General features: G+C 49.5%; 52 protein-coding genes and 2 pseudogenes. 15 read left to right on the top strand and 39 right to left on the bottom strand.

The genetic code is table 11. The annotated features are described in order from the left end of the window. Window positions 1-229 precede the first annotated feature (229 nt). The 4 genes from ABH899_RS15465 to ABH899_RS15450 form a co-directional block, all read right to left on the bottom strand. Window positions 230-1,444, bottom strand: coding sequence for an ATP-binding protein (locus ABH899_RS15465; RefSeq protein WP_369997764.1), 1,215 nt, complete (start codon window positions 1,442-1,444; stop codon window positions 230-232). Window positions 1,445-1,486: 42 nt separating this feature from the next. Continuing rightward, on the bottom strand, window positions 1,487-4,900 hold the full coding sequence (locus tag ABH899_RS15460; RefSeq protein WP_369997762.1) for a response regulator: 3,414 nt from the start codon (window positions 4,898-4,900) through the stop codon (window positions 1,487-1,489). 306 nt (window positions 4,901-5,206) lie between these two features. Beyond that, window positions 5,207-5,794 carry a histidine phosphatase family protein gene (locus ABH899_RS15455; protein WP_369998243.1) on the bottom strand — a complete coding sequence of 196 codons (588 nt, stop codon included), beginning with the start codon at window positions 5,792-5,794 and terminating at the stop codon, window positions 5,207-5,209. Window positions 5,795-5,959: 165 nt separating this feature from the next. Next, the gene (locus tag ABH899_RS15450; protein WP_369997759.1) at window positions 5,960-6,550 is read right to left on the bottom strand and encodes a S26 family signal peptidase; all 591 of its coding nucleotides are present in this window, start codon (window positions 6,548-6,550) and stop codon (window positions 5,960-5,962) included. Between the two features lie 41 nt (window positions 6,551-6,591). Between ABH899_RS15450 and ABH899_RS15445 the strand changes: the two are divergent. The 5 genes and pseudogenes from ABH899_RS15445 to ABH899_RS15425 form a co-directional block, all read left to right on the top strand. Next, a pseudogene (locus tag ABH899_RS15445) lies at window positions 6,592-6,711 on the top strand (VOC family protein); the annotation flags it as partial. Between the two features lie 231 nt (window positions 6,712-6,942). Further along, the gene (locus ABH899_RS15440; RefSeq protein WP_369997756.1) at window positions 6,943-7,530 is read left to right on the top strand and encodes a sigma-70 family RNA polymerase sigma factor; all 588 of its coding nucleotides are present in this window, start codon (window positions 6,943-6,945) and stop codon (window positions 7,528-7,530) included. Then, entirely contained in the window at window positions 7,508-8,290 is a 783-nt protein-coding gene (locus ABH899_RS15435; protein WP_369997753.1) for a DUF4179 domain-containing protein, read from the top strand. Before ABH899_RS15440 ends, ABH899_RS15435 begins: the two co-directional genes overlap by 23 nt. A gap of 234 nt (window positions 8,291-8,524) precedes the next feature. Further along, a complete protein-coding gene (locus ABH899_RS15430) occupies window positions 8,525-9,265 on the top strand; it encodes a glycosyltransferase family 2 protein (RefSeq protein ID WP_369997750.1) in 741 nt (246 codons plus the stop codon). Then, complete coding sequence (locus ABH899_RS15425; RefSeq protein ID WP_369997747.1) at window positions 9,265-9,996, top strand: glycosyltransferase; 732 nt, start codon at window positions 9,265-9,267, stop codon at window positions 9,994-9,996. Before ABH899_RS15430 ends, ABH899_RS15425 begins: the two co-directional genes overlap by 1 nt. A 162-nt stretch (window positions 9,997-10,158) precedes the next feature. On the opposite strand, the gene ABH899_RS15420 is transcribed toward ABH899_RS15425, so the two are convergent. The 5 genes from ABH899_RS15420 to ABH899_RS15400 form a co-directional block, all read right to left on the bottom strand. Beyond that, entirely contained in the window at window positions 10,159-11,640 is a 1,482-nt protein-coding gene (locus ABH899_RS15420) for a protein adenylyltransferase SelO (RefSeq protein ID WP_369997745.1), read from the bottom strand. A 587-nt stretch (window positions 11,641-12,227) separates the two neighbouring features. Beyond that, on the bottom strand, window positions 12,228-14,147 hold the full coding sequence (locus ABH899_RS15415; RefSeq protein WP_369997743.1) for an FtsX-like permease family protein: 1,920 nt from the start codon (window positions 14,145-14,147) through the stop codon (window positions 12,228-12,230). Further along, the gene (locus ABH899_RS15410) at window positions 14,122-14,892 is read right to left on the bottom strand and encodes an ABC transporter ATP-binding protein (protein WP_016423707.1); all 771 of its coding nucleotides are present in this window, start codon (window positions 14,890-14,892) and stop codon (window positions 14,122-14,124) included. Before ABH899_RS15410 ends, ABH899_RS15415 begins: the two co-directional genes overlap by 26 nt. Window positions 14,893-15,047: 155 nt before the next feature. Continuing rightward, window positions 15,048-16,031 (bottom strand): sensor histidine kinase, encoded by a 984-nt coding sequence (locus ABH899_RS15405; protein WP_369998240.1) that lies wholly within the window; start codon window positions 16,029-16,031, stop codon window positions 15,048-15,050. Continuing rightward, the gene (locus ABH899_RS15400) at window positions 16,028-16,729 is read right to left on the bottom strand and encodes a response regulator transcription factor (protein ID WP_369997740.1); all 702 of its coding nucleotides are present in this window, start codon (window positions 16,727-16,729) and stop codon (window positions 16,028-16,030) included. The genes ABH899_RS15405 and ABH899_RS15400 overlap by 4 nt, the downstream gene beginning before the upstream one ends. Before the next feature lie 226 nt (window positions 16,730-16,955). Between ABH899_RS15400 and ABH899_RS15395 the strand changes: the two genes are divergently transcribed. Next, on the top strand, window positions 16,956-17,966 hold the full coding sequence (locus tag ABH899_RS15395) for a MerR family transcriptional regulator (RefSeq protein ID WP_369997737.1): 1,011 nt from the start codon (window positions 16,956-16,958) through the stop codon (window positions 17,964-17,966). 66 nt (window positions 17,967-18,032) lie between these two features. On the opposite strand, the gene ABH899_RS15390 is transcribed toward ABH899_RS15395, so the two are convergent. From ABH899_RS15390 to ABH899_RS15370, 5 genes are all read right to left on the bottom strand, one after another. Further along, window positions 18,033-19,490: an alpha/beta hydrolase family protein gene (locus ABH899_RS15390; RefSeq protein WP_369997735.1), complete on the bottom strand. Its 1,458-nt coding sequence runs from the start codon at window positions 19,488-19,490 to the stop codon at window positions 18,033-18,035. A gap of 210 nt (window positions 19,491-19,700) precedes the next feature. Further along, window positions 19,701-20,189: a pyridoxamine 5'-phosphate oxidase family protein gene (locus ABH899_RS15385; RefSeq protein WP_369997732.1), complete on the bottom strand. Its 489-nt coding sequence runs from the start codon at window positions 20,187-20,189 to the stop codon at window positions 19,701-19,703. Window positions 20,190-20,563: 374 nt separating this feature from the next. Continuing rightward, entirely contained in the window at window positions 20,564-21,007 is a 444-nt protein-coding gene (locus tag ABH899_RS15380; protein ID WP_369997730.1) for an SRPBCC family protein, read from the bottom strand. Between the two features lie 2 nt (window positions 21,008-21,009). Next, window positions 21,010-21,453, bottom strand: coding sequence for an SRPBCC family protein (locus ABH899_RS15375; protein ID WP_369997727.1), 444 nt, complete (start codon window positions 21,451-21,453; stop codon window positions 21,010-21,012). After that, window positions 21,450-21,956: a MerR family transcriptional regulator gene (locus tag ABH899_RS15370; protein ID WP_369997724.1), complete on the bottom strand. Its 507-nt coding sequence runs from the start codon at window positions 21,954-21,956 to the stop codon at window positions 21,450-21,452. The genes ABH899_RS15375 and ABH899_RS15370 overlap by 4 nt, the downstream gene beginning before the upstream one ends. A gap of 203 nt (window positions 21,957-22,159) precedes the next feature. On the opposite strand from ABH899_RS15370, the pseudogene ABH899_RS15365 reads away from it, so the two are divergent. Beyond that, window positions 22,160-22,760, top strand: a pseudogene (locus tag ABH899_RS15365) (DUF4386 domain-containing protein). Window positions 22,761-22,767: 7 nt separating this feature from the next. On the opposite strand, the gene ABH899_RS15360 reads toward ABH899_RS15365, so the two are convergent. The 9 genes from ABH899_RS15360 to ABH899_RS15320 all read right to left on the bottom strand — a co-directional run bounded on the left by ABH899_RS15360 (window position 22,768) and on the right by ABH899_RS15320 (window position 32,521). Continuing rightward, entirely contained in the window at window positions 22,768-23,352 is a 585-nt protein-coding gene (locus ABH899_RS15360; RefSeq protein WP_369998237.1) for a Crp/Fnr family transcriptional regulator, read from the bottom strand. A 137-nt stretch (window positions 23,353-23,489) separates the two neighbouring features. Next, entirely contained in the window at window positions 23,490-23,903 is a 414-nt protein-coding gene (locus ABH899_RS15355) for a MarR family winged helix-turn-helix transcriptional regulator (RefSeq protein ID WP_009675999.1), read from the bottom strand. Window positions 23,904-23,970: 67 nt separating this feature from the next. Beyond that, complete coding sequence (locus ABH899_RS15350) at window positions 23,971-24,705, bottom strand: SDR family NAD(P)-dependent oxidoreductase (RefSeq protein ID WP_369997721.1); 735 nt, start codon at window positions 24,703-24,705, stop codon at window positions 23,971-23,973. A gap of 12 nt (window positions 24,706-24,717) precedes the next feature. Further along, window positions 24,718-25,467, bottom strand: coding sequence for an SDR family NAD(P)-dependent oxidoreductase (locus tag ABH899_RS15345; RefSeq protein WP_369997718.1), 750 nt, complete (start codon window positions 25,465-25,467; stop codon window positions 24,718-24,720). A 43-nt stretch (window positions 25,468-25,510) separates the two neighbouring features. Then, a complete protein-coding gene (locus tag ABH899_RS15340; protein WP_369997715.1) occupies window positions 25,511-26,776 on the bottom strand; it encodes an MFS transporter in 1,266 nt (421 codons plus the stop codon). 370 nt (window positions 26,777-27,146) lie between these two features. After that, window positions 27,147-29,246, bottom strand: a complete 2,100-nt coding sequence (locus tag ABH899_RS15335) for a cytoplasmic protein (protein WP_369998234.1) — start codon at window positions 29,244-29,246, stop codon at window positions 27,147-27,149. A 424-nt stretch (window positions 29,247-29,670) separates the two neighbouring features. Then, a complete protein-coding gene (locus tag ABH899_RS15330) occupies window positions 29,671-30,753 on the bottom strand; it encodes an ankyrin repeat domain-containing protein (protein ID WP_369997712.1) in 1,083 nt (360 codons plus the stop codon). A gap of 279 nt (window positions 30,754-31,032) precedes the next feature. Continuing rightward, window positions 31,033-31,797, bottom strand: a complete 765-nt coding sequence (locus ABH899_RS15325; RefSeq protein ID WP_369997709.1) for an SDR family oxidoreductase — start codon at window positions 31,795-31,797, stop codon at window positions 31,033-31,035. A gap of 145 nt (window positions 31,798-31,942) precedes the next feature. Beyond that, a complete protein-coding gene (locus ABH899_RS15320) occupies window positions 31,943-32,521 on the bottom strand; it encodes a TetR/AcrR family transcriptional regulator (protein ID WP_369997706.1) in 579 nt (192 codons plus the stop codon). A 281-nt stretch (window positions 32,522-32,802) separates the two neighbouring features. On the opposite strand from ABH899_RS15320, the gene ABH899_RS15315 reads away from it, so the two are divergent. Beyond that, complete coding sequence (locus ABH899_RS15315) at window positions 32,803-34,005, top strand: MFS transporter (protein WP_369997703.1); 1,203 nt, start codon at window positions 32,803-32,805, stop codon at window positions 34,003-34,005. 124 nt (window positions 34,006-34,129) lie between these two features. On the opposite strand, the gene ABH899_RS15310 is transcribed toward ABH899_RS15315, so the two are convergent. From ABH899_RS15310 to ABH899_RS15295, 4 genes are all read right to left on the bottom strand, one after another. Next, window positions 34,130-35,218 (bottom strand): low temperature requirement protein A, encoded by a 1,089-nt coding sequence (locus tag ABH899_RS15310; protein WP_369997700.1) that lies wholly within the window; start codon window positions 35,216-35,218, stop codon window positions 34,130-34,132. 6 nt (window positions 35,219-35,224) lie between these two features. Continuing rightward, window positions 35,225-35,740, bottom strand: a complete 516-nt coding sequence (locus ABH899_RS15305) for a hypothetical protein (protein WP_009675817.1) — start codon at window positions 35,738-35,740, stop codon at window positions 35,225-35,227. 30 nt (window positions 35,741-35,770) lie between these two features. Continuing rightward, on the bottom strand, window positions 35,771-36,517 hold the full coding sequence (locus tag ABH899_RS15300) for a hypothetical protein (protein ID WP_369997697.1): 747 nt from the start codon (window positions 36,515-36,517) through the stop codon (window positions 35,771-35,773). Window positions 36,518-36,723: 206 nt separating this feature from the next. Next, on the bottom strand, window positions 36,724-38,211 hold the full coding sequence (locus ABH899_RS15295) for a malate:quinone oxidoreductase (protein WP_369997694.1): 1,488 nt from the start codon (window positions 38,209-38,211) through the stop codon (window positions 36,724-36,726). Between the two features lie 701 nt (window positions 38,212-38,912). Between ABH899_RS15295 and ABH899_RS15290 the strand changes: the two genes are divergently transcribed. Together ABH899_RS15290 and ABH899_RS15285 are read left to right on the top strand one after the other, a co-directional pair. Next, the gene (locus tag ABH899_RS15290) at window positions 38,913-39,287 is read left to right on the top strand and encodes a hypothetical protein (protein WP_369997692.1); all 375 of its coding nucleotides are present in this window, start codon (window positions 38,913-38,915) and stop codon (window positions 39,285-39,287) included. A gap of 104 nt (window positions 39,288-39,391) precedes the next feature. Continuing rightward, entirely contained in the window at window positions 39,392-39,814 is a 423-nt protein-coding gene (locus tag ABH899_RS15285) for a DUF4259 domain-containing protein (RefSeq protein ID WP_369997689.1), read from the top strand. Between the two features lie 110 nt (window positions 39,815-39,924). Here the strand turns inward: ABH899_RS15285 and ABH899_RS15280 are convergent, their stop codons facing one another. The 7 genes from ABH899_RS15280 to ABH899_RS15250 form a co-directional block, all read right to left on the bottom strand. Beyond that, window positions 39,925-40,539, bottom strand: coding sequence for a hypothetical protein (locus ABH899_RS15280; RefSeq protein ID WP_369997687.1), 615 nt, complete (start codon window positions 40,537-40,539; stop codon window positions 39,925-39,927). Between the two features lie 297 nt (window positions 40,540-40,836). After that, window positions 40,837-42,546 (bottom strand): ABC transporter permease, encoded by a 1,710-nt coding sequence (locus ABH899_RS15275; RefSeq protein WP_369997685.1) that lies wholly within the window; start codon window positions 42,544-42,546, stop codon window positions 40,837-40,839. 17 nt (window positions 42,547-42,563) lie between these two features. After that, window positions 42,564-43,571, bottom strand: a complete 1,008-nt coding sequence (locus ABH899_RS15270; protein ID WP_369998232.1) for an ABC transporter ATP-binding protein — start codon at window positions 43,569-43,571, stop codon at window positions 42,564-42,566. An 81-nt stretch (window positions 43,572-43,652) separates the two neighbouring features. Further along, complete coding sequence (locus ABH899_RS15265) at window positions 43,653-44,744, bottom strand: extracellular solute-binding protein (protein WP_369997682.1); 1,092 nt, start codon at window positions 44,742-44,744, stop codon at window positions 43,653-43,655. Window positions 44,745-44,847: 103 nt separating this feature from the next. Then, the gene (locus tag ABH899_RS15260; RefSeq protein WP_369997680.1) at window positions 44,848-45,666 is read right to left on the bottom strand and encodes an MBL fold metallo-hydrolase; all 819 of its coding nucleotides are present in this window, start codon (window positions 45,664-45,666) and stop codon (window positions 44,848-44,850) included. Window positions 45,667-45,686: 20 nt separating this feature from the next. Then, window positions 45,687-46,835, bottom strand: a complete 1,149-nt coding sequence (locus ABH899_RS15255) for a GntR family transcriptional regulator (RefSeq protein ID WP_369997678.1) — start codon at window positions 46,833-46,835, stop codon at window positions 45,687-45,689. Between the two features lie 403 nt (window positions 46,836-47,238). Then, window positions 47,239-48,792, bottom strand: coding sequence for an SAM-dependent methyltransferase (locus tag ABH899_RS15250; RefSeq protein WP_369997675.1), 1,554 nt, complete (start codon window positions 48,790-48,792; stop codon window positions 47,239-47,241). 243 nt (window positions 48,793-49,035) lie between these two features. Between ABH899_RS15250 and ABH899_RS15245 the strand changes: the two genes are divergently transcribed. The 4 genes from ABH899_RS15245 to ABH899_RS15230 all read left to right on the top strand — a co-directional run bounded on the left by ABH899_RS15245 (window position 49,036) and on the right by ABH899_RS15230 (window position 52,630). Beyond that, window positions 49,036-49,674 (top strand): pentapeptide repeat-containing protein, encoded by a 639-nt coding sequence (locus tag ABH899_RS15245; protein WP_369997672.1) that lies wholly within the window; start codon window positions 49,036-49,038, stop codon window positions 49,672-49,674. Window positions 49,675-49,745: 71 nt separating this feature from the next. Then, complete coding sequence (locus ABH899_RS15240) at window positions 49,746-50,567, top strand: MerR family transcriptional regulator (protein ID WP_369997670.1); 822 nt, start codon at window positions 49,746-49,748, stop codon at window positions 50,565-50,567. A gap of 69 nt (window positions 50,568-50,636) precedes the next feature. Next, window positions 50,637-51,401, top strand: coding sequence for an SDR family oxidoreductase (locus ABH899_RS15235; protein WP_369997668.1), 765 nt, complete (start codon window positions 50,637-50,639; stop codon window positions 51,399-51,401). Between the two features lie 158 nt (window positions 51,402-51,559). After that, window positions 51,560-52,630: an SDR family oxidoreductase gene (locus ABH899_RS15230; RefSeq protein ID WP_369997666.1), complete on the top strand. Its 1,071-nt coding sequence runs from the start codon at window positions 51,560-51,562 to the stop codon at window positions 52,628-52,630. Window positions 52,631-52,697: 67 nt separating this feature from the next. On the opposite strand, the gene ABH899_RS15225 is transcribed toward ABH899_RS15230, so the two are convergent. Next, the gene (locus ABH899_RS15225) at window positions 52,698-53,069 is read right to left on the bottom strand and encodes a winged helix-turn-helix transcriptional regulator (RefSeq protein WP_009675773.1); all 372 of its coding nucleotides are present in this window, start codon (window positions 53,067-53,069) and stop codon (window positions 52,698-52,700) included. Window positions 53,070-53,337: 268 nt separating this feature from the next. Next, the gene (locus ABH899_RS15220; RefSeq protein ID WP_369997663.1) at window positions 53,338-54,234 is read right to left on the bottom strand and encodes a Gfo/Idh/MocA family protein; all 897 of its coding nucleotides are present in this window, start codon (window positions 54,232-54,234) and stop codon (window positions 53,338-53,340) included. A 126-nt stretch (window positions 54,235-54,360) separates the two neighbouring features. On the opposite strand from ABH899_RS15220, the gene trpB reads away from it, so the two are divergent. Next, on the top strand, window positions 54,361-55,524 hold the full coding sequence (gene trpB / locus ABH899_RS15215; RefSeq protein WP_369997660.1) for a tryptophan synthase subunit beta: 1,164 nt from the start codon (window positions 54,361-54,363) through the stop codon (window positions 55,522-55,524). A gap of 138 nt (window positions 55,525-55,662) precedes the next feature. Here the strand turns inward: trpB and ABH899_RS15210 are convergent, their stop codons facing one another. From ABH899_RS15210 to ABH899_RS15200, 3 genes are all read right to left on the bottom strand, one after another. Continuing rightward, complete coding sequence (locus tag ABH899_RS15210; protein ID WP_369997657.1) at window positions 55,663-56,280, bottom strand: DUF4304 domain-containing protein; 618 nt, start codon at window positions 56,278-56,280, stop codon at window positions 55,663-55,665. A gap of 86 nt (window positions 56,281-56,366) precedes the next feature. Further along, on the bottom strand, window positions 56,367-57,065 hold the full coding sequence (locus ABH899_RS15205; RefSeq protein WP_369997655.1) for a hypothetical protein: 699 nt from the start codon (window positions 57,063-57,065) through the stop codon (window positions 56,367-56,369). A gap of 128 nt (window positions 57,066-57,193) precedes the next feature. Beyond that, the gene (locus ABH899_RS15200; RefSeq protein WP_369997653.1) at window positions 57,194-57,658 is read right to left on the bottom strand and encodes a phage tail protein; all 465 of its coding nucleotides are present in this window, start codon (window positions 57,656-57,658) and stop codon (window positions 57,194-57,196) included. Between the last annotated feature and the right edge of the window lie 13 nt (window positions 57,659-57,671).

The raw sequence follows: 57,671 nt of genomic DNA, 5'->3' as shown, positions 1-57,671 counted from the left end.
CAGCGGGCATGCCATGATGTTCGATGAGCCGGAGAAATTCAACGAGGAGCTGCTTCAATTCCTGGAGCAGGCCTGGATTCCGGCCCCCGTGTCTCCAGGCGCATTCCGGCAGGAGTAATCCCGTCCGGAACTGACTTGCCCCGATTACTCTCCGAAAAAGACAGCACCCCTTACCCGATCACGGATCGTTCCCTTTCCGGGAAAAACCGTGAACTTGTAAGGGGTGCTTTTAATGCTGCGGGTTGTATAACGTGCCCGCAGGGATGCCGGTCTGGATGGTGAACACGAAGACCGCTCCTTTTTCGACGTTCGACCGGGCATAAATAGTTCCGCCCATCAAATTGACCAGTGTTTTGCAGATCGACAAGCCAAGGCCCGTGCCGCCGAATTTCCGGCTAATGGTGGCATCAATCTGTGTAAAGGGCTGGAATAAGTGATTCATTTTGTCGGCGGGAATGCCGATTCCGGTGTCTTCCACGATAAATTCAAGGGTGATCAACTTATCGTCCACTCTTTTTTGACTCACCTTTACCTTAACGCTGCCGGTTTCCGTAAATTTGACCGCGTTGCCGATCAGGTTGTTCAGCACCTGTCTCAGCCGGTTGGAGTCTCCGATAAGGATCTCGGGAATTCCGGGCTCTATGTGCGTCTCCAGAAGCAGATTTCGCTCGCGAGCAAGAGCGCGGAACAGATCCATCGTTTCTTTCAAACAGACTGTCAGATTGAACGGCTCGTAGTCAAGCTCCATCTTACCTGATTCGATTTTGGTGAAATCGAGGATATGATTGATGACGGAGAGCAGAGCGTGTCCGCTCGTGTGAATAATCTCGGCCATTTCCGCGTCGTCCCGCTTCAAATCCGAAGCCATCAAAATATCCGATAAGGCAATGATGCCGTTCAGCGGGGTGCGGATCTCATGGCTCATCATCGCCAGAAAGCCCGATTTGATCCTCGAAGCGACCTCCGCCGTTTCCTTAAGCTGGGTAAGCACGCGGTTCGCGTCTTCCAGCTCCAAGGTTTGTTTCTGAAGCTCGCTTGTTTTAATTTGAAGCTCTTTGCGCGCTTTGTACAACCGTACAAAACCTTCGATTTTACTTCTTAACACGCCGGAATGGAAAGGTTTCGTCAAATAGTCGATTCCGCCCGCCGTATAAGCTTTCATATAATCCTCGACTTCCGGGGTAAGGGCGGTGAGGAAAATGATCGGAATGTCCTCCGACTTTTTACGTCTCTTGATTCGTTCCGCCGTTTCGAACCCGTTCATATCCGGCATGAGGACATCCATAATGATGAGGGCGTATTCGCTCTCCAGCAAAAATTTCAAAGCCTCCATACCCGAGGATGCCCGGATTAACTGGTAAGGCGTATCAACCAGCAGCGCTTGTATCGTGAGAAAATCTTCCGGCCGGTCATCGACCAATAAAATGTGAATCGGATACTCCATTCTAATCCCCCGTAACAAGCTCGCACAGATCCTTCAAGTGATCTAAGTGATCAACCAGGTCTTGAGCATACTGACTAACTGTGTGGTATTAATCGGTTTCGAGATGTAATCGGAGGCGCCCGCCTGCAGGCATTTAACCCGGTCCTCGTCCATAGCTCTCGCTGTCAGCGCGATGATGACAAGCTTCTCGAACTCCGGCATTTTGCGGATCTCCCTCATGGTCTCGTAGCCGTCCATCTCAGGCATCATGATATCCATGAATACCAGGTCGACTTCGGGATGATTCCGGAGAATGCTCAAAGCCTCTTTGCCGTTCTGGGCAAACTGTATATTCATGTTATACCCTTCCAGCACACTGGACAAAGCAAAAATATTCCGCATATCGTCGTCAACCAGCAAAATGTTCTTATCTTGGAACGCCGCTTCCGGATTATGGAGCTTCTCGATCAGCTCCTGCTTGTCCGCAGGCAGATCCGCATGTTTACGGTGGAGGTATAGAGCCGTTTCATCATACAACCTCTCCATGGACCTTACATTCTTGATCACGATGCTCTCCGCGTAATGATGGAGGCGCTGCTCGTCCTGCTTGCTTAATTCCTTGCCCGTAAAAATAATGACCGGCAGCGTCTGGAGCTTGCGGTTGGTCTTCACCTGCTCAAGCAGATCGAAGCCGGAAATATCGGACAGACCCAGATCGAGCACCATGCAGTCAAAATGATGGGAGGCCAGCTGTTCCAGCGCCTCCCGGCCCGTTGCGACCGCGACGATGTTCACGTCCGGATGGGCGATAAAAGCGACTACGCTGCTGCGCAGAACAGGATTGTCTTCCACAATGAGCAGGCTTTTGGTACGCCTGCGGATGTACGATTCGATCTGCAGGAAAGCCGCTTCCAGCTCGTGAACGTCATTCGGCTTCTTCCAGAAGGCGAGTGCCCCCATGGCCAGCCCCTGCTGGTTCTCTTCGGCCGTCGAAATGACATGAATCGGAATATGGCGGAGCTCCGGCCGGCCTTTCAGGCGGCTGATAATGGACCAGCCGTCCAGTACGGGAAGCTGGATGTCGAGCAGAATCGCATCCGGCTTGTACGCGTGAGCCAGAGCCAGTCCCTGGTCTCCCTGGGAGGCGACAATGGCCTTGAAATTTCTCTGCCGTGCCAGATTCAGGAGCGTGGACGCAAATTCGGCGTCCTCCTCAATGATCAGCAGCAGCGTATCGCCCGGCTGCAGATTGTCGCGGTCGTCTTCCATCTCCGCGAGCTGGAGCAGCTTCGGATTCGAGATGGAGATATCCGGCACGAAGGATTCCTGGAAGCTGCTTTTCCCCCGCTTGGCCTGCTCGGATGCGGCGGACATGGTGTCGCTTGCCGCGGCGGCTTGGGAAACGGCGGTGCCGGGCTGCGCAGCCGGCAGATGCAGGGAGAAGGTGCTGCCTTCCCCTTCCGCCGAGCTGACTTCGATCCGCCCGCCCAGCAGCGCCGCCAGCTCCCGGCAGATGGTCAGGCCGAGGCCCGTGCCGCCGTATTTGCGGCTGGTCGTGCCGTCTGCCTGCTGGAACGCCTCGAAGATGCTCTCAAGCTTCGAGGCGGGGATGCCGATCCCCGTGTCGGTGACGGAGAAGACGATTTCCTTGGCGGCGGCCTGTCCCTCTCCGCCGGTTGGAGCGGATGCGCCGTGAATGGAAAGCGTGACGGCCCCTTTTTCCGTAAATTTAAGCGCATTGGACAGCAGGTTGTTCAAAATTTGTTGAAGTCTGTGCCCGTCCGTCAGGATGCTTTCGGGAAGCCGTCTATCGCTGTGTATGTCGAAATGGATATTTTTCTCCTTCGCCTGCTGTTCGAAATGACGGTACAAGTGACTGCTGACATCCTTCAGGTAGGTCGGCTCGACGACCGCCGTCATTTTGCCGACTTCCAGCTTCGCCAGATCCAGAATCTCGTCAATCAGCGTAAGCAGGTCCTTCCCTGCCGAGAAAATGGTATGGATATATTCAAGCTGCCTGGAATGAAGATTTCCTTCTTTATTTTCCGCAAGGATCTGGGACAGAATCAGCAGGCTGTTAAGCGGCGTCCGCAGCTCGTGCGAAACGTTCGCCAGGAATTCGGATTTATATTGAGCCGCCATGAAAATTTCATCGGCCTGCTCTTTAATTTCGATTTTCTGCCGCTCGGTCAGCTCAACCTGCTGCTTTAGATTCTCATTGGAAGCCAGCAGTTCCTCCGCCTGCTCTTTGAGCTCGTCGGCCTGCTCGGAGATCTCGGTCTTCTGCAGTTCGGTCAGTTCCATCTGCTCCTGAAGCTGCTTGTTGGACTCGAACAATTCCTCCGCCTGTGCTTTCAGCTCGTCCGCCTGCTGCTTGATTTCCTCTTTCTGAAGCTCCGTAAGCTTCATCTCCTCCTGGAGCCGCTCGTTGGACGTATGCAGACTGTCCGCCTGCATCTGGAGTTCTTCGGTTTGAGCCTGCAGCTCTTCCGTCTGGCTCTCGAGCTCCTCCGCCTGCATCTGCAATTCCTCGGTCTGAGCCTGCAGCTCCTCTGTCTGGGATTGAAGCTCCTCGGTTTGGGCCTCCAGCTCTTCCTTCTGCAGCTGGGTTTCTTTCAGGAGCTCGCCGATCCGCACCACATCCGCCAGCGTATTCAGCAAAATGCCCATATTGGCGCTGGTCTGATCGATTAACTGACGTTCTTTGGACGTAAAATCGCGCAGCGAAGCCAGCTCGATAACGGCGACGACTTCATCTTCATAGCAAACGGGGACGATTATTAACGCCGCGGGCTTCGTATCGCCCAGCGCCGAATGAACTTTCACATAACCGTCCGGCAGATCATGAAGCAGGATCGTCTTCTTATCCAGGGCGCTCTGGCCTACAAGACCGCTGCCCAAAGCGATCGGCTGCCGCCGTTCCGCCGCCGTATCATCGTAAGCGTAGCCGGCCGCGAATTGCAGCAGGCCGTCTTTTTGTACATAGAGAGCCCCGTAGGCCGCTTGTACGCATGAAGCCAGCTTGCCGATGAAGATCCGCGAGGCCGTCCCGATCTGAACGGACCCCTGCAGCAGAATCGCCATCTCCGTGACATGGACGTTAATCCACGCCTGCTCCTCCGCTTCCAAGCGCAGAATGCGCTCTTCTTCGGTTTTGGTATACAAATCCACCGCGAGAGAGCGGAAGGATTGCGCCAGCTGTCCGAATTCGTCTCCCGCCTCGGCGGAACGGTCGGAAGGATCTACCGTGCCCTGCGCCATGTCTCCGACGATCTGCGAGACTCTGTGCATGCCTTTATTAATCCCCCGGTGAATACCGGTAATAAGATAAACGCCGGTAGCAAGACCGATCAACCCTAAAATCAAAGAAAGAGCCAAAAACACTCCGTCTAAAAATATGCAAGCCATCGCGGTTAAGCCGCCTATTACCAGGATCGAAACGGCGGTTCCCAACCACACCTTCCCTTTAATGTTCATGCCTTTCCACCCTGCCTTTCCCCAATAAAGCAATTATAACTTTCCGCAGGCGTCATGGGTAGTGCGGGATGGGTCAGGGCAGGAAAGCAGTATTCTCCAAGATGGAAGAAGCGGCCTGCCTCACGGAGCTTCCTCGCTCAAATGTAGGAATACCTCACGGCTTAAAAAGGCCATCCTGTGCGGATGGCCCTGGCTTGATTGAACATGTCGGAGACAGGTTCTGCTTTTCCATCAATCTCTTGCTAGGGACGAACCGGATAAAGCCCGGATTTTTCCAAGAATTTCTCACCGGACGGTCTGTACCGGTTACTTTTCCCGCAGTGAATTTTCAAGCTCGTTTAAAGAAAACTTACCTACAATTTCATATCCATTGCCTTTTCCTTGCGGTTTCACAACGACGGTTCCCATGTAAGGAATCTCTCCCAAACCGATCCCTTTAGGGAAACTGTGAGCAAAGATAACCCGGTTGGTTCCGGGAAGCGGCATTTTTTCCAAAACGGAAGTCAGGGTAGCTAGTGTATTCTCCTTCTCGGTCGCAGATATCGGACCGCTCAGCTTATAAATACGGACCCAGAACGGATCTAATTCAACCTGTTCCTTACCGAAAGCTAACTCTGCGGATTCCCGTGTCCGGCAAAAGGGACTGGCGGCAACCGGAGATTGAACGGGAATTTGCAAACTCCTGAGCGTTTTCCCAAAAAGCAAGGCCTGAGTTCTGCCGGCCTCGGACAAATTTCTTTGCGTGGAGCAATCGCGGTGATCCTCTCCGATCGTTGCTTCTCCGTGCCTGACGAACAGAATGTATCCTCCCTGACGAAGTGAATCCAGTAACGACGAGTTAACCGGATTCGTTCTCGCTGTTCCTTCTGCCGCCCCGATTTGCGCGGATACCATGAGGAGCCACAAAGTCATCCATAAAAACTTTTTTATTCTCATACTTACTCCCATTCGGAACAAAAATTCTAAGGAGTAGTATGCTCAGGGAAAGAAAATACAAACGGAATAAACGGCTATTTGTTCCACGAATTCATAGCGGAGGTGTTCCAGATCGAATACTCGCTACGGGTTGCTGCATTTCTTGCAAACTCCAATAACCTTGCCCTTTAATTCTTGCAGCGACAAACTGCGGAATGTGGAGGTATTGCTCCTGGACCAATCATCACCGATGACGAAGACTTCATTACCGCTCAAAGTGATTTCTCGTACCTGTTTCTTATAGATTTCTTCGATTAGATTTTGTTTAGCCGGCTCCTCCATGTCACTCGTTTGGAACGCTTTGTAATCATATCCCCGAATATGGGCAGCTCCGTAGAACGCGGTAAGTTTGGCCCCGTTAATATAAATTTGCCCGTTCGTTATGTTTATTGTTTCATTCGGAAGCGCGACGACCCTGGATACGTCATGATCCCCATAGTACACGATGTCCCCTCTTGCCACGTCCCGGGATTTGTAATAGGAGGTATCTACCGCCACATTCTTCTCTAGTTCATGCTGGCCGCGATCCATTGCGTCACTTAGCGGATTAACGACTGTATGATTTCCGGCGGATACTTCTGCAATGGACTCCTTCGTAACTTTGTCATCTATCGTCTTTTCGGAACATGCGGCAAGTGAACCTAGCAGAAGGGCCGCGAAAAGCCATTGTTTCATCGTTCATCCTCCTCTGATCGGTATAATACCTTTTGTATGAAGTGCAGCAGGACGGTCAAGTGAATACGCCGCTGCAAAAAACTCCTTTCAGCCCCGCTTACGCAATGGTGACGGATAAGTATGGAGCTACCTTTAGAATTTACTCCGAAACCCGACAATAGTTTCTTCACGCTTTTTATAGAACCCGGATGACTGTACCCCCTGCGTATGAAGGCTTTCCTCCCGGAAGGACCGACAAATCGCTCGGGGTATTTTCTGCATGCTTATGCGGACTCCGCACTTTATATCCAGCATACGCCCCATCCGGCATATCTTTCCTTGCCTTGCTTTCCCCTAACCTTTTCCGTCCGAAGAGCCAATCTCTCATGTATACAAGTTCAGGGGGCCCTCGAATGAATGATGAACAGCTCGAACATTGGCTCGACCGGCTGGCGGGCGGGGATCAGGAAGCGATGGAAGAGATCTATCGCATGACCCGGCGCAAAGTTTACGGAACCGTCGCCGTGCTCGTCTCCAATAAAGAAGACGTTAACGATATCGTGAGTGAAATTTACTGCCAGCTGTGGCGCGCTTTGCCGGGCTATGACCGAAACCGCCCTTTTCATTTCTGGCTGAACGGGATTGTCATCCGGCAGGTCAGCAGCTGGCGCCGCCAGCTCTGGAGACGATTCCGTCTGACCGACAAAACTTCCCGTCTGAGCGAAGAGCCGCATGTGGAAACGCCGGATGAAGCTCTGGCCGGCAACGAACTCCGGCAGGATGTGCGGGATGCCATTAACAGGCTGCCTTATAAACTCAGGGTGGTCATTATATACCGCTACTTCTACGAGTATACGTACGATGAGATTGCCGAACTGCTGGCGATTCCGCCCGGCACGGTAAAATCCAGAGTTCATCTGGCCTTAAAGCGACTGCGCGCCAAATTCGACACTCAATTGGACGGGGAGGCTTATCCGAATGTCTATTCCAGAAAACATTAAAGAAGCTCTGAAAGATCAGATCGAAAACGCCGAAGTTCCGCAAGAAGTGGATCGGCGCGTCCGCCAGTCTTTCCTCGAATTTCATAAGAAAAAGGAGTCCAAACCCATGAAAAAAAGACTTGTCGCTTTCAGTATCGCCGCCGCTATCCTTATTCCTACGAGTGTATTCGCCTCCTTGGGCGGATCATCTTACTTCTTCAAAGAATCCGCCAACATCAACGGGCTGGTCAACGAAGGCACCAAGCGTGCCCTTTCCGAAGGCTTATCCGTCCCGCTGAACGAGAAAATTACCGATCATGGCCTCACCGTCCAGTTCTCCGAAGTATACGTAGAGGATAGCAAAGTGCTCGTGCACTATAAGATCACCGGAGAAGACGGGAAGCTCGTTCCTTACGAATTCGATACCCGCGGCCTGAATGTCCTCTATGACGGCAAGAAGAACGGCAAGCAGGTCGAGAATCCGACCTACCGGGAGAACGGATTAGACGGTTTTTCGGTCCTCAGCTTTATCGGCACAGGTAAAAAGGACCGGCTTCCGTTCACCTTGACGGACGCGGCCGGAAACGTGATCAACACGGGCATCGCCGAGAAGGACCAGCCGGAGGGCGTACTTGCTTTCGTCACGAGCGGAGCCAAGCTGCCTGAATCTATCCGCCTGAACGTGAATATCGACCGTATCGGCGCCACCAAAGGCAGCTGGAAAGCGGAGTTCGCAATCGACCAGAGCAAGGCCAAGCAGGCTTCCGAGAAAGCGCATTGAGTCCGGCTAATGATAATTTCGAGAAGATGAATCAGGAAGAAGACGCCGGCGGCCCGGCGTCTTCTTTTATACGTGCATCCCTGCCGTTTTTCGCGGCTCGTTGATTTTCTCTTAACAGATACCCGCAAGGTTTGTGCTTATGCTCTATTTTCCTGCCGTGCCGTTCCTATTACTAGCATTTTACATATCGTAAATTGAGATCGTTCGGAAGTCTACGGATAGGAGGAACGAAAAATGAAAGGCGGCTCAATAGAATCTGTAAAAAAGCTGGGAGTTTCCGTTGTCACATGCACCAATCGCCGCAGTTATTTAAAAAATCTGTTGGATAATTACAAGAGACAAGACCACCCGACTAAAGAGCTTATCATCATTGTGAACAACGATAAGATACCGCTCGCCCCCTACCGGGAATCAGCCAAAAAACTTCGGAATATCCGCATTTTCCGCGTTTCGGAACAAACCTCTCTCGGCGCTTGCTTGAATTACGCAGTCAAGAAAACAAAATACGGCTACATTGCCAAATTCGATGATGACGACTACTATGCTCCTTATTATCTCACCGAAAGCTTGCAGACCTTCCGGCAAACAAAAGCCGATGTTATAGGAAAACGGGCCCATTACATGTACCTCCGCGGGTCGAAGACGCTGATCCTTCGTTTTTCGCAGGATGAAAACCGTCCCGTCACCCGATTGCCCGGGGCTACTCTCGTCATTAGACGCGACGTTTTGAAGAAGGTGCCGTTTCCGGACCGGAACGTGGGGGAAGACGATCTTTTTTGCCTAAGAAGCAAGAAAAAGGGCTTCAAAGTCTACTCCGCGGGAAAAGACAACTTCGTCGCCATACGCCGAAAAAACTCCAGCAACCACACCTGGATCATCAGCGATAAGGAGCTAATCACCCATCACAAGAAAATCCCCAACGTGAGCAATTACAAGAAGTTTGTGCAAAGAAAACCTAAGGGCGGCGTTCTCTAATGACGAACCCGGATGCCGTTCGGCCGGAACATGCCGTTTCCATCATCACTTGTACCAAACGCAGGGACTGCATGGAGACTCTTTTCCGGAACTACAGCAGGCAAAATTTCAGAAACAAAGAGCTGATCGTAATCCTCAATCAGGACGACCTCAAGGTGAACGAGTATATGCAAGCCGCAAAAGCCTATAAACATGTCCGGATATACAGCTTGCCGGAGCATATGTCTCTCGGAACCTGCCTGAATTTCGGCGTCCGATTATCGAAATATAACCGGATCGCTAAATTTGACGACGATGATTACTATGCTCCCGACTATTTGACGGACAGTATGCGGATCATGGCGAAAACCGGCGCCGACATCGTAGGAAAGCGGGCCCATTATATGTATCTGAACGGGACAAAGACCCTCCTTCTTCGTTATCCCGCCCGGGAAAATCAATATGTCTCCCTGGTGCAAGGGGCGACCCTTCTCGTGAAGCGGCACGTGTTCGACAAAGTCGGATTCCCCGATCAGAACCGGAGCGAATGCGTGAAATTTTGTTCCGACAGCGCGGCAAAAGGTTTCACCATTTATTCAGGCAGCCCCTATAACTTTCTGGCGATCCGCAGAAAAAATTCCAAAGATCACACGTGGATCGTAAGCGACCCGCAGCTTTTGGAGAGGAATGCCAAGCTGGTGAGAGCGAAGAATGCGCGGCAATTCGTAAGCCGCCGGAGTTTGGATTCTTAAGCTTACGGCGATAGGAAGACGGCAGCCGAGAGTTTCCCGGTGGTGCCTCCATCCGTACGACGGCATACAAAAAAGCACCGTTCGAAAGAACGGTGCCTTTTGCGGCCTTTTATGGCCCGATCGTTTAAACAACGGGCCGCACAAGCCTTACCCCGTCTGCGGTCACGTGCCGCAAAACGTCCGGTAAGGGCTGTCGCAAGCCTCCGGCAGCGTGGAGTATGCGGCCTGTTCGGGCGAATGCGCGAAGGGGTTCGCCAGAACGCCCAGCAGCCGCTCCATTACGCTGTAATCCCCCTGTTCCACCGCGGCTTCCAGCGCCTCTTCCACCCGGTGGTTGCGGGGAATTACGGCAGGGTTGCTGCTCCGCATCAGCTCATGCGAGGAGGCTTCCGATTCCGGCTGCCTGCCCCGTCTCGCCTGCCACAGCTCGTGCCAACGGGTGAACTCTTCAGCCCCGGACAAAGCCGTGTCTTCAAGCTTGCCGAACGTTAAGGCAAGGAACGTGTTGGTGTAGTCGGCCCCCTGCTTCCTCATCAAACCGAGGAGATCCTCTATGAGGGACTCATCTCCCTCCTCCTCGTTAAAGAGGCCGAGCTTCGCCCTCATGCCGGCCAGGTAGCTCCGGTTATGCAGCACGCCAAACTGCGCGATCGCCTCCTCGGCCAGCTTGATGGCCTGCTCCTGATCGGCATGAACCAGCGGCAGAAGCGTTTCGGCGAACCGGGCAAGGTTCCAGGCCCCTATGTGCGGCTGATTGCCGTAGGCGTAGCGTCCGTACGTGTCGATGGAGCTGAACACCGTCTCGGGGTCGTAGGCGTCCATGAAGGCGCAGGGCCCGTAGTCGATGGTCTCCCCGCTGAGGGCCATGTTGTCGGTGTTCATCACGCCGTGGATAAAGCCGACAAGCTGCCACTTGGCAATCAGCGCCGCTTGGCGCTGGATGACGGCTTGAAGCAGCGACAGGTAGCGGTTCCCGCTGCCTGTGGCGGCGGCTTCCGGGTAGTGTCTCTGCAGGGTGTAATCGGCCAGCGCCCGCAGATCTTCGGCAGAGCCCCATTTTGCGGCGAACTGGAAGGTCCCGACGCGCAGATGACTCGCGGCCACGCGGGTCAGAACCGCACCGGGCAGCTCCGTTTCGCGGTAGACCGGCTCGCCGGTGGTCGCCACAGCCAGGCTGCGCGTAGTGGGAATACCGAGTCCGTGCATGGCCTCGCTGATGATGTACTCGCGCAGCATCGGCCCGAGAGCGGCCCGGCCGTCGCCCCGGCGGGAATACGGCGTCCGGCCCGGCCCCTTGAGCTGGATGTCCACCCGCTCGCCGCCGGGAGTGATTCGCTCTCCGAGCAGCACGGCACGCCCGTCGCCCAGCATCGTAAAGTGCCCGAATTGATGCCCTGCGTAAGCCTGAGCCAGCGGTTCCGCGCCTTCGGGAACCCGGTTGCCGGCAAACACTTCGGTCCCCTCGTTACTTTTAAGCGCTTGACCGTTCAGCCCCAGAGATGCCGCCAGGGCATCGTTAAAAATGACTAAATCCGGCGAAGCTGCGGGAGTCGGATTCGTCTTGGTAAAAAATATTTCCGGCAGACGGGCATAACTATTGTCAAAATTCCAACCGGTTTCCGGTCCTTCTTTTTTATCCGTCATCTTATCTCCTTCTGTTCTCGATCATTTAGTTGGATCGCTTAACGGGTTTGCCGATAGGAGTGCGCCCTCTGCACAAGGCTGCGCCTCCTCGCAGAGTCCTGCCCTTTTATAAACGTATATTACCCTTTCTATACCCGAATCACTCCCTGCCTCCTATGGGCTGAAGCGAGCCGTCTCTATGTAAGCCTGTGTACTTTGCGGGCGTGAACGTTGTGCTTGTCTCTGTATCCGCCTCAAGCTGGGAGAGGCTTACTTCATTATTCTCTCATCCGGGACAAAATTTCAATTCTTTTTTAAACGAGAAGAGCTTATTGACTCTAGTAAGTCCAGCAATAAGCTCTGTTTAGTCTATTTAGCTGCTTGGAGAATCAGCGTGCCCAGTTCATCATGACCGGCGTCAAGTTCGCTTCGACCAGGCTGGCCGCAATTAAGAGTACCGTTACAATGGGGAAAAGTTTGGCGCTGTCCAAGGCTTCCTTTTTCCAGCTTATTTTCTGCTTTAACCGGATCGCCCGTCCCCTTCTATCTCCGGCAAAGAGACCTTTCCTACAAAAAACAGCCCCGCATGATGCGGAGCTGCCTGCTTTTCATCCGTTTTTCGGATACATATGCTGCAAATAACGCCAGCGGATAAGCAAGAAATAAACAACCTGAATCCCGATGAAGGACAAGAAAATGAGCACCGAATTCGTCCAGACGGAGAAATCCACCAGATGCTGCAGAGCGATAAACGCTACCCCGCTGTGTACAAGCGCCATGACGATTGGCAGGAAAAACATGAGCAGCAGCTGCCTCGTCACAATCCGCCGCAGCTCCTTATTCAGCAAGCCCATTTTCGTGATCATCCGATATTGCTCCCGGTCCCGTTCCATATCGGCGTACAGCCGGAAGTACAGGAAACTGGCGGCAAAGGTGAAAAATACGACGCCTACCATCGCGCTGACAATGAACAGCAGTCCGTTGGTCTGCTTATCGGACAGCCAGTCCAGCACTAACGCATCGAATTCGAACCGGCCGAGTTCATCCCTGCCGATCTCTTCTGTCAACACGCTCGCGACATCCCGGGTATTCTGCCAATCGGCCACGTAGAAAAAGTTAAAATGCAGCTGCGTGTCTTCAATCTCCGGCGCGGTATCAAAGACATGATCGGAAACGACAACGGTATAGTGGCCGTCCGGCAGGATGACGGTCGGCACATACTGCTTTACCGTTACGTTCTTTTGCCAGGTTTCACTGATTCCGAGGTCAATGGAGTCAGGCACGATTTCCTTCTTCTCTTTAATTTGAGTAGCCAGAAAGAGGCTGCCGGGCAGCAGCAGGCTTTCCCCGTCCGCCAGTTCCTCCGTATCGCGCAGTCCCAAGGTTTTGGCCAGAGCATTGAATTCGCTCTGCTTGACGAGGATCAGGCGTCCCCACAGCCGCTTTGCATGGACAACGTTTAAGTCGTAAGCGAAGCCGTGGTCATCGAGTTGTTTCTTGATCCGTGAAACAGCTTCTGTTTCCTTTTGAACGCTTAGGTCCGTTTTGTACGTGAAGGCATAGGGGTTCTCCATCTCTTTCAGTCCCGGATGATTCATCGCGAGCACTGTGCCGATTCCGGTAAAGGCAATCGCCGAAACGATCGTGATCATGAAAAACATCGTCGCGTTATCCTTCATGCGGTACGCCAGCTGCGATAAAACCAGCAGGTTCGTCCGTTTGAAGAACACGCGGTCCTTCCGCTTCAAGCTCTTGAGCGCGTACACGCTGAGCTGCGTAAACAGGAAGTACGTGCCTGCGACTACGAGGCCGACGCCGGCAAAAAGCAGCCAGAACGAGTGAAAGTACCTGTAGACGTAAAACATCACAACGCCGTATCCGGCCAGGATCAGGACAATCGCCAAGACCGACAGCAGCCGTGAAGGCGTAGGCTCGGGCTTCGGCTTTTCATCCGACTGGAACAAATCCGCGAGCCGGCCGGCTTTCACGATCCGGGAGGTGACCAGCGCGACAACGCCAAACAGCAGAACGAATGCGGCAGCGGTCGTAACAATGGCCAGCACCGGCATGTAGAAGGTCAAGCCCACCTTGATGACGAGCAGCTTGGCAATGGCGAGCAGGATCATCTTTGTGAAAATAAGCCCCACGGCAATACCCGTTACAATCGAGGCTCCGCCGATAAACAAGTTCTCGATGAAAACGAGCCGGCGCAGCTGCCGCGGGGACATGCCGTGCATCATCAGAATGCCGAATTCCCGCTTGCGGGTTTGCAGAAAAGTGCCGGCCGAATACAGGCAGAAGAAAAACGAAAAAATGAAGATGATCACTTGCGAGAGGCGCATGCCGTTGGTCGCGAGTGCACTGATCGTTCTGCTCGTCGATTTCAGCTCTCCCTGCAAATCGGGGTGAAACAGCAGCAGGGCATAGACGAAAAAAACAAGGACGGAAAACGAGCTGCTTAAGAAGTGCGCCAGATAGACCCGTTTGTTGCGGATGACGTTATTAAACGCGAACTGTCGGAAAGTCATGTCTGTAACCTCCTAGCAGCGAAAGGGCGTTGATGATCTTCTGGTAAAAGACTTCACGGTTTCCTCCCTGCGTGATCTCATTATGAAACCTGCCGTCCTTGATAAATACCACGCGGTCGCAGTAGCTTGCCGCCATCGCATCGTGCGTGACCAGCATCATCGTCGCTTCCTGCCGCTTGTTCATCGTCGTCAGCAGTTCCATGACATCGCGGGCCGATTTGGAGTCCAGATTGCCTGTCGGTTCGTCGGCAAGCACCAGCTTCGGCGAATGAATCAACGCGCGCGCGATGGCCGTCCGCTGGGCCTGTCCGCCGGAAATCTCATAGGTCCGCTTGTCCAGGACCGACGTAATGCCAAGCTGCTCCGCGATCGGCTCCAGCAGGCTTTTCATTTGATCCAGCGCGACTCCTTCGAGCGTAAGCGGCAGTAAAATATTTTCCTTCACGGTCAGTGTAGGCAGCAAATTGAACGATTGAAAAATAAAGCCCAGCTTGCGTCTGCGAAACAGCGCCAGCTCGTCCGCGTTCATCCGGTGCGGATAGTTGCCGTCCACGCATACCTCCCCGGACGTCGGTTCGTCGATGGTCGACACCAGATTGAGCAGCGTCGTTTTGCCGCTTCCGGAAGGTCCCATAATGCCGATGAACTCCCCCTTCTCAATCGTCAGGTTAATATCGGACAGCGCCTCAAACGGCATCTTTTCATTGTAAATTTTGCATAAGTTCGTCACTTTCAAAATAGCCAAGCAAAACACGTCCCTTCTAGCTTCTAGCATACCCCAAGCGATCCGCCGCTCCTATATCGCTATCTTGCGTCAATCTTACAGGGATGTAAGACTCCGCGAAGCATACACACCGGTCTGTACACAAAAAGGCGAAGAGTGATCGCTCACTATTCGCCCTATTCGGTCGCATACGGAAAAATGATGCGGACGGTCGTCCCTTTGCCGGGCTCGGACTCGATCTCCACCCGGTGATGCAAGCGGTCCGCCACTTCCTTCACCAGATACAGGCCCATGCCTGTCGATTCTTTAAACTTCCGCCCGTTTTCGCCTGTAAAAAACGGATCGAACACCCGCTTCAAATCGGATGGGGGTATGCCGACGCCGCGATCCGTTACGCTTAGAATGACGGCTTTATCCTGCGCATGCGCCTTGAAGGCAACCTTCGTCCTGCTGCCCGCCGAATAAGTAATGGCGTTCGAGATCAGCTGCTGGACGATGAACCGGAGCCATTTGGCATCGCTCTCGACCGTGACGCTCTCGTCAATCAGAAGCTCCGGATGCACATAATGCCGAATGAACGACCGCCGGTTATCCTGAATGACCTCGTTCACAAGCTCTCTCAGCTGCACCCGGTAAATATGGAAGTCCTGGGCGAACGTCTCCCTCCGTGCCATATAAAGCACCATTTCGAGCCCGTGACGCAGCCGGTCGGACTCCTCCGCGATACTGGCAAACCGCTCGTCGTCACCGTTCTGCGTGATGAGCTGGATGACCGATAGCGGGGTCTTCATTTGATGAACCCATTGATTCATGAACGTCAGGTGCTGCCGCTGTTTTTCCTCCCACACGTGCTCCCGCTGTTTATTCGCGCGGTACTGGGCGTCCAGAATCTTCGTTAAAGACTCCGCAAGCGGCGCACGGCTTACCTTGAGCTCCCGCGGCAGGACGTCGCTCGGGCCTGAGATGTACCGGTAAAAAGCCCGAAGCCGGACATAGCGGTACATCAGATAAACAAGCAGCACGCAAAGGCCGAGAAACAGCGCGTACAAAGCGGTCCCTAGATGGTTGTACCCGTCCAGCCAGCAAATAAGCAGAATGACCAGCATCTGCACCAGACTGAACCCGATAAGCGGCACATGGTCCCGTACAAACAACCTCATCGCTTCGTTTCGCCCTTCCATGTGAGGTGCAGCCGGTACCCGACGCCGCGCAGCGTTTCGATGGCATCGTCGATGCCGAGTTCCGCCAGCTTCTTGCGCAGCCGCGTGATGTTGACGCTGAGCGCGTTATCGTCGACATAGCTGTAATCGTCCCACAGCTTGTCGAGAATAGTCTCCCGGCTGGCAATCCGGGGACAATGATGCATCAGCGTCTCCATCAGCAGCGATTCCTTGCGCGTCAAAAGCGTGGACTGCTCCTTCAGCCGCAGCTCCATCCGCTCGGGATACAACATCAGCCCGTCCCGTTCCACAATGCGTTCCTTCGTCGCATAATCGCCGTAGACGCGCCTGATCTGGCTGCGGATCTTGGCCATCACGATTTCGTAATGGAACGGCTTCGTGATATAATCGTCCGCCCCGCTCTCCAGCGCCATCACCTGATCCATTTCCCCGTTCCGGGCGGAAATGAAAATAATCGGACACGTGGACACTGTCCGGATTTGGCGGCACCAGTAGTAACCGTCATAGCTCGGCAGGTTGACGTCCAGCAGCACGACCTGCGGAAGGTGCTCCTCAAACGATTCCATCACGCGCTGGAAATCATTCACCACGATCGCTTCGTCCCCGTATTTTTCAATGTGCGACTTCAACAATTCCGCTATTTTGGGATCGTCTTCGACGATCATGATCTTGTTCATCCGGGAAAATCCCTCCCTATTGTGCAAACGCCTCGGCGTCACCTCCATTAAACCACAAAACAGCGCGTGTCCCAATAAGGGACCTAATGGCGAGGAGCTGCACTCCCCTCAGCAGAGCAACAACCTTCTGTTCGGTTATAATCTTAAGGAACGGTTTATTTTAACAAGACCCGTATACTCCCATTGAATCTCCAGTTACAAGAGGTAGTAAACTAACTTTTCGGAGGTGAGTGGTTTGCGTTCCAAAAGCGGCACGGATTCGCAGAAGCAACAAGCTTCTGATTCTACAGACCAAGAGCGGACTTATTCGATCGGGGACGTGGCCAAAATAATCGGATCCACAATCAAAACCGTGCGTTACTACGATGAGGTCGGATTAGTAAAGCCCGCTGCCTACACAGAGGGAGGGCACCGGTTATACACGACGCAAGATATATGGCGTTTAGAGCTGACGATAACTCTGCGTTACTTGGATTTTGGAATTGATGAAATAAGGCAGATCATCTCCCGGGAAACACCCGTGGATAAAGCGCTGGACTGGCAGATCGAGTCCTTGGAGTTACAGGTAAGCACGCTGTCGAATATGATTTCGATTTTGCGCTTGGCGAAGGACAATGAAGGGGATTCCCTACAGTATGTCTATGATCTGGTCCATGAACGGGCCATCAATAACGAGAAGCGAAGCCGTTTCATCGCAAAAAGAGTGGAAGAATCCAAATTTTTAGAGGACATTCCTGCGGAATGGAGAAGTTCACTTCTTTATAACTTTAACAAGTACATTGTAAATCAGACGAAAACATCAGCCAAACAAACCGTTGCTTGGAACGAGTTACAGGAGCTTATTAACGATCCTGAGTTTATTTCGGACCTTAGACAAGATGAGTTTCTGTTTTTTAATATGGTCCATCAACCTCGATTGGGTGCGGACGCATGGGTCAAGAGCCTTGAGGGAATACACACCCGGTTAAATACGGCTTTGAAGCGCAAATTATGTGCCGAAAGTCCTTTTGTACAGGCCATTGTAGAGGATACGGCTATGCTGTATGCGAACTCGGAGCAATCGGTTGATCAAGAAGAGTTTTTTCGCTACTTTGCCGAATATTCACAGAGAACCCGATCGGAGCGCATCGAACGTTTCAATACGCTATGCTCCCTCTTGAGCCCTAAATTCCGCTTGTTTTCTCAAGGAAATCTCTTATTGCTTCAAGGTATAAAGTGGAGGCTTGAACAGATGTAGCCCTTTAACGAGAAGACGAGGGCTATTCGCCCTCATCCGTTCGTTAACCGCGGCGGAAATTCAGGCTCAGCCTTTCTCCAGCGTGAACCCCGGATGTTCGCCGATAGTCTGTTCCAGTAGATTAAACGGCTTTTGCTTTAAATAATGGTTAAAGAAATCAAGCGAGTATTCGTTAATCAGCCGGTGCGCCTTTCGTACCTCCACCCCTTCCATCTTTTCAAACACGGGTGAAATCAGATACATATCGGAGAAGCCCATATGTTTCATGGCATTCATTTTGATCCAGTAATTTCCGCCGGTGGTTATATATTTATACCGCGCTAATGTTTCGTCAAAAAACTTAGTCAGTTCCTCTCTTGTCGTGCCCTGAGAAGTGATATTCTCATCGCTCATATTCTTCGTACCGGAAAGCGTGTCGTCTGCGCTAAACATCAGAAACGGCTTTCTCAGTCCTTCCGCCGGAATCCGCAGCTCGCCGTATAATCCGCCGTCCATATTGATCGCCGCTTTAATCCGGGAATCCGCCATCAGCATTTGGACGGCTGTCGCTCCGCCGAAGGAATGACCGAACATGCCCATGTTCTCCAGATCCATCCGGTTTGTAAAACGATTGTCCGGATCGTTCTTGGCAAGCCGCTCGATTTGATCGACCACAAACTTTGCGTCCTCCACCCATTCCCCGTTTATTTTATCTAAATAGGCGACCGTATTCCCTTCTTGAGGGACAAAATTTACAACGCGGCCATCGGGGAAAACCGATGTTGTACTACGGTAAGTATGATCAATGCCTACCACGATATAACCCTGACTGGCCAATTGTTCGACCTCGAACGTGTTTTGATTTTTGGTTCCGTTTAAAGAATGCGAAAACATGAGCACGGGATAGGCCTTTTCCTTATCGGCTAGTTCCGCTTTTTCAATCGCATGAGTTTTAACCAATCCGATGCTCGTAAATAACAGCTTAGGCAGATGAAGCGCTTTGCCGTATCCATCTGCAAAAATATCCGCATGAGACACATAAGAAGCGGTGTTTCCCTTTGCGTTCATGTTCGCCGGATACCAAATCTGTACCATCAATTCTCTCTTATCGCCGGAATCGGGAGTATGGGTCTCCTCTCGCCGATCGTCCTTCCAATGATAGGAGACGGTTCCGATTTGGTACGGGCCGGACGGTTTCTCGAACGTGAATACCGGGAGCAGGACGGGCAGTGCCACGGCTGCGGCAGAATAAAGCGCGGCAACCGCCGTAATCAGGATGATCCTGCGGGTTCGGGCTGCCTTCTTCTCCTCTTCCTTCGGTTTGATCCTGTACCTTACCGCAAAAATCGCGACTGGGATTAAGGTCATCGCATAGACCGGGATCATTTGCCAACGCATGCCCTCGGTAAGCCCCTGCGTCAGCGCCAATAGGGCGGAAATTCCGGAACCAATAAGCAGCACGCGCCGCGGCTTGTTCTTGGCCACTATTGACCAACCGAGCAATAAGATATTAAAGACGGTAACCAGCATTTCAAAAGACCTCATAAGAGAAAACCCTCCATTTACAGTTTTGGCTGCTTGCAGCTCAAAGTATAAATCCTCCTGTAACTGGAGATTCAACCGTTGTTTTTGTAATAAGTCATCTTAATTGCCCCATAAAAAAATCCCCTCTAAGTAAACGGTAACGTGCTAGTTCAGCACGTTTTACTTAAAAGGGATGCTATCCGTATTGTGAGGAGCCCGTTCTGTATAACCCTAATCCAATTCGACGGTTTTATTTAGATCGGATTCGTCATTCTCTTTTCCCGTCAGTTTCTTGAACATATTCTTCACCAGCTTCATTCTGTTGCCGGCTTCCCAGTACTCGGCGGTTTCCGCTTTGACTTTAATCAAGACGAGACCCGGATCATCGCTCGATACCCCGAAAAACTTCTCGTACATGGGACTCCAAAGCTCTTTTAATTTGGCCCTGTTTTCAATCAGTTCAGCTTCACCGCGAACCGATACATACGATTTGCCCACGTAAGCCAGATTGACGCTCTTATTCTCAAGAAGCTCCCGATAAACGCTCTTATCCTTCATAGTCATAAACCACAGGTCTCCGTCGAATTCCACTTCCTGAGTGCTCATCGGCCGGGATACCAACCCGTCGCTGCTTATGGTCGTGAGCATGGCGACGTCGATGCCTTTGATTAAATCCCGGACCTTCTCGATAGCTTCCTGATTTTTTTCATAAGTGCTCATTCTAACATCCCCTTCATGTGTTTGTCGGTATAAAGATGGAACCATCTGCCGGTTCCCTAATTTTGCGTATTCTCTCTTTTATATAAACCAAACGGATAGACCGGCAAACGGAAAGCTCCTAAAGCTCCGCGAGTTCAGCTTAATCCGTGCTTTGCCTAAAGCGATGCCGCACCGGTGCGAAGCTCCCAGCGCGCGGTGCTTGGCGTCACAGGACGTTGGTTAACCAGTCCTTGTCCATGTTTTTGCCCTATTGCGCGCGGAACATACAAAAGGAAGCTTCGCATAGCGCGAAGCTTCCTTTCTTTCATCGGCTTTTCGGATTACTTTTCGGATTAAAGGTTACCGTTACCGGGCAATGCCCGCTGCAAGCTTGCTCAGCTTCCGGCCAATTCCGCCAGAACCTCGCCCATTCTGTCGAGGTTCTGTTCATTGGCTTCCACACAATAAGGCTTGGCCTGTTCGAAGTCCTCTTTTAGCTTGAAACGCTGGCGGAAGGTAACTTTGGTGCGTCCGTCCAGATCCTCGAAGGTTCCCGTTAACCGGAATTCATGGCCGGATAAATGATCCAGCACGACCCGCTCGAACGGCACAATCTCAACAAAGACGCTCTGATTGGGATAGTCCGTGCCGTCCGGTCCGTGCATGGTGAGCCGCCACGTGCCTCCCGGCCTGATGTCGCACTCGTGAAACGTATTCGTGAAGCCCTTCGGTCCCCACCACCGGGCTAACAGTTCGGGGGTTGTCCATGCCCGAAAAACAAGTTCCTGGGGTACATCGAACTCACGCGTGGTAACAAGTTCATTTTCACCGATCGCCATGCTCATTCCTCCCCTTCCAGTACCTTGCCCAGTGCGTCCAGCATCGCATTTGTACCGTGTTCCCGCACCTCCGGCGTATCGTGTCCGTCAAAGAACGCGGCCTGCTCCGTGAAAATAAGCTTGGTGCCGCCCTCTACCGCGATCAGCTCGATCGTTGTGATCGAGACGGAGATGCGCGTATCCCCCGAATCGAGGGTGTACGTATAGACAATGCGCCGGTCCGGAACAAGCTCCTGGTAGCTCGCATCGAAGGTAAAGACCGGACCTTCCGGCGGTCCGCCGCTGCTGTACTCGCGTCCACCGATCCGAAATTCGAAGACGTCCGGCTTCGAAAACCATTTCGCTTTGGCGTCCGGGTCGGACCAGGCGTGATAAACCCGCTTCGGCGAAGCGGCATAAACTCTCTCGACGACGAAGGTCGCATGTTTGACGAATCGTTCGTTCATTGTTTGTCCTCCTCAAGTTTCGGCATTCCGCTCTCCCCGGCAAGGAAGTCTCCCAACCGGTCCAAATGCCGTTCCCAGCTCGTTTGCCGCTCAATGACAGGCTTTTCAAATCCCATTTGCATCGCTTGCAGAAGGTCTGTGAAATCCTCTACCGTTACTTGCGCCTTTCCCTGCATAAGCTTGGATACATGCCCGAGCTGCTCCAATAGCTTCTGCTGCCGCCTGATCTGCTCTTTGATTCGGTCCATCTGCAGATGGACGATCTCAAGCGGGCCGATTTGCCCGCCGGTTAGGACCGACTTAATCTCCTCCAGAGATAAACCCAGCTCCTTAAGCGATAAGATCTGGTGCAAGCGCGACAAGTCCGACTCGCTGTACAGCCTGTGGCCGGATTCCGTCTGGGCGGATGGAGAGAATAAACCGATTTGATCGTAATAACGCAGCGTACGTACGGTAAGACCCGTCAACTTGGCGAGGTCTCCTACTTTCCAATGCCTCTTCATCCATCATCTCCGCTTCTTTAGCGCTAGCTACATACCGGTAGTTGTATTATAAAAGCTTACGCTGCGTAAGCTGCAAGCGAAATAATTATTCAATCGCAAGATTTTTTGGGCGAAAGGAGCAGAACCCTTGATTTAAGTCAATGAACCTTCCCATCCGGCCTATTACAATGAAACCCATACAACAAACTAAAGGAGGTTACGGGATGGTTCCTTCAACAATAGAGCTAAAGCAGCAACGAACAGCCGCTCTGACTGCCGGCATCGCACTGATCGTTATGACGCTTGCCGCATTTTTTTCCTATGGCTTTGTCCATGAAAGTCTTCTGGTGCAAGGCGATGCAAGCCTCACCTTTCAAGCCGTCACATCATCGAGAAACCTTTTCAAAGCGGAAAACGGCTGTTTTGGGGACCGCCCTGCTGAATTTAATCGTGGTGCTGCTGCTTTCCGGCCGTGCCGGCTATTTATCCTCAGTTAATACCGAGCAGCTTCAAGCCTATGTGATGATGTACTTGGAAGCGTTCGGGCTGATCTGGTCTATGGGTTTGATTATTTTCGGCGGACATCTGCTGATTGTAGGCATTCTGGCTTTCAAATCTGACCGGATACCTAAAGTCATCAGCATCTTATTGTGGATTGCTTCCCTAGGCTATATGGCCACTCACCTGTGCAACCTGTTACTTCCGGACAACGAGGCGCTTACGATGCTGCTTAATGTTGTATTTAGTATCCCTATGATTGCAGGGGAATTGGGCTTTGGAGTATGGCTTCTGGCAAGAGGGGGAAAAACTCTGTGTAAGGTGTAAGCTCTTCTTAAATCTTATCGTGATGCACCCGCCTCTTAATTCTGCTTAAAGATTCCGGGGTCATACCGAGATAACTTGCCAATTGATGTTGGGGTACACGATTGATCAAATGAGGGCGTTTCACTGCCAGCTTTTTGAAACGTTCTTCCGGTGTAGAAGCGATAAACGCGGCGAACTCTTCTTGCATGTGACCGAAATTTTCCTCGATCATCCTGCGTGTCATGGATTGCAACTGGGTGTATTTGGCGTACATGTCTTGTTCGATATCCAGCTCGCCGACAACCGCAACGCAGTCTTCCAGACACGTAAAGGTATACTCGGATGATTTATCCGGTTTGTGATGGTTGAAAATCGCGACGGCTTGTTCTTCCGTATAAAAGTTCGAGGTCATCTCTCTTCCCTCTTCATCCACCGAAAACTGCCTTACGCATCCCTTCAACACGAAATAACAGGCCGTAGGAACATCTCCTTGTCTAAGGAGCACGGTTCCTTTTTTATATTCCTTAATAAGAATCTCATCAAGGACAGCCTGTTTTTCTGCTTCGTTAAGCGACGTATATCGGGTTAAATACTTGAGCAATAGTTGTTTCATAGCTGCTGTTCTGTCACCACCCAAGACTAAGTCATAGAGCTCCATTGCCTAGCGAACTTATGCTTCCGGGCCACGCGGCGGACAATTTTCCCGCGCTGCTTATCCCTGCTTATGCTAAGGCTCACCGCGATGTAATCTTAGCTGTTCAGCTTTTTAAACAGATTCGCCAGTTCCGCCCTCTCCTCGTCGGTTAATTTTTCGAATAAATTTCTGCGCAGTCTTTCTCCCTCCAAAGTGGCCCGTCTAAGGACTTCGGCGCCTTGGTCGGTAATGCCCAAATAAATAATGCGGCGATCGGACTCATCCACCATTCGGACGGCTAATTTCTTCGCGACGAGCTTTTCCGATAAATAACTGAGCGTGGGCGGAGTAAGGCCCAATATTTTCGCAATGTCCGAAGGCCGGCTTTTCCCGTTTTGCTTGAGATGACCGAGTACAAGAACGTGAGAAACCCCGAGATCCTCATTGAATGTTTTGTTCCACTGGATAATCAGACCGTTGGTGAATTTGTCCATGTTATGTATAAGTTCGAAAACCGTTTGCTCTTCCATAAAATCCTCCTTGATAAAAGAAACGACAGCCCCTAATGAAAATTAAGGACTGTCATAATCTTACACGCTATTGAGCCGAGTATCCACCATCAATCACTAACTCGGAACCTGTAATGTACGAAGAAGCGTCGGAGGCCAGGAACAGAGCCGCCTTGGCGATGTCGTCCGGCTGTCCCAGACGCTGCAGAGGCGTCATCTGAATCAAGCGGCCCAGCAGGTCCTTCGACGTGCTTAGAGCTTGAGTCATCGGAGTTTCGATGATCCCCGGGAACAGAGCGTTCACGCGGATGCCTTGACGGCCGAATGCCGCGGCAGCCGCTTTGGACAGAGCGCGTACCGCACCCTTGGATGCGGAGTAGTGGTTGAAGCCTTGTCCGATCAGAGCCGTATAAGAAGAAATGTTTACGATGGCGCCTTGCTTCTGTTCAGCCATGTACGGAGTAACATGCTTCATACCGGCAAACGGACCGAAGCCGTTAATGGAAAGCATTTTCTGCCAATCCTGCGCGTCGATTTCTTGGAAAGGTTTTTCCGAAGAGATGCCCGCGTTGTTCACGAGGATGTCGATTTTGCCGAAGCGGTCGTTTACTTCTTTCGCAAGCGCCGCCCAGTCTTCATCGGAAGCCACGTTCAATTTCATCCCGTGTACATTCTGCTTCCGGCTGGCTCTCTCAAGCGCCTCCTCATTGATATCCGCTGCGATAACGATGGCGCCTTCCTGTGCGAAAAGATCTACCATACGTTCGCCGATACCGGAAGCTCCGCCGGTAATGATCGCTACTTTGTTATCCAATTGTCCCACTTTGCATGACTCCTAACGTAGTTTGATTGAACCGCCGTCCACCATAATGGTTTGGCCGGTAATATAATTCGAGTCGTCGCTTGCCAGGAATAGGGCGACACGGCCGATATCCTGCTCCGGATCGCCGAGACGGCGAAGCGGAATACGCTCGATCATCGCATCGTACAGGTGCGGGGCGCTCTCACGCCATTGCTCCACGCCCGGCGTCAGTGCGATCGGCGAGATCAGGTTAACGTTGATGCCGTCCGGCCCCCATTCGTTCGCGGCAACGCGGGAAATGGCGCGAATCGCTTCCTTGGCGGCCGCGTACGAGGTTTGCGTCACTTGTCCGTCAAGACCCGCGCCCGAAGCGAAGTTGATGACCTTGCCCTTCGTTTTTTTCAACTCAGGGTAGGCTGCCTGCATGAAATGAAACGTCGGGTAGAAGCCGGTTCCGAAAGATAGATCCAATAGTTCCTGCGTCGTCTCTACGAAAGAAGCCTGTCTGGAAGCATGCGCATTATTCACGAGAATGTCCAGCTTGCCGAATTTTGTGACCACTTCTTCCACAATTGCATTGGCGTTTTCTTTGACGGAAATATCCTTGATAAACAGGCATCCTTCCGTGTATTGATTGACTTCCGCAAGGGTTTCTTGCCCCTTCTGCTCGTTCACGTCGACAATGGCGACATGTGCGCCTTCTTTAGCCATCGCAAGCGCAATACCGCGGCCGATTCCCGAAGCGCTGCCTGTGATGACGGCGACTTTGCCTTGTAATTTCATGTGTAGGTCCCTCATTTCTCCGGATGATGAATTCACTGGCTGATTAATTCCACAAGCCCGCCTGCTCCAGTTTCTTCTTCCCGCCAAAAGCAATGCTTATGCAAACGATGTTAAGGATCAGCATGATGCCGATGGCATACAAAACAGGAGTATAGCTTCCCGTAAAATCGAACACAAACCCGTAAGCAGGCAGAGCGATGATCGAAGAGATCGCGAGGCCCAGGGAGGCATTGGAATAAATCTGGCTGTACTCCTTGTTCCCGAACAAGCTTGATGTAAGAGCCGGTCCCAATGTTCCGATAGAGGCAGAGACGAGACCGAAGAGTCCCACAGCCAGCGAGATGACAAGCGTGCTGGACGCCGCGAATAACAACAGCCCGATGGCCAGCACGCCCAGAATCATGGCCAGCATCGCGGTATTCCTGGTGCCGATTTTATCGCTGGCAAATCCGATGACCAGGGAGCCGATCAGCACGCCGATCATGTTGGTCGCCATCACATTACCCGCGAAGGATACATCGAATCCTTTGTTCATCAGATACGATGGAATGTGTACCGAGAAGCTTGCCACCGACGTGATCAGGAAGAAAAACGTAAGCAGTGCATAAAAGGCCGACGATTTTTTGGCGGCAGCCAGCGTCACTCCTTTGTTTTCCGCCCCTGCGTCTGCACCGGCGCTCGTGTTACCCGCGGCTTCCGCTCCGTAAGGAAGCGTTTTCTTTTCGAGAGGTGACTTCCTTATCAGTAAGAGCACAATGGGAACAACGATAACGATGACCGCAATCCCGACGATGATATAGGAGGTCCTCCAGCCCTGGTTAGCGATCAGATTGCCGACAATCGGCTGGGAAATGGCGCCGATTGCTCCGCCCGCGGCTCCCATGATTCCGAGCGCCAGTCCCTTACTCTTTTTAAACCATTGGTTAATTAATACCGGGCCTGCTATAACGGTAATAAAGACTCCGCCAACCGCGAGCGGAACAGCAAGGATGTACCAGCCCCATACCGAATTCATTAAACCGAACATGGCAAATGCTCCGGCCTGCAAAATGATTGCGGCACTCAAAATGAGCCGGGTATCGTACTTCGCCAATAATTTCCCGCCAATCGGCAAAAAAAACATGGTAATAATAGCGGAGACGCTGAAATATAAAGACAAGCTCCCCATTCCGACTCCGAGATCATTGGAAACTTGCTTTAAGAATAGACCGGCGGAGTTATTTAAACTGCCTTTCCCCAAGCCGACCATCATACAAAGCCCCAGCAAAATCCACCAAGCATAGTGAATTTTCCTCTTGTTTTGGCTCATAAAATTTCTTCGCTCCCCGTTTCTAATATCCGTTCCAACATAAGATGATGGTGCATTATGCCATTCTCACAAATGGCGAAGCCTATCATGCCGTTCATTCTCCCGATGCTCGCCAGACTCCTTTCCTGGAGGAACAATCATGATATATGCGCGATATAATATTTAGATATCGAAATATTATATGTCTAAATAGTAACAAAATATTTTCCCGCCTGCAACGGAGAACAATGGAAAAGTTCATTAAAAATTCAAGATAACGCAAAAAGAGGAGCGCTTGCTCCCCTTTTACATCCCTGATTATAAGGCTAATAAGCTAAGTCTACCCTTATTCTAATCCATCATGCGGCTTCCCCGGCGTTAGCGCTCCGACTCAAATATATTCCGCCATTATCTGCTCGATATCGTATGGAGTGACCCCGCTATCCACCGAAAATAGTGCCTCTGCCTGGTCCGCAGTATCCACTGCTTCCCCTCTTGCTTTCGCATGGAGGGTGAATAAATCGTACAGATCCGGCTTCCGCAAAGTTGTCATGGCTTTGCCTATCAACACCATTCCCTTCTGATTTCCCTCCACATTGTTAAAGTAGTGAGGATCTCTCGTTAGGGACAGATCCGTCCAGATGACCGCACGTTCCACCAAATCCAGGATGACGGGAATGGCAATCCGCGTATCGGCGGTGACATCGATTTTGTTGACCACCGTCGAAGGCTCGAATATTTCCCCGGACCCGGGTTTCTTGCGCATCATCCAGCCTGCGAAGCACTCCGGCAGATCGCAATACGGCTGTTCCGTAAAGGAATGAAGGGAAACCACAATATAACGCCCGCCGTAATCAACGATGGAAGGAATGTGCAGATCAATGAATTCGCAGGCTCCTTGGGGAGCCGACACGATATCTCCGCTGTGGACGGCTTGGTACTTGGAGGATCGCAGATTCGTGTAAGAAATATGCTCCACGTACTGCCAGTCACGGTCATACATGACTGCCGACAAGTCAATATCCACCCGGCCCGTAGGCTTACCGTCAACGGTTCCTTCTTTCCACCAACTGAAGAAACGGATCGTGTCCCCCTCCGTCATCGGCACACGGCTTCCCCGTACAAGCGTACGCAGCGCTTTGCTTGCGGATCGTTGGGAAAACGGGACATGATAGTCCTTCAAACGTTTATCGACATGGGTCTTCCCCAAGGGAGGCAGATCGGAAAATCGCTGAATAAGCGTTTTTTCGCACACTTCAACGATGGCCTGGCATGCCGTTTCGTTGATTTCCGGGAGCGTATGGGGAATCGCAAACGCTTTGGCCGCATTGCCTTTCGGGAAGAAGACGCGCAGCTCGGGACGCTCATGGCGGCGGGCAAAATGATTCTTCACCTGCAGCAGCACGGGCGTCGATACCTGATCGGCCACTTCGCCGAATGCCAGCACGACATACTCCGTGTGTTCGGTGGACCGCAGCAATTGATCGAGCCTTCTTGCAAATTCACCCGGACGCTGCGTCAGCAGATCGATCAAAGTCCATACCTGCCCATACCGGAAGGCAAGTTCCACGCTCCCGCCGAAGGTCGCAAAGGGCTTGTTATTGCGTAAAACTTCGAAAGCCTCCTGACAACGCGTAAAACGGTTCTTATACTCGGAAGGATGCAGGATTTCTCCCAGCCGGATCCAGCGATCCTTGTATCTCAGCATATCTTCCGTAATGGAGTGACAGCGTTCCAGCAATCCTAGCAGCAGCCGTCTCTCGCTGCGCTTAAATTTGCGGAAACGTGCGGGTTCGGCGAGACTGACATCGCCATCCGACCAGGCCGCGGCCAGACGAAGGATATCCGTTGCGGTTTTAAAGTATCGCCCGACCCGCTCCAAGCCGGCTTTGTCATGCTTTAATAAGGAAGCCGCCACGAAGGCCGCATTCTCCTTGAACGGGATCTCGGACGGAAGAATCGCGTCCAGTTCATCCGGGTCCGCGCACTCTATAGCCGCGTCAATATCTTCCTTGTCCGTCACGGAGATGGATGTCTTGGCTTGAATCAGCCGGCTTATCATGACATGAAACTCCGCTTTGCTGCCAAGATCAATTACTTTCAGGTCTGCCTCATCCCGCAGCGGAAATCTTTCCGTTGTCTCATACTCAGGCAAATCCAGCGTTAGATAATGATAAACGGCGTTCAAATAAAGCTCCGCATCGTGCCCTTCCATCACCTGCGCCGGAAAGCCGGGATACATCGGCTTATACTCCACATGGGCGCCGACCAGCCGTTTCAGATCGCCGATCAGCTCACGATAGAACGCTTCAAATTGCTCCTTGGATAAGGTGCACACGGCGCGCATCAAACGATGGGAGAAGGTAAATCCAAGAGATTCGATATTTTTCACGGCAGCAGCCAGATAAGCCTTAGAAAGACACTCCGCGCCTTCACCCTGCTCCACAATCACTTTGCCCGCTCTGCGTAAATAGATGTTGTTTATGTTCATAAAAAGAGTCCAGGAAAGCCACATCCCTACTGTCATTGGAAGAATCCTTAGAAGGAAGGAATATGATAGCCTGGACGCCTCCTCTCGCGATAGAAATCCTTCAGGAAAGCTGCGACCCTAATTCGCCCAATGAAGTAGAAGGAAGGATCGCAATAGCCTGAAGTTCAAGGTTCACAGTCCGTGACTCCGAACCTTTGATGAATCCATCATCCCATACTTCCCGGCATGCCAACAGGGCGAAAGTATTACGACTTGGAAAAGATAAACAACACAAGCTTTGTTCGGATATAAAAAAAAGCGACGTCCGCAGGACGCGGCAGTCGCTTGATTGGTGAGGTTTTCGGCGGATAATGTCCGCGATCAGGGCACAAAATAGCTCCCTACATACACATGCTCCGCTGCAGGTGGTGCCAATAGCGGTCCATTATTGCAGCTCTCCCTCAAGAAATTTGATGAGGTATATTTCAGGCTGCGCGAGGAATTCTGTAAAGCCGCACAAATCCGCATACTCCTGGTGCTCCACGTCGTAACAGCCGATAGAGCCTTTTTTCTTCGGATTCCACACAAGCTGCAGATCCGAGTAGTTGTCGATGTCGGCCGACAGACGCAACAGCTTTTGCCGGCCGGCTTTCATTTCAATCGTATCGGTCAAGGTGAAAAAGTCGATATACCCGATGTCATAGTCATTTGGCGCCAGCTCCAGGCGCAGCTTGTCTCCGGTAAGAAAGGTGACCAGTTCATCGGTCAGCTTATACTTTGCCAGCTCAAATTTCTTGTTCTCTCTATCATGAAGCTCTGCCGGCTCCAGGGATTTCAAATAGTCGGCCAAAGCGGCATTCTTATTTCCGACCGCAATCGTATACGCCCGATCGCCGTCCTTTTCCGTTATCGTAACGTCCGCGCCGCGTTCAATCAAATACTTGACCATCGCCGCATTGCCCATTCGCGTCGCAACGGTTAAAGGAGTCGCTTGATAAGGATAGACCTGGTCCGGCTTATTGTAATTAATGTCCGCCCCATGATCGAGTAAATACGCGAGTGTCTTAAGATCATGGTCCGACACGGCCTGGCGCAATACGGCGCTGCCGTGCTTCTTTATATCCAATCCCAGCTCATGGAGGAGCGGAATATTGTTTTTGTTTCCATAATAGGCCTGAGAATATGCACCTGACTTGATAGGATTGAGCTTGTCCGGTTTAGCGCCTTGCCCTGCAATGTAGCGGACGATGTCTTCCTTGCAATAGCGGACAGCCCGCAGAAAGGCCGGATTACGAGGGACATTCAGGTTGACGCCGTTCTCAACCAGCAGCTTTACAACGTCCAGTCTCTCCGATATAAGCGCCAAGTCGAGCGGACTCAGCGTGGTATACTTGCTCAGTTCGATGCCCTCTTCGATATCCCAGCCTGCCGCAATGGCCTCCCGCAAAGCCGGGATATTTCCTTGGTAAATGTGCAGCGCGATTTCCGGCAGCTTCTCGAATTTCCCGATATCTTTCAGTTGAATCATCCGTTACCCTCCTACCCAAAGTCTTATGTTAAATATAGAAAAGTACTTGGCAAAAAACAACGGGACTCTGCCAGGGGCACGGTTGCGGCCATTAGTCCGGGAAACGAGAGGCTTATCCGTTGGAATCGCCTGCTGCGTACGCCTTTAGCGCCGAGGGCAGCCCTTATAGCTGCCGGAAAACCGACTACGAAGCGTACGAGCAGCTGCTCGAGCTCGGCGGACCCGCTGTCCCCTTTATCCGGGAGCAGCTGAAAGGCGAGCTTAACCGGGATACTTTACTTACAGGTGCGATCCGCCGCTTGCGTCGATCAACTGGCCGGTTACCCAGCGGCTGTCCGGCGAAGCGAGAAAAGCGGCAACATCCGCTATGTCGTCGGGTTCTCCCCATCTGTCGAAGACGGAAAGGCCGGCCGCATTTTTTTGCCCGTTCGGATCTTGCAGCGTTCCCGCATTCATCTCCGTGTTAATGATGCCCGGCTGAATGGCGTTTACCGTAATCTTGCGGCTCCCCAACTGTTTGGCCAGAAGAAGGGTAAAGGTGTCGATAGCCCCCTTCGACAGGCTGTAGGTAAACACACTTGGAGAGGCTACGCGCGTTACGAAGGAAGAAACGTTAATAATGCGCCCGTTGTCTTTCATACGCGGCAAAGCATGCTGGGTAACAAAAAGCGGAGCTTTGACGTTAATCTTCATCACTTCGTCAAAAGACTCTTCCGTCGTCTCTTCCAGGCCGAGAATTTGCCCGATCCCGGCATTATTGACCAGAATATCGAACCCGCTGCCGCCCGTATGTTCCCGGATCGCCTTATCCAGCGCCGCAAATAAGTGCTCAATGCCGCCGAGAGTGCTCAGATCGGCACCGATCGCGCACGCATTCCCTCCGCTTTGGCCGATCTGCTGAACCACCGCCTCCGCTTCGTTTCGTCTTTGTCCATAGTGCACGGCGACGAACGCGCCCTCTTGGGCCAGACGCAGTGCGATGCCGCGGCCGATTCCCCTGCTTGCTCCGGTTACCAAAGCGACTTTACCTTCTAATTTCCTCATGCTCTCATCTCCTTGTCCGAATTCAAGAAGAATATAGCACAGGATAAATTTTGAAATGTTGCTCTTATATTCGGTCCAAAGGGATAGCCGCATGCCGGTCTATGGATCGACGAGCGTGCCGGGCGAAATTCCGCGATAATACGACTCAGGTAGAACGGATTCCTTCAAATGCGTTCATTACTAAATGCTGCACATAGTGTTCGTCCAGCTTGTCCCCTGTCACAAGCAGACGATAGAAGATCGGCCCGTAAATGAGATCAATACATATGTCAATATCGAGCCCTATTTTCAATTCCCCCAGTCGAATCCCCTTCTCCAAAAGACTCCTTGCCTCAAGTCGGCGGGGACGGAAAAATCGAGTCCGGTAGGCCTCCGCCAATGCTGAATCAAACTGTCCTTCGCCTAATAACTCTGTAATAATGGTCCCCTCCCGACTTGTCAGAAACCGGGTTAAATTCGTGGCGTGAATGACAATATCATTCGTTGCCGAGCCTGTATCAGGCACGGGCAATCTGGCCGTGGCGGCATACAGGAAACCGTCCATTACCACGGCCGCTTTGTTAGGCCACCATTTATAAATCGTGGCCTTGCTGACTTGGGCACGATCGGCAATTTTATCAACCGTGACGGCTTGAAAGCCATTTTCCAACAGCAACTCATAAGATGCGGAAAGGATAGACTTCTGCGCTTCTACATTACGCGGCCTGCCTCTTTTGCCATTCATCGTAACCGTCTCCTTTCGTTCATACCCATCGTAACCATTAAAAAACTATACGTTCAGTATACCGATTACGAACAAAAAATAAAATTGAAATCAGCTATTTACAAAACTAAACGTTCGGTATATTATTTTGATATTAATTATTAAACTGTACGTACAGTATTTAAAATCCGATAGAGGGAGGACCTATCAGGAAGAGAAATCCGCACGGAATCGATATTGTTTCGAACCAATGAAGTTACTGGCTGTAGAGCATGATATTTCGATATAAGGAGCTGCCTAAAATGACTGCTTTAAAAAAACAAACAATCGAAAAAAATATCCCGGCATGGTTAATCCTACTGCTGGCTGCCGCATGCGGGATCATTGCAGCCAATCTTTACTATGCGCAGCCTTTGGTTGGGGAAATCAGTTCTTCAATCGGGCTGTCCGCAAACAGTTCCGGCTTTATCGTGACGTTAACGCAGTTTGGTTATGTAGTCGGCTTGTTATTTGTCGTGCCTATGGGGGATATCGTTGAAAATCGAAGGTTGGTTGTCGGATCTTTACTTCTCACAGGGGCTGCTCTTGCAATCGCGGCCGTGTCGAAGCAAGCTGTGCCATTCTTAGCGGCTTCGTTTGTAATCGGTTTAGGGTCTGTCGCCGCGCAAGTACTCGTGCCTTTCGCATCATACCTTGCATCCGAATCTTCACGCGGCCGCGTTGTCGGCAATGTCATGAGCGGTTTGTTGCTTGGAATCATGCTTTCGCGTCCTGTGTCGAGCCTGGTAGCGGACTTCTTTGGCTGGCATGCCGTATTCGCTTTGTCTGCCATAGCTGTTATTATTCTGGCTATCGTACTGTCAAAGGTGCTGCCTGTAAGAAAACCTTCGACGAACACATCCTATATAGCTCTGCTCGGTTCGATGTGGCACTTGCTGCGAACAACCCCGATCTTACGCCGCCGGGCTGCCTATCATGCATGTGTGTTTGCGACTTTCAGCTTATTTTGGACAACAGCACCGTTGTTGTTATCCGGCCCGCTTTTTCATTTTTCCCAGAAAGCCATTGCGGTGTTCGCGCTTGCCGCCGTCGCGGGTGCAATAGCTGCTCCCGTGGCCGGTCGGTTGGCCGACCGCGGCTGGACTAAACCCGCAACAGGGATCGCACTCGCTGCGGTCGTCATCTCTATGTTGCTGCCGCTTATAATCCGTACGGGTTCATCCGTTGGAGTAGCTGTTCTCGTCGTTTCAGCCCTATTATTGGACGCCGGCGTATCCGCAAATCTTGTGCTTGGACAACGCGCGCTCTTCTCGCTGAGTCCGGAAATTCGCAGTCGGCTGAATGGGCTTTTTATGGCTATTTTCTTTTTTGGCGGTGCCATCGGATCCGCAATCGGGGGGTGGATATACGCCACGGGGGGCTGGAGTGCCGCGTTATGGATCGGAATAGCTTTTCCCGTCGCTGCCCTGCTTTATTTTGCCACTGAAAAGAAACAGGTTCTATGAGCAGCCTTCATTAAATGCAGTCGGGAGAGCCTGGATGCACTACACGCGCAAGAAAGTTGACCTCCGCTGTAAAAACAAAACCATCCCGCGAATTTAACTATTCCGGGATGGTTTACCTTTTTGATCAAGTTGTCAGTTTCGCATACGCGATAAAGAAGACCATAATCTCCCCGACGATTACATAATTAGATACATGATAAATCAAGTCAAATGCCATGCAGCAGCCCAATATTCCCAATAATACGGCCAAATGACAGGGCCTCAAACGCAGATGTTTGGGTCTGTACAGATGGAAAACCAAAGAGGTGGAGAAAAAATAAAGAAGAACGGACCCGAATACAAAAACCAGCATGAATGCATAATTTAGCTTCTCTTGGTATAACAACTGGATGGCAGCGGCGATCATGCTCATGGATAAGTAAATGAATAAGTGTCCGTAAATAATCGTTTGGCCGGCCGTTTGTATTTCCTTGCTCACTTTGGTTTCAACATTATCGAAGTACTGCCACCATATGGCGATCACTAACGCGCTTGTAAACGCGACAAACAAAACGGATGACAGATCCCAGCTGCCGAACTGGAGCACGGCCAGAATACTGACCACGGATTCGCCTAATAGAATGAGCGTAAATAAGGCAAACCGTTCCAATAAGTGAGGGGTATGTATAGGTGTTTTTACCAGGTGTTTTCGCCCGATTAGGGGAAGTACAATATCGACGGCAATTCCCATATACAGAACGGCATACCGGATCCACGAGTCAAAGAAGAGCGAACAAGCGGATATCAATATTCCGATCACAAAGTGGGTCCCCAAATAAGAAGCGGTCGATTGTTGATGAGCGGCTTTGGACTTATGCACCAACAGATATTGAATGGCGGTCAGTGCTCTCGAACCTATATATCCTATAAAAAAGGGAATATAGTATTGATCAAAATCAGGAGATAAGCTCGCTGTCATAATTAAAATAAAAAAGAGCTGGAGGATGCTTAATATTCTATGTATAAAGATATCTTGACCGAATCTGTTTACAAAGAGGGTTTGTCCTACCCATCCCCACCAGATCGGGATAAAAATCAGTACAAATTTAACTAAATACTCAATGGGAATGACTCCGTGATCTGCATGCAATAAGACATGAGTGGCTTTTGAGACTGCCGCGACAAAAAGAAGATCATAAAAAAGCTCCAACCAGGTGACTTTTTTCTCAACCATACCTTTTTAAATCCCCCTATTTTCATTCATACGCAGCAAGATATACTCGATTTCTTCTAAGGGCATTTTCAATTCTTGGCTGACTTCATAAAGTCCCCTGTCCTGTGCAAGAAGCTCCCGCGCTTTATTGATCTTTCCATGGAGCCAGTTGTTCTCCAGCATCCAACTCTTCACATGGGCCAAGAAGCGATTCTGAGTGTCCTTATCCGCATGCTTCTTGTATTTAGCAACAGACTCCGACAGATAGTTATAGAAATAAATACCCAAAGCCTCACGCTGCTCGTTTTTAGACATTCGCAGATACTGCTCATAAATCAGGCTGATGTCTAATCCCAGAAAGTTATCTCCGCTATCAAAACGTCTGAATGTCCTTCGTTCATAACTTTCGGGTAAAACACGAAATACAACAACGATGGCATACGGAAATTCCCATGTTTTCGCCGCTTCTTCTAACGGCAACAGTTCATCTCTCAATTGACTCACACACGTTCCATGTGTATCTAAATAAAAAGATAGTTCCATTCCTAGCTCCTTTGCTGCGGATTACAAATTTCATTTATTTTCCGGATACGGTTCGCAACCTTTCGACACGAGCCACTGCTCTATAGCGGCGAACGCCTGTATTTCCTCCTGTTCATACATGACGGCCACCTCTTGCTTATTGGCGTAATTAAATCTCACATAACCGCCCAGAGTCTGATAGAAGAGGTAACAAGAATAGTCGGTTTCAATGGACAGATCCGGCGAAAAAGCCGCTCGGCACATTCCGGCCAGATCCGGCAGCGAAAGCTGATCCTGACCCGGCGGCAGCCGCAAAAAGAGATGGTCCCGGGACCCCGTCCACGGTTCGTAATAAACGGCTCCCTCCCGGCCGCATCCGTACACCTGACGATAGATTTCGTCCAGCACCGAAGCGTACGTCGCTTCATCTTCCCGCTCCCGCGCCTGGAGGGGAATCGCCGTCACTTGTTCCGCGTGACGAGGCAGCCAGAGCAGCTGAGCCGTCCGGGGATGCACCGCCAGAAAATCGCCGTCCACCGTCGTGCCTATAGCGACGCACTCTCCGATCTGCCGCTCGGTAATCGGGCTGTCCGCGTCATGCTCCCATAACCCGTACTCGGCAAAAGGCTTAAGCACCTCCGGGTCCGGCAGCTGCACATTCATCCACCCTCTATAGGTTCCTTCGCCGAAGGACCGCAAAAACCGGAGATAGCCCGGTGGAAAAGAAACGGCCTCTGCTTTCGCAAGCGCTTGGTTGTTGCCGTCAGACAGCGGCTTTGGCCGAGATACCAGATACATGCGTCTTCCCCCCTGTGTCATAGTCATAACTTTTCAATTTAGATTCAATGCAGTCTGGCTCCATTATACTATATATGGGAATCGATTCTATCCTCCCCCTTACGTATACGACTTGAAAAGGCCCGTCCGTCCGATTCCTATTTCTCCTGCCGCAAATGCAAAAAAACCTTCGATCCAAGAACGGATCAAAGGTTCCTTATAAGTAATCAGCTATAAACCAGTTCTTTTTCGACCAGACCAAGCGTCTGAGCCGTTGACGTGAGAATTTCTTGGAAAAGCTCGGGATTGTTCAAGAGTGACAAGCCGTAAGAAGGGATCATTTCTTTGATTTTCGGTTCCCACTCTTTCATATGCTGCGGGAAGCATCTTGCCAAGATCTCCAGCATCACGTGAACGGCAGTAGAAGCCCCCGGAGAAGCGCCGAGCAGCGCGGCAATCGAGCCGTCAGCGGCCGTAATAACTTCCGTACCGAATTGAAGGGTGCCTTTGCCGCCGGCTTCCGTATCCTTGATCACCTGCACACGCTGGCCCGCTACGACGATATCCCAGTCTTCGCCTTTGGCGTTCGGGATAAACTCCCGCAATTCTTCCACGCGCTTTTCATTCGATAACAGGACCTGCTGGATCAGGTATTTGGTCAAGGACATCTCTTTGACGCCGGCCGCTAACATCGTCAAGACATTATCCGGTTTGACCGACGTGATTAAGTCAAACATGGAACCCGTTTTTAAGAACTTGGGCGAGAAGCCGGCAAAAGGTCCGAACAGCAGCGATTTTTTGTTGTCGATATAGCGTGTATCCAGATGCGGAACCGACATAGGCGGAGCTCCGACTTTGGCTTTGCCGTATACTTTGGCATGGTGCTGTTCGATCACTTCCGGATTGTTGCATACCATAAAGAGCCCGCTTACCGGGAATCCGCCAATATGTTTTCCTTCGGGAATACCGGACTTTTGCAGCAAATGCAGACTTCCGCCGCCGCCGCCGATAAAGACGAATTTCGCCGTATGGCGTTCGACGCTGCCGTTATCAAGGTTGCGCACCTTCAATTCCCACGATCCGTCGGCGGCACGTTTAATATTGTCCACGCTATGTTTGTAATGCATCTCGACATTCTGGGTCTGCAGGTAGTCAAAAAGCATGCGCGTTAAAGCGCCAAAGTTGACGTCCGTCCCAGAGTCGATTTTTGTAGCCGCGATCGGTTCACTCGAGGTACGGCCTTCCATGATGAGCGGAATCCATTCCTTCAATTTCTCCGGATCATCGGAAAATTCCATTCCTTGGAACAAGGGGTTATTAGACATCGCTTCAAACCGTTTTTTCAAAAACGTTACATTTTCTTGCCCCTGCACCATACTCATATGAGGGATCGGCATAATAAAGTCCTGCGGATTGCGAATCAGTTGGCTGTTTACAAGATAAGACCAGAACTGTCTGGAAAGCTGAAACTGTTCGTTAATTTGTATCGCTTTGCTGATATCTACAGACCCGTCCGGTTTTTCGGAAGTATAGTTAAGCTCGCACAAGGCAGAATGCCCCGTACCCGCATTGTTCCATTCGTTAGAGCTTTCTTCTCCGGCCTTTGCGAGTTTTTCGAACACTTTGATTTCCCATTCCGGCACTAGCTCTTTCAGTAACGATCCCAAAGTCGCGCTCATGACCCCGGCACCGATTAAGATAACGTCTGTTTTCATGACAACCTTCCTTATCCTCTATATTTATAAAAAAAGAGCAGGCACGCCTGCTTAGATAGTAAAAAAAAGCAAGGCCCCACCTAGGAACAAACCGTCTCTGTCTCCACTATAACCCTATCTACTCTATTATAATTATTTTTACACTAAAATATCTACCATTAAGTACTTCCAAAAGCCATAAAAACAAAAAAAACCAAGTCCTTAACTCAGTTTATGCAGAATTAAGGAGTTTGGTTGCTGTTTTTTGTGAATTCTTCTAGTTTCCGCTGTAGTTTAGGGCAGGAATTAGCGTAACAGTTCTATCAGAAAAATAGGAGATGAATATTTAAACACCGTCGATATCAACAGTCAGACCCGGATCCAAATATTGAGGCGCGGAACGTTTGGCCGGTGAATCCCGTTTCACCGCCGAGCGCAGAATCTTAATTTTAGAACACCAAAGAGAAGGTAAAAGCACAGTAAAAAGGGGTTGCCGGCTACCGGCAGACCGTCTCCGGATGAACATTTGTATCGATTTGCGGCGAGGTCTCCAGGCGCCCATACTAGTAACTGTTAAGCCATATTTTGCGTTTGCAATCGTTTTAACATGAATTGTATAAAATATTTAAAAAATATAGACTTATTTTCTTGATTAAATTAATCTTATTATACAGGATCATTTTTCCATTTTTGAATAAGGAAAGGAAGCGAGGTGTCTGCCATTGACTGCTCTTATTGTGATCCTTGTCCTTTTCTCACTAATTACGGCGTCCGTTACGATTACCATCGTGGTTCGGATGCTGCGGGCCCACAACAAACAACGCTTGCAAAGCAAGACCATTCTTACGGAGGGGACTTCCGCGCAAGCGGTTATCAACTCGATCCGGCAAACCAACGTAACAGTTGACGATCAGCCGGAAGTACTGCTCGATCTGACTGTCACCAAGCAGGACGGCAAGGTGGTCCACACCTTGGTAAAAACCGTCATTCAGATCGTAAATGTTCCCGCTTTTCAAAAAGGCAACGTTGTTGAAGTGAAGTATATGACGATAGACAATGAGCAAAAATTCGAGGTAGTAGGTACCTATATGCCTTAGAGCAGGAATTGCATGCTGGCCTCGCCTGGGCTTTGTCACTGAGCGTCATGCGCCTAAAGCTGAGAAGACTGGCAGAAAACAGTTAACGAAAGGTGAGATAAACGATGGGATCTTGGGGTACGGCATCGCTGGAAAGTGACGAAGGACTGGACATTCTTCATGCGTTAACGGAATATACAACGGAGCGTAAATCGGTCAAGTTAAAAGAGCTGATCACTCATTTCAGGGAGATCGGATTACTTTCAGAGGATCCGGAAGAGGAGGATTTCCTTTACGATAATACGGCCATTGCTCTGGCTGAAATCGTATGCGCCTATATCGAAAACGGAAAGACGAAATATGAGCAGTTGAACGATCTAAACGAGATTGTCTGGGAAGCAGAGGATCTGCGCGAGTTGAAGCAATTGGTTCAGCAGGTGCTGGATAACAAAGGCGGAGATCGCGAGCTGTATGAGCTGAGAGATGGAGATTCCGACTGGATTCAACATATGGAACATGTGATTCGTATTTTGTCGGAGCGGCTATAAACGCTGGAAAATAGAAGCCGGAGGCCGCCGCTCGAAGCGACCTCCGGCACCCTGTTAAAGCCGCATAACGCGGCTTTTTTACGTAGAGCCGTAAGGGAAGAGATACTCTGCTACTTGCCCTTCATAACAAGCTCATATTTCTTAAAAATCCAAGAATCCGCCATGTCATTCATCGCATTTGTACTTATGCGAACAGGCGGTTTTTGCTCTTGCAATGCATCTGCTGCACGGGCCGAAAAACGAAGCGGCTTTGTGATTTTTTTCATGTCGTTCGCTATTTCATCAAAAAATGCATAAGTTAACGGCTGATGTTCCCGGATATCCTCGTATATATAATATTTTCCTTTTTCATCTTCTAAATTAATTTGAAAGCCTTTGGGAAGGGACAGCATGACATACGGTAATTCATCTTCTGCCCACTGTCCGTGATAGGGAAAGCTGATCCCTTCATTTCTTACAAAGAATCCGGAGCTTTCATTGCCCGCGGCAAAAGAAATAGAGTATACGAAGAAAGGGTAGTAATTCGGCTTTTCTTGTGCTGTAAAATACTGATAAAACGTTTTATAAGCCTCGACCACCTGATGTTGATCATGTTTTGTCCGGGCATGATTAGTAAGATGAAATTGTGCATGTTTTGGTTCAAAGAGCTTCAAGACACTTTTAAATTCTTCCGGCGTTATGAAGAATTTAAGTTTATAAAATCCGCTGTGTTTCAATTTGTCCATTTATCTCACCGCCAAATATAGACTTATGGTACATGATAAGGTCCGAAGTTTAGCAATCATCCCCTCCAGAAGGTCTGTTATGTATTCCACATGTTTAACGTGTTCTCCTGGCTTCCCCGCAACACTATTTTGCGCTGTTATTTATGGTTCCCGGTTGTTCTAGCAACATATTTAAAATAGAACCCCTTGCTAAGGCAGGGGTTCTATTTCATGATTAAAACTTTGGCCTATGTCTTTACTTGAACCTTGTCAGGCTCTTGACGATAACTATACTTGGTCTTCTTATCATGAAGCCTTTCACGCCTTACTTTTCCTTCCATAAACAAAGTATAACGTAACAGCGGACATGATCATCAATATGACGGAATATACCAAGGTTAACGCTTTCGTGTCAGCCAAAGCTTGTGCATCCGTACTGTTCTTAATGACGATACCAAGAGGCTGATACAAAGGATGATAGAGGAATACGGTAAGATCGTAATCCGCCAAAATACCATTGAAATTCAAAGCAAGAATGGCTAGCGTTGACGGGAGTATAATGGGTAACAACACTTTAGTGAATGTATAAAAAGACTTGGCGCCCAAATTTTTCGCCGCATCCTCAAGGTTACTGTCCAGACTGAAGAAGGACGCTTTTACCATCCGGAGAGTGAATGGTATGTGCACGATGACATAGGCAATAAATAGCATCCAGACCGATCCCACTAATATCGAATTCCCGATAATCAATCTCGGCGTGTTAAAAGTTACGATGAGCCCGATTGCGATTAATGTCGACGGCAGCATCCACGGGATCAGAAGCGCATACTCCAGGGCCATCGTCCACTTGTTCTTGAACTTATGCAAAATCCGCGAGGCCGCCAAAGCCAGGGCCACAACGGTTACCGATGCTGCAGCGGCATACACAATGCTTACAAGGTAAGGCTTGAACGCGGACATGTTGGAGAACACGTTCTTATAATTGCTTAAGGAGAAGCTGTGAAAACTCAGCGTTGCCGTAGATATGCTGTGTGCATCCGTAAACGAAAAGACAATAATAAGAACGACCGGAATGATATAAAGGAGAAACAGGAAGTACGCCAGAATATGGGCGGCAATATTTCCGAACTTATTGTTGATCTTTTGCTTAACCAGTTCCGATTTCACTTTGGAAACGGACATGAAGTTGCCTTTTCGTTCAAATCTGATCATAAGGGTCAGCAGAATTAAAGTAGCCAGGCCGAGAATGAGCGCCAGCAGCGCAGCTAGATCTTTGGAAGACGCACTGTTCGAGAAGGTTAGGATCATCGGTGTGATCGTTTGAAACTCTACTCCGCCTAAGATCAGAGGAGCGGACGTTGCAGCGAGGCCCGTCAGAAAGATCAGAATGGTCAGCGCAAACATCGTAGGCTTCAAGACCGGAAGGACAACCCTCCACAGGATATAAAAGGTGGATGCCCCCATATTTCTTGCCGCTTCTACGGTTTGAAAATCAATTTTACGAACAGCATTGCTTAGAAATAGGACGTGGTTGGAAGTGCAGGCGAACGTCATTACGAATAGAACGGCCCAGTAGCCGTGAAACCATGTCGTATCAAAAGAAGGAAACAGATTGACCAGCAGCTTGGTCATGAAACCCGTTTCACCGTATACGAATTTATAACCGGACACTAATACAACACCGCTATAGATAAGAGTTGTAAAGTAGCCCAGCCTTAAAATTTTCGCACCCTTGATATCAAAATACTCCGAGATCAGAACCAAAGTGACGCCAACAATGTTTACCGTAAAAACAAGGGATACGGCCAGAATAAAACTGTTATACAAGCTTCTCATCGCACGTTCGGATGACATAAGCTTCTCCGCCGCCTCGAACGAAAATTTACCGCCCTTAAAAAAGATTTCATAATAGGTATTCAGGTTAGGATAAATCAGAAAGGCTATGACAAACCAGGCTATCAGAGCGTAAAAAACGAATGCGGTCGGATTGATGGATGCCAGCCTTTTTTTAATTTTGTCTGCGTTCAACACACTTCCTCCTTCCCTTAGTACTGCAAAATATCGCGGACACGGATATAAATATCGATATCGTCGCCGACTTTATTGGGAGCAAACCCGCTTTCTTTCTCGATGGTCTTTATGAGTCCCCCTCCGGCAACCTCTATTAAATATTTGCTGTACAGCCCATAAAACTCCTGATCTACAATTTTGCCTTTTATTTGTACGGCATCTGTACTCGGCAGGGGCAGTAAGCTCACTTTTTCGTTGCGGATATAGGCTATTTTGTTGGCGTCGATGCAATCCTTCAACCGGCTATTTTGGATAATCAACGGGTCGATCCTATTGATATCGCCTATAAAATTACACACAAATTCCGTTTTGGACTGATTGTATACTTCTTGAGGACTGCCGACTTGCTCGACGATTCCATTATTGAAGACTGCGATGCGATCAGACAATGTTAACGCTTCTTCTTGATCGTGAGTGACATAAATCGTTGTGATCCCGAACTTCTTCTGAAGATTTTTCAACTCATTTCGCAATTGCACCCTTAGCTTGGCGTCCAAATTGGATAAAGGCTCATCCAGCGCCAGAATACTCGGTTTTAGGACCAGCGCTCTGGCAATAGCTACGCGCTGCTGCTGACCGCCGGACAATTCCGACACTTTCTTAAAAAGCTGGTCCTCCTTCAGATCCACCTTCTGCGCAATGTCCCTCACTTCCCGGTCTATATCGGCCTTCGAAGCCTTCTTGACACGCATGCCAAAAGCGAGATTGTCATAAACATTCATCGTCGGAAACAGGGCATAACTCTGGAACACCATGCTGATCTCTCTTTTTTCAATAGGCACATGGGTAATATCTCTGCCGTTCAGCATAATTTGTCCGCTCGTAGGTTTAATAAATCCGACCAGGCTGCGCAGAATCGTTGTTTTCCCACACCCCGACGGACCGAGAAAGGTAAAAAATTCCCCTTCTTTTATTTGCAGATTGAGGTTTTTGATGGCGTGGAAATGACCGAATTTAATTTGAATTTCATTAAATGTTATCATAGTTACCCCTATCCTTATGTTCTTAAAGAATAACTGCATATTGGCCTCCCAATATGCAGTCTGTCGTTCATCTCGCTTTGTTTATTTCATGATCTGTAATTCAATTTTCTCTACCCATTTTCCAATGTTGCCGGCAATAAAGCCCCAGTCCATAGGCTGCGCTTTTAAATTGGCATATAAGGCCTTCACGGACTCATTAGCCTTTGCGGCAGCTTGGGTATTCGCAGGCATGGAATTGAATTTAGAGGCAAATTCCCCTTGGACTTCAGCGGTCCCTATCCACTCGACGAACCGTTCTGCCGTTGCTTTCTTCTTCGTACCGTTAATAATAGCCGCATGCTCCACAATCATAGGCACGCCGATTTGCGGACTTACGATGCTTGCTTTCACTTTATACTGTTCTTCCTTCTTGCTCAGTGTGCCGGAAACCACTGCTCCAAGCGGCGTTTTTCCGCTTGCCAAATTGGCGTAGAAATCTTCCCCTTCTACCGCTCTTACCCCGTTGTCAAACAATTGCTTAACTTCATTCCAGCCTTCCTTGGAAATGCCGAGTTCACCGTTGGGATCCTGATATCGGGTCAGAATTCCCGCGACTACGAGCTGCGGCGTAATTTGTCCAAGCAGGGTAGGGGCTTCATATTTGCCCTTAAACGCTGGATTTTTGTAGAGCTCCGTCCAATCCTTCGGTGCGGTTTCGGCTGTAAATTTACTCGGATTGTAGCTAAGCAGAATAGCCTGCTTCACTAGACCGTGATAAAAGCCGTCCGGGTCGTTTAAGCCCGGCTCTACATCTCCGGCCCATTTCGGAACATACTTGGACAGGACATTTTCTTTCTTCAAATTTTCATAAAGCATGTTGTTTAAGCCGAACACAACGTCTGCAATCGGATTGTTCTTCTCGGCAATCAACCGGCTGGTTAAGTTGGCACCGCCTGCGCCGACAAGCTCAATCTCAAAACCGGCGCTTTTCGCTTTCTCGACTAACCATTCACCGCGGCCATCGGAATTCGCATTTGTATAAACAATCAGCTTATCATTCTTAACCGGTGCAGATGCGGACGGCGTATTGTTCGAGGGTGTAGTCCCATCCGCATTGTTATTGGTGCCACCGCAAGCCGTTACCGCCAGACATAGGATCGTTAGCAAAGATGCACTTACCATTTTTTTAAACATTCTTTTTCACACTCCCTATTCATGTAGGTGGATTTTTTATAAAACCATGGTAATTCGCAACGGAGCAGGACTTGAAGGAATCCTTTGTTCCGCCTCTGTATGGCTAGATGTGAAAGATCATTCCGTCATGGGCCACCACGATCCCCGCGGGTTTGAATATGTCTTCAAATTCATCGTGAAGCAGTTTGGAATTATGGCTAAAGTGCGTGACGATGATGTGCCCTTCCTCTTTTAAAATATGTTCATTCCGAAACTCACGCTGAGCCTCCAGCACCGTCTCGATGCACATATGATTGCGATCACGAGATTTCCCGGTGTACCCGTGCGTGCAGTCGAGTATGGCACCATCCAGGTTTCTTCCCTTTAACCACGCCCATGTCGCTTCCGGAAACCAGCCCGAATCATGTCCGTACAGCAGGCTTTTGCCTCCCTTTTCGATTACGTACAACAAGCATGTTTCCATCCTGTCATGGTCCGCCAGCAGGGGTGTAACCCTTGCATCGCCTACCGTTATCGTCTCAAATGGACGAAGGAGATGAAATGCAAACCGCTCTCCCTCAAATCGGCCGATGGCAGCACGCGTATGATGCATCACGGCATCGTTTCCGTAAATATGCAGCGGATACGGAAGGTCATGAGCAATTCCCGCTCTTCGGCATTCCAAATCATAAGCGTTATAATGATCCGAGTGCGTATGGGTGACGAGCAGGTGCTCGATTGCGCCCAAATCAATGTTGTCGCGAAGCGCCTGCATATAAGAATCGGGACCGTAGTCGAACTTGATTACATCGTCAATGATGGCCGAGCTTCGCGTACGAATATTTTTTTCCCCAAGCTCTCGTGCTTTGAGGCAGTACTCACAGCGGCAAAATGCATTCGGAAAGCCCTCTGCGGCTGCGGTTCCCAGAAAATGAATTTTCATATAAACTCCTTCGGTCAATCCTAAAGAACGGATTTCCTCTCTACGATCGTCGTTTGAATTTTGATGGTGATCTGTTTCTCAAGAGAATGTTTAACCCTCTTCATAAGAAGATTAAATGCCGATTGGGCAAGCTGCTCCGTATCCTGTCTGACCGTCGTAAGAGCAATCGGAGCTAACGCGGATAATTGGATGTCAGAGAACCCGACAATAGAAAGCTTGTCAGGGACAGGAATCCCCATACGCAAAGCGGTATATAAGGTTGAAACGGCAACATGATCATCCCCGCACATAAGAGCTGTCATCTGCGGATTTTCATGAATAAACCGTTCCTGTTCCGGGTCGCCCTCGTTAATATGACTTGGATTGCAAGGCACGCTTTTAAAGAGAATGGATTGGTTTTTGACAGGAATCGCATGATCAAGCAGCGCCTGGATATAACCCTGATACCGCTCCTCCCTGCTGGTGATATTATCTATCGAGTTCGACGTGTATCCGATTTCCCTGTGTCCCTTCTCGATCAAATACCGGGTCATCTGGTAAGAGCCCAGGTAATGATCGTGATACACGCAATCGATCTGAACCTCACGAAAAATTCGGTCAATAATAACAATTGGAAACTGCTGCAATTTCAACCTCAGCACTTGGTCACTGCATGTCTTGCGTCCCTGGGGAAATAAAATGATGCCGCTTATTCCCCCATCGACAAGCCTCTGCAGGCAGCGATCCTCATCCTCTTTACTCTGGCTGATCTTCAGAATAAGATCGCAATCGTGCTTTCGTGCTTCGATCTCGGCCGCCGCAATAATTCTTGAAGTGTAATCAGATAGATGGGGCACGATGAGAGCTATCTGATTACACTGCTTCTCTTTTATTTCGCTTGGAAGCGCTTTCTTATCTGCCGAGAGCAGTCCGCTTTCAAGCACTCCGTCCTGGTTTCCGGAAAGGAAGGTCCCTCTTCTCGGCAAACGATACACCAGACCCTGCTCAGCCAATTGTTCCAGCGCCAGCTTACTCGTCATCCGGCTTACGCCGAACAGCTTCGCAAGCTCTCCTTCTGAAGGAACGGGATCATGCGGCTGAAGCCTGCGGCTCCGGATAATCTCTATGACCTTATCGGCAATTTGCAGATACAGCAGATTCGGTTTCTTTGACGCCTGTACATTTTTCATTTAAGGTTTTCCCGGGCCAGTGATCTCTCGTGATTGATGGTATATCTGTCGGCATATTTATCCATAGGTGTCGGACTTTCCCCTTCCTAGGTTATTGGTGATCTAAAATGAGCTTACTTAATGTCACTGACATATTCAATGACATACGTATTAAAAATGTGTAAATAAAGCATTTTTCATCAAAATTTCTTGATAGATCGACGATTCCTATATCAATGGAACCAATATTTTCATAATCTAACATCCGCAAAATGGACTCTTATGTATATAGAAAGGGGCTGTCCCCACCCGTCATCTCAGATGACCGGGAGACAACCCCTTTCCGATATAGCCAACTTTGTTTTCCCCAAGTCAGCTATAGCACAAATCGTGTGCCGAACTTTTTTCAACTACTGCTGCTTGATTAGGGTTTATCAAAATGGCTGATCAACGCCAACGCCTCTTCATGGTCAGGCTCAAGTTCTAATAATTTTCGCATGTACCTCAAAGCATCTTCAACTAAATCTAGCTCGAAGCAACAAATGGCCAGACAATAAAACACGGTTGATACGACCTCGTCTTGCTCTTCTTCTACCGAAATTTCCAAATACCGTTTGGAGTGCTCGTACATGTCCATCTCAAACAGGATCAATCCGGCATCGAGCGCCAGATCGTAACGCTGCTCCATGACGTAGTAGGAGGACCACATCAGCTCTATGCCTCTCAACAAATCCTGCTTTTCTTCATCGCTTGCATCCTGTAACAGACTGGAAATCTGCTTCGTGCTCTGAATGAAAAATTCCGCATCATATCCGCCCAAACGCCAAAAGCTTAAGATTTGCTCCAGCCGCATGCTGTCCAGATTGCGATCTACCCACCCCTTCATACTAAAAAATTCATCCGGACCAAAGCGTTCGATGCATCGACGATAAGCCAATCTCATATTGGGATAGTCTATCGGTTTGTCCAAATGGAGGATACAGCCGACATTTATATTTTTATAATGGTGGGGGGGAAATAACGCCTCGGCTCCTCTTTGTTCGAAGAAATGTAGAAGCGCATGGTAGTTGGCCGTTAAAGAAAAACTTCCATGCAAGATCAACTCCGGCGGTTCCGCGAATTTCCAATTTTCCAGTAAGTGATCTCCTTTGTCTGCTGTTATGAGCAGGAACCCCTTCTGAGATAACGAATTCAAACGCTGTAAACAAGTTATTCCCGCGGCAGGAAATAAAATATGCGAGTCTTCCAGCTGTTCCTGATAAATGGAAATGACATCACGGTAAGGATAGGTAGCCTGTTCGTACTCAGGCGCCCGACGATGCTCATAGTGTAAAGTGATTTGATCTAACCATTCCGATGGTTTAAGGGAATCCTGATGTTCGGGATATTCGACGTCAACATCCGCTTCATAAATTTGCCCCTCACTCACATAAATCAACTCTTGTGGAATACCATCGAAAAAGTAATTGGCCACAATGATTACCGGTTGTTTTAAAGCTCCTTCGCTAATGGTTGTACCTGATACAACGAGGTTCAGTACTGTGTCATGGACAGCATCAAATTGCGCAAAATCCAGCAATCCCTCGGTAATAAAAGTTTGTAGAGCCGGATGTTCCTTCCAAGCCATAACGTTGTTCATCGCCAAATCCGTCATGATATAGCGGAACGGAGGAAGCGATATCCCGGCGTAGTCTCTCAACTGACACAACTCATGCAGCACATGGTAAGCAAAACGTCCCGCTCCTGCTCCAAGCTCCACAATCAAAACAGGCTCGGAACCAGCTTCCTTATTCGCCCGGTCTTGAAGAAACCCGAAAATCATTTCCGCATAGGCAGCGGCGATCATCGGATTGCTCGTTATATATTGAGGGACTTGGTCATTGTTCCAAGCCTTCGTTCCCGCTTCTTCATAATATTTTCGCTGGATATTCCATATAGGCGCTTCACTGAAGCGGTAACGTTGTTTATTCTTTGTCATTTATCGATCCTGCTCTCTGAAAGTCATTTAATGATCTCTACCTATAACTTACTTCAATAAGTCCCTTTTTTATACGCATTGCTCTTCTGTTAGAACGGCCGTCCTATGCAATACTCGTGATCAAAACCCTTTATTTTCCCCACATGTTCTCACGGCTTCTCCTTATGTTACTATTAACTGAACTTATAAAAAAGAGATTCTTACGAAGCCGCACTTCACCGGTGAAACGAGGAGGTTGTCAAATTGAGCAAAAAGCAATTCATTGCAAGATGGAACGACGCTCAAATCGCTGAAGCGAACCGGGCATTGGCCGCTGTTACAGGCAAATCAAACCTGCATAAAAAGGAACGCCTCTTCCCTTCCTCCCCTTTCGGGCAGACAGCTGCCGGGTTAGAGGATTTTCGGGGAATCGAATTGACAGAGACGATTCAGTACTTGACCGTACAGGGAGTCGATCTGTCTTATGCCCGTTTCGCGGAAGCTGCAAGTTTAAACACCTCAACATTTACGAATTGCGGCTTTGACATGATAAAACTGGACAGCCGGTATGTGACACGTGAATTCAGCCGCTGCTCGTTTCGGGGAGCCAAGCTGAATAATGCCAGGATCAGCGAACGATTTGAGGATTGCGATTTTACGGGAAGTAATTTAAGCAAAGCCATAGCAAACGACGTATCGTTCGTACGATGCCGGTTTTCCGAGGTTAATTTTCGCGGCGCTATGTTTATGTATTGCCGGTTTGAGGAATGCAGCTTTGAAGGGGCTGTTTTTCATAACGGCTCGTTAGCCGGAAGCCGTTTTACGGGAGAGACCGACTTGCTTCCAATTTGGGGAAATACGATACTGGATGGCGTCAAAGTCAACGGGGAGAGACTGGCTTAGCCTTACTGATCTGCACGATAATCCGAATACCCTATAGAACATTTGAGGATAAGAAAGGAGGCCATTATAGAATGCTAAAGATCAGTGATTTCTCCAAGTTGAGCGGTGTTTCTGTCAAAGCATTAAGATTTTACAATCGTTTAAAACTGCTTGAACCGGCTGCCATAGACCCTGCTAACGGCTATCGGTACTATGCTCAAAAGCAGCTTCTAACCGTTAAGCGCATTACCGCCTTTAAAGAACACGGATTCACGTTGGATCAAATTAAACACTTCCTGGATGAGGACGCAATACCCGACGTAAAACTAAAGTTAGTCGATAAAAAGAAAGAACTCGAGCGTTCCATCCTGGAAGCGCAGCGGCAGTTGAACGAAATCAATAACCGGATTACCCGTGTCGAAGAAGCGGATAACCGCCGGCAGGAAACGCCGATAACCGTTCGTAACGTACAACCTCAACTTATGGCTTCTATTCGTGATATTGTTCCACGTACGCACCTCTGCCTTCTGCTTGACGAGCTCACCCGGTACGTCAATTCCTATGGGGAGGACGAAGGACGAGATTTGACGATTTTATGGCACGATCCTGACAACTCAGATACGGAACAAGCCGATCTTGAGGTTGCCGTACCGTTAACAAAGACTATTCCAAGCAACGGAAGAGTGAACGTCCGCCTTATGCCCGAGTTAAAAGCGGCCGCTTCCCTTGTGCACCTCTGCAATCCTTACGACAACTCTTGCCTTGCCGCCGATCAGTTAGTTTCGTGGATCTCATCTCAAGGCTATGTCCGATCCTCTAAAGAGCCGATCCGTGAAACTTATTTAACTTCGGACAAAGATATTTACGGAAAAATGCGATTGGCTGAACTGCTCATTCCCCTTGAGCTTGGATAAACTCGTGTTGACTCTCCCCTTTACTGGAAGGTGTACAGTAGCACTACACATCATAAAGGAGTGAGAGCTATGAAACGATTGGAAGGAAAAATTGCATTAGTCACAGGCGGAAGCCGCGGTATCGGAAAAGCAATTTCGCTGCGACTGGCGCAAGAAGGTGCTCTGGTTATCGTTCATTATGGCAGCCGCCGTGCTGCGGGAGAGGAAGTTGTCCGGGCCATTGAAGCCCAAGGCGGAAAGGCTTTGGCCCTAGGAGCAAATCTCGAAAACGTTGCCGGGGTAACGGATTTGGTTCAAACCATGGAGCAAACGCTCCTTCGCCTAACAGGTCAGAACCGGATCGATATCCTCGTTAATAACGCTGGCATAGGAACTTCCAAAACATTGGAGGAAACCACCGAGGAGGATTTCGACGCGATATTTGCCGTGAATGTAAAAGCGCCGTTTTTCCTCGTCCAGCAGTCCTTGCAGCTTCTGCGTGACGGAGGGCGAATTATCAATACCTCTTCAGGCGTTACGCGAATTGCATATCCTCATATTATGGCGTACAACTTGACGAAAGGTGCCATCAACACGTTTACCCTGCATCTTGCGAAGCTATTAGGGCCTCGTGGGATTACCGTTAATGCCGTGCTCCCCGGCATCGTCGATACGGACGTGAACGCAGAATGGCTGCATACACCGGAAGGCCAGCAACATGCGGCCGAAATGTCTGCCCTCGGCAGAGTCGGCGAGCCTTCGGATATTGCGGACATCGTGGCTTTCCTCTCTTCATCGGACGCCCGTTGGGTTACCGGACAGATGGTCGATGCCACCGGCGGGTCGCATTTATAAGTGCAATCAACAGCTCTTCCAAGCAAGATGGAAGAGCTGTTTTTATTGGCTTCCGGGCCCTTATGTTACTTTCAAGTGCTTAGGTGAGTCCAAAGTGCGTACTTCTCAAGTTCCTTCTTCCCTCTCATAATAGACCCTATAAGAAGGAGGAGAGCCCTATGAAACCAGAAGAAACCGTATCACATAAAACCGCTCTTGTCATTGGAGCTAACGGAGTAATCGGAGGGAATCTCATCCAGCATTTGATGACGCTCCCCGAGTGGGATATTATTGGAGTTTCTCGACGCGGCGGAGAGGACACCCCCCAGGTACGGTATGTGGCGGTTGATCTGCTAAATGAGGAGGATACCCGAGATAAGCTCGGCAATCTAACCGAAGTCACGCATATCTTCTACGCCGCTTATCAAGATCGCCCTACTTGGGCCGAACTGGTTCCACCCAACTTGGCCATGCTCGTGAACACGGTCAATGCGATCGAACCGATCGCCCCTAAACTGCAGCATATCAGTCTGATGCAAGGTTATAAGGTGTACGGTGCGCATCTCGGTCCCTTCAAGACACCTGCGAAGGAAACGGATGCCCATCATATGCCGCCGGAGTTCAACGTTGACCAACAGCAATTCCTCGAACAACGACAGCCTGGCAGCAAGTGGACTTGGTCGGCTCTTCGTCCATCGGTCGTTTGCGGGTTTGCATTGGGCAATCCGATGAACCTGGCCATGGTTATCGCGATTTATGCTTCCATGTCTAAAGAACTCGGTCTGCCGCTCCGTTTTCCAGGGAAGCCGGGCGCCTACCACAGCCTGCTGGAAATGACCGATGCAGGCTTGCTGGCTCGGGCGACTGTGTGGGCGGCAACAGATGAACGCTGCGCGAATCAGGCCTTTAACATCACGAACGGAGACCTGTTCCGCTGGAATGAGCTTTGGCCGAAGATTGCGGCATTTTTCGAGCTTGAGACAGCCCCCCCATTACCGATGTCTTTGGATGTGGTCATGGCTGACAAGGAGATGTTGTGGAACACCATGGTGGAGAAATATGATTTGGCGAAAAACAGCTTCCAAGACGTTTCCTCCTGGCGGTTCGGGGACTTTGTATTCTCCTGGGATTATGACTTTTTTGCCGACGGGACCAAAGCGCGTCGTTTCGGCTTCCATGACTTCATCGATACGGAACAGATGTTTATGGACATCTTTGAAGACTTCCGTAAGCGTAAGGTAATCCCGTAATTTAGGGATAAACGCACGAAACCGGTTCCTCATGTCCAGGAACCGGTTTTTTTCTACCTAATCTACCTCACTCGTCAGATTGAGGCGGTTCGAATAACACCCTACCCCTATCCCCGTACACCTTTTCAATATGCATATCGCCCCATCTGCACATGAGATGAAGGATACCCTTCAGGCCCCAGCCATAGTCCGTCAACTCATACTCGACTCTCGGCGGCATTTGGTTATAAGAAATACGGGACACTATCCCGTCCTCCACCAGTTCCTTTAACTGCTGGGTCAGCACTTTTTGCGTTACCGCAGGCATCAGGTGCATCAGCTCGCCATTGCGCTTTTTACCGAACGTGAGGTGAAACAAAATGACCGGCTTCCACTTGCCTCCGATCACTTCGAGAGTGGCTTCCACCGCAGTGTTGTAGGTTTTCTCTGTTTCCTGCATAGCCTTGGATCGCCTCCCAGCGCGTAACTTTGAAACCTTCCTACCTCGCTGCTTTCGCAGCGGTCTCCCTCTGAAGAGAGAACTTGATAGCTATTCTCTTAACTAGGAATTCATCCCCCTAATTATACTAGATCCGATTAGAACTTCAATTTTCTGCTTTACCGCTATTAGGGTACGGTTCATCGAGCTTTATGTAACGACAAGTTTGTTAAGGAGCATGCTTTGCCGGAGATGCGTAATTGGGTTTCAACAACATTTCGGACTATCCTTATTCCTCGACCGTCAAATACTGAACTGTACCTGTTTCGGCGGATTTGATTATTTGATCCAATAAATAATGAAGCCTACACCCTGTTTGGAAATCAGGAGTGGTGTAAGTGTTTTTTCGCAAGTCGTTAGCAAACTGGGTATAAAGCTGAGCGATATTATAAGATATAGGATTAACTTCCTGCGGGTTGATGTAATAATGTGACGGAACAATTAAAGATTGAAAAGCTTGATTTTCTCCAAGAACAGCCTGTAAGTTGAACGCATCCCATTGAAACATTAACCCGTCTTTTGATTTCATAGAGATCTCACCTTTGGTACCAATTATTTCTATAGATAGTCCTGCTATCTTTGAATTACGAATTTGCCCGGACAGGAGTGCGCCGCTTTTTAACATCCCATTAATTGCAACATAATCAGGTGCATTAGCTTGAATAACTTCACCTGTTTCCATAACACTTATTTCTTTGTATTGTGTCTCTAATGAGGCTGCTATCTTAGTAAAGGGGCTGCCCATCAAGTAAGTGAGACCATCTAAAAGATGTCCAGTGGTAATGGTCAACTGGTCAGCTCCATTTTTTTTATCGAGAAGATAAGCATGGGCTTGATCAATCGTGCTCCCTTTAGTAGGGAATCCTGGCATGGAGTAGCTTACATTTATGGATAAAACCTTCCCTAGGTAATCTTCACTAAGAAGATCCTTCACATAATTAATAGCCGGATTGGCACGAGCCTGTAGACCTGTGATATGACGAACACCTTTTGCTGTGGCCAATCGGAAAATATCGGATGCTTCTGCTGTATTCAGTGCCAGCGGCCACTCGCAATATACATGTTTACTTTCCGGCGACGGCACGACCGTCTGAATGACAGGGCCTGTGCTGCCGCTTTGAGCCATCGGAGCGGTTGAAGCCCCGCCGTTAATTGTTCAAAGTTATTTACTGTTGACAAGATTTTTGCCGCTTTCTATGATAGCATAGAAACGAATTGGTCATTATCCAGCTAAATGGAGGCGGTTTCACGAATGATTCAAGAGCACATGAAAGAAGGATACTTTGGTGAGTTCGGAGGCAGCTTTGTACCGCCAGAATTGCAGGAAGTGCTGGATTATTTGAGCACTCAATTCAACAAGTACAAGGATGATCCCGAATTTAATGAAGAGTTCCGATACTATTTAAAAGAATATGTGGGTCGTGAAAATCCGCTAACCTACGTCAAACAATTAACGGATGCGTGGGGCGGAGCTAAAATTTACTTAAAACGCGAAGATCTTAATCATACCGGTGCACACAAAATCAATAACGTGATCGGACAAATTCTGCTTGCCAAACGGATGGGCGCCAAACGAGTGATTGCCGAAACCGGAGCAGGACAGCACGGTGTTGCAACTGCGACGGCATGCGCCATGTTTAACATGGACTGCGTGATCTACATGGGAGCGGAAGATACGCGCCGTCAAGCTTTAAACGTATTCCGGATGGAGCTGCTCGGGGCTACTGTCGTACCAGTTAATAAAGGACAAGGCCGTTTAAAAGACGCGGTAGACGAGGCACTGAGCGATTTGGTCCAAAACTATCAAAACACGTTCTATTTACTCGGTTCAGCTGTGGGTCCGCATCCTTTCCCGACGATGGTCAAACACTTTCAATCCATCGTCAGCGAGGAATCGAAACGACAAATCCTGGAGAAAGAGGGGCGTCTTCCCGATGCGGTACTTGCCTGCGTCGGCGGAGGAAGCAATGCGATCGGCGCTTTCGCGCATTATTTGGACGAGCCTTCAGTGCGGTTAATCGGCGTAGAACCGGATCAAGCGCCAACGTTAACTCAAGGTGTTCCAAGCCTGATCCACGGCTTCAAATGTTTAGTGCTGCTTGACGAGCAAGGGAATCCCAAGCCGACCTATTCGATTGCCGCAGGCCTTGATTACCCTGGAATCGGACCGGAGCACAGCCATTTGAAGGTAACCGGGCGTGCTGAATACGTGACAATTAGCAATGAGGAAGTATTAGCGGCATTCCAAGAGTTGTCCCGTACGGAAGGTATTATCCCTGCGCTCGAAAGCGCACATGCGGTAGCCTACGCTAAGAATCTCGCGCCAACGATGAGCAAGGATCAAATTATTATCATTAATTTGTCCGGGCGCGGAGATAAGGACGTCGAACAAGTATTCCATATGCTGAAAAAATAATTGCCGATATGCCAAAGAAAGCAGCTCCTGCAGGCTGCTTTCTTTTTTAAAATGTCTACAAGAATTAAAGTTCCGTTTCTTTTATCAGTAGTTCAGCATGCGAATTCTTTCAATACCGTTGAGCGAAACTGTCACATCTCATGAACGAATCGTATCAAATTCCACTCCATATTTATCGAAGATGGCCTTGTACTTATTTTCGAATATGGCCCATCGATTTTCTGCTCCGTATTTTTCATGTAAAGCCTTCAAATAACGTTTAGCCGCTGCTGCATCGTTAGATTGCAACAACAAATGAAAGCTCTCTTCGCCCAGATGCAAAAACGGACCCGAAATGTAATATTCCACAATGGATCTGGCACTGGTCATCGTTTCATAGAAATGAATAACTTCTTCCAATCCGCTTAGCAGCGTTTTTCTCAAATCATCCCTATTCGTATCGGGAGTGATTGCGAATCGATCCGGAACAGCCCGGGCAATTTCCTTGATTCTTGCTCTGAAGTGACATTCCACTTCCTGAGGAGCCGTCAATATCTCTTTCGATTGGATCTGCGCTAGCTCCGCCGCATAAATGCCGCAGTTCACATAAAACATGACATTGTCCGCCGAATTACCGGAGGATTTTTGAAAATTAATTATGTAGATGAGGCCTTCTGTTGTTTTACTGAAATTCAAACCCTTCTTTGCGAAGCCGTGCTTGGAAAGGAACGGCTTTACGTCCTGCTTTATCATATCGTTAAAGAGCTGCTGCAACACAATCCCTCCCAGGTAAAATTGCTATTCCGGATGCTTTCATAAGAGACACCTATAACCCCAATGGGCTTACGACTTTTGCAACCGACTCAATCAGGTTTAATCTTTCTCAATTTGATTGAAGACAGGGCTTCATCATTCAAGGTTGCAGGCAAATCACTGTTCGATCCTAACCAAAAGTCACCATAGCGCTCCATAACCAGCACGTCCCCACATCGGTAAAAGGCATGCGTAGATTTCTCTTCTTTGGGGCTAATATAATACCCATTAAGCCACACATCTTCAATCGGCTTATCAAACAACATCTGTATAGGGTCTAATTTTCCTTCTACTATATAAAGGTGTTTGCAGCCGAAAACAACCTCCTGTAAACAAAAACTTTTCAGAAAATGATATAGAGAGTCATTTACGATGGTATGTCCCTCTGCATGGTCATCCCAAAGCAAACGTTCGTCGCAATAGACAGGAGAATTGTTGTTGCCTGCCTCCACCTGGCAAGTCCAGTTTGCTTGATTTTCCTCAAGAAACGTAATCTTATCCCCATCCCTCTTCACTCGCTCCACCGAATAGAGACAATCCTGCTGTTGAAATATCTCTGGAGAGTTCTCCAGGTGATCGTCCGAACCATCTTTCCAGCGACCCGCAAACGCATACAATTCATGCAGCGCCTTTGGAAGATAGGCTGGAAGCTCGCCCACCGGCACACCGTAGGAGCTTTCATGCTTTCCATACCAATCGATTAGAAACTCCTTAAGATCGTCCATTTGATCTGTATCTTTCAGCAGCATGGTAACTCCTCCAATCTAACTTTACTTCTACACGATTTACTTGTATCGCTTCCTTGGAAATGACTTTACACCGTCACTTATGATAAGGTTTTCCGTGCTGGATTCCTCCGATTGAGCTTTTGCTACCCTTAATATTCTCCTTTGATTACAAAAAACGAGCCCCGAATGGTTCCGGCTAGTTTAGACTTCTGCCTGGCAAACTTAAACTTCCCTTCTAACTCCTTTGGTACCTCCATTCCCTCGGAAAGCTTAAAACCGACGGCCCGCTTCTTAGGGTCATCAACCGTATACATGACATTGAGCGCAAGCCCGTCCTCATAAAAGACGTAGGTAAATCGAATATTTTCCACTTGAAAACGCGACGTTTCTAAAGGCTTGGCCGCAAACGCAATATCACGTTCATCTTTCAAAATGCGGTTCACATAATCAAGGGTCTCCTGACTTTCGCTAGCGGGTACAACCGTAAATTCATGCTTGTATTTGTTCATAAAATAACGGGCTTCATTAGCACGTAATCCAGCAAGCGCTTCTGCTACAGGTGAAGACTCTAAACCAACCGTAGACACATCTTTAAAATCAACGATATACGACATTTGAATCTCTCCT

The organism is Paenibacillus sp. RC84 (genome assembly GCF_041260495.1).
GTDB lineage: Bacteria > Bacillota > Bacilli > Paenibacillales > NBRC-103111 > Paenibacillus_F.
The sequence above is the reverse complement of the archived record's forward strand: the minus strand, read 5'-3'. Positions and strand labels throughout refer to the sequence as shown.

What these genes read in the sequence shown, in the direction of transcription:
- ABH899_RS15425 (WP_369997747.1), top strand. Translation starts at nt 9,265, where the DNA reads ATGACGAACCCGGATGCCGTTCGGCCGGAACATGCCGTTTCCATCATC.
- ABH899_RS15370 (WP_369997724.1), bottom strand. Translation starts at nt 21,956, where the DNA reads ATGAAGAGGCATTGGAAAGTAGGAGACCTCGCCAAGTTGACGGGTCTT.
- ABH899_RS15310 (WP_369997700.1), bottom strand. Translation starts at nt 35,218, where the DNA reads ATGGTTGAGAAAAAAGTCACCTGGTTGGAGCTTTTTTATGATCTTCTT.
- ABH899_RS15270 (WP_369998232.1), bottom strand. Translation starts at nt 43,571, where the DNA reads ATGATAACATTTAATGAAATTCAAATTAAATTCGGTCATTTCCACGCC.
- ABH899_RS15455 (WP_369998243.1), bottom strand. Translation starts at nt 5,794, where the DNA reads ATGGTATCCGCGCAAATCGGGGCGGCAGAAGGAACAGCGAGAACGAAT.
- ABH899_RS15240 (WP_369997670.1), top strand. Translation starts at nt 49,746, where the DNA reads ATGCTAAAGATCAGTGATTTCTCCAAGTTGAGCGGTGTTTCTGTCAAA.
- ABH899_RS15255 (WP_369997678.1), bottom strand. Translation starts at nt 46,835, where the DNA reads ATGAAAAATGTACAGGCGTCAAAGAAACCGAATCTGCTGTATCTGCAA.
- ABH899_RS15320 (WP_369997706.1), bottom strand. Translation starts at nt 32,521, where the DNA reads ATGAATGGCAAAAGAGGCAGGCCGCGTAATGTAGAAGCGCAGAAGTCT.
- ABH899_RS15355 (WP_009675999.1), bottom strand. Translation starts at nt 23,903, where the DNA reads ATGGAAGAGCAAACGGTTTTCGAACTTATACATAACATGGACAAATTC.
- ABH899_RS15325 (WP_369997709.1), bottom strand. Translation starts at nt 31,797, where the DNA reads ATGAGGAAATTAGAAGGTAAAGTCGCTTTGGTAACCGGAGCAAGCAGG.
- ABH899_RS15315 (WP_369997703.1), top strand. Translation starts at nt 32,803, where the DNA reads ATGACTGCTTTAAAAAAACAAACAATCGAAAAAAATATCCCGGCATGG.
- ABH899_RS15205 (WP_369997655.1), bottom strand. Translation starts at nt 57,065, where the DNA reads ATGCTGCTGAAAGATACAGATCAAATGGACGATCTTAAGGAGTTTCTA.
- ABH899_RS15430 (WP_369997750.1), top strand. Translation starts at nt 8,525, where the DNA reads ATGAAAGGCGGCTCAATAGAATCTGTAAAAAAGCTGGGAGTTTCCGTT.
- ABH899_RS15220 (WP_369997663.1), bottom strand. Translation starts at nt 54,234, where the DNA reads ATGGCTCAAAGCGGCAGCACAGGCCCTGTCATTCAGACGGTCGTGCCG.
- ABH899_RS15405 (WP_369998240.1), bottom strand. Translation starts at nt 16,031, where the DNA reads ATGAGGTTGTTTGTACGGGACCATGTGCCGCTTATCGGGTTCAGTCTG.
- ABH899_RS15465 (WP_369997764.1), bottom strand. Translation starts at nt 1,444, where the DNA reads ATGGAGTATCCGATTCACATTTTATTGGTCGATGACCGGCCGGAAGAT.
- ABH899_RS15300 (WP_369997697.1), bottom strand. Translation starts at nt 36,517, where the DNA reads ATGTATCTGGTATCTCGGCCAAAGCCGCTGTCTGACGGCAACAACCAA.
- ABH899_RS15265 (WP_369997682.1), bottom strand. Translation starts at nt 44,744, where the DNA reads ATGTTTAAAAAAATGGTAAGTGCATCTTTGCTAACGATCCTATGTCTG.
- ABH899_RS15260 (WP_369997680.1), bottom strand. Translation starts at nt 45,666, where the DNA reads ATGAAAATTCATTTTCTGGGAACCGCAGCCGCAGAGGGCTTTCCGAAT.
- ABH899_RS15225 (WP_009675773.1), bottom strand. Translation starts at nt 53,069, where the DNA reads ATGCAGGAAACAGAGAAAACCTACAACACTGCGGTGGAAGCCACTCTC.
- ABH899_RS15390 (WP_369997735.1), bottom strand. Translation starts at nt 19,490, where the DNA reads ATGAGGTCTTTTGAAATGCTGGTTACCGTCTTTAATATCTTATTGCTC.
- ABH899_RS15280 (WP_369997687.1), bottom strand. Translation starts at nt 40,539, where the DNA reads ATGGACAAATTGAAACACAGCGGATTTTATAAACTTAAATTCTTCATA.
- ABH899_RS15235 (WP_369997668.1), top strand. Translation starts at nt 50,637, where the DNA reads ATGAAACGATTGGAAGGAAAAATTGCATTAGTCACAGGCGGAAGCCGC.
- ABH899_RS15415 (WP_369997743.1), bottom strand. Translation starts at nt 14,147, where the DNA reads ATGACTTTCCGACAGTTCGCGTTTAATAACGTCATCCGCAACAAACGG.
- ABH899_RS15340 (WP_369997715.1), bottom strand. Translation starts at nt 26,776, where the DNA reads ATGAGCCAAAACAAGAGGAAAATTCACTATGCTTGGTGGATTTTGCTG.
- trpB (WP_369997660.1), top strand. Translation starts at nt 54,361, where the DNA reads ATGATTCAAGAGCACATGAAAGAAGGATACTTTGGTGAGTTCGGAGGC.
- ABH899_RS15380 (WP_369997730.1), bottom strand. Translation starts at nt 21,007, where the DNA reads ATGGCGATCGGTGAAAATGAACTTGTTACCACGCGTGAGTTCGATGTA.
- ABH899_RS15375 (WP_369997727.1), bottom strand. Translation starts at nt 21,453, where the DNA reads ATGAACGAACGATTCGTCAAACATGCGACCTTCGTCGTCGAGAGAGTT.
- ABH899_RS15250 (WP_369997675.1), bottom strand. Translation starts at nt 48,792, where the DNA reads ATGACAAAGAATAAACAACGTTACCGCTTCAGTGAAGCGCCTATATGG.
- ABH899_RS15200 (WP_369997653.1), bottom strand. Translation starts at nt 57,658, where the DNA reads ATGTCGTATATCGTTGATTTTAAAGATGTGTCTACGGTTGGTTTAGAG.
- ABH899_RS15345 (WP_369997718.1), bottom strand. Translation starts at nt 25,467, where the DNA reads ATGAAATTACAAGGCAAAGTCGCCGTCATCACAGGCAGCGCTTCGGGA.
- ABH899_RS15230 (WP_369997666.1), top strand. Translation starts at nt 51,560, where the DNA reads ATGAAACCAGAAGAAACCGTATCACATAAAACCGCTCTTGTCATTGGA.
- ABH899_RS15460 (WP_369997762.1), bottom strand. Translation starts at nt 4,900, where the DNA reads ATGAACATTAAAGGGAAGGTGTGGTTGGGAACCGCCGTTTCGATCCTG.
- ABH899_RS15450 (WP_369997759.1), bottom strand. Translation starts at nt 6,550, where the DNA reads ATGAAACAATGGCTTTTCGCGGCCCTTCTGCTAGGTTCACTTGCCGCA.
- ABH899_RS15440 (WP_369997756.1), top strand. Translation starts at nt 6,943, where the DNA reads ATGAATGATGAACAGCTCGAACATTGGCTCGACCGGCTGGCGGGCGGG.
- ABH899_RS15285 (WP_369997689.1), top strand. Translation starts at nt 39,392, where the DNA reads ATGGGATCTTGGGGTACGGCATCGCTGGAAAGTGACGAAGGACTGGAC.
- ABH899_RS15420 (WP_369997745.1), bottom strand. Translation starts at nt 11,640, where the DNA reads ATGACGGATAAAAAAGAAGGACCGGAAACCGGTTGGAATTTTGACAAT.
- ABH899_RS15335 (WP_369998234.1), bottom strand. Translation starts at nt 29,246, where the DNA reads ATGAACATAAACAACATCTATTTACGCAGAGCGGGCAAAGTGATTGTG.
- ABH899_RS15305 (WP_009675817.1), bottom strand. Translation starts at nt 35,740, where the DNA reads ATGGAACTATCTTTTTATTTAGATACACATGGAACGTGTGTGAGTCAA.
- ABH899_RS15385 (WP_369997732.1), bottom strand. Translation starts at nt 20,189, where the DNA reads ATGAGCACTTATGAAAAAAATCAGGAAGCTATCGAGAAGGTCCGGGAT.
- ABH899_RS15400 (WP_369997740.1), bottom strand. Translation starts at nt 16,729, where the DNA reads ATGAACAAGATCATGATCGTCGAAGACGATCCCAAAATAGCGGAATTG.
- ABH899_RS15360 (WP_369998237.1), bottom strand. Translation starts at nt 23,352, where the DNA reads ATGAAACAACTATTGCTCAAGTATTTAACCCGATATACGTCGCTTAAC.
- ABH899_RS15435 (WP_369997753.1), top strand. Translation starts at nt 7,508, where the DNA reads ATGTCTATTCCAGAAAACATTAAAGAAGCTCTGAAAGATCAGATCGAA.
- ABH899_RS15330 (WP_369997712.1), bottom strand. Translation starts at nt 30,753, where the DNA reads ATGATTCAACTGAAAGATATCGGGAAATTCGAGAAGCTGCCGGAAATC.
- ABH899_RS15295 (WP_369997694.1), bottom strand. Translation starts at nt 38,211, where the DNA reads ATGAAAACAGACGTTATCTTAATCGGTGCCGGGGTCATGAGCGCGACT.